Raw genomic sequence first — 57671 nt, 5'->3', positions numbered from 1 at the left:
ATCGGGTCAAACTGACCGTGTCAAACCGATCGTATCAAACCAACCATGTCAAGCGTCCTGACCCCAGCTCAATACGATCTTGCCAACATGCGTGCTGCTTTCCATCAACGCATGCGCTTCGGCCGCCTGCGCGGCCGGAAACACACGATGCACCACCGGCTTGATACGCCCATCTTCGAAATGGGGCCACACGCGCGCCTTCAACTGTGCAGCGATCTTCGCCTTGAATTCGATCGGGCGCGGGCGCAAGGTCGAACCGGTTACCGTCAAACGCCGGCGCAGCACTTCATTCAGATTCAATTCCGCCTTCGCGCCGCCCAGCAACGCGATCAGCACGATACGGCCGCCGTCGGCTAACGCCGTCAGCTCGCGTGGCACGTAACTGCCCGCCACCATGTCGAGGATCACGTCCACACCGCGATCATGGGTCAGCGACTTGATGACTTCGACGAAATCCTCAGTTTTGTAGTTGATCGCGCGCTCCGCGCCCAACGCTTCGCACGCGCGGCACTTGTCGTCCGAACCCGCAGTAGCGAACACGCGAAAGCCCAGCGCATGAGCAATCTGGATTGCCGTCACGCCGATGCCGCTCGAACCGCCCTGCACCAGCAGCGTTTCGTTCGGGCCGCCCTCGCCCGCGCCGAGTTGCGCGCGATCGAACACATTGCTCCACACCGTGAAGAAGGTTTCCGGCAGCGAAGCCGCCTCGACATCCGACAGGCCCGCTGGCACCGGCAAACACTGCAGCAGCGGCGCGGCTGCATATTCAGCGTAGCCGCCACCCGCCAGCAATGCACAGACGCGATCGCCGATTTTCAGACCGAACGGATTGTGCTTTTCGTCGATCGTGCCGCCGACGATCTCACCCGCCACCTCGAGCCCCGGCAGATCCGAAGCGCCCGGCGGCGGCGCATAGCCGCCTTTGCGCTGGAACACATCCGGGCGGTTGATACCGCAAGCCGCCACCTTGATCAGCACCTCGCCCGCTTTCGGCTGCGGCATGGGCCGCTCCGCCAGCTTCAGGACTTCCGGTGCGCCAAATTCGGTGATTTCGATCGCTTTCATCTGCGTCAACTCCAGGATTGGATTGCGTTGCATACCGGCAGGAACAAACAGAGTACCCGTTTGCAATGCAATCCACTCTGTAGCTTTCATGAAAAACGGCCGGCGCGCATTCGCGCTGCCGGCCGTCGCCCTGCTACCGCATTACTGCGGCGTCGGTTCGCCTTGCGGCGCGCCGTTCGCGGCGTCATTCAGCAACGCCTTGGCCGACAAACGCACACGACCCTTTTCGTCCGTCTGGATGACCTTGACCTTCACCTGCTGACCTTCCTTCAGGTAGTCGTTGATGTCCGTGATACGCTTGTTGGCGATTTCGGAGATGTGCAGCAGACCATCCTTGCCCGGCAGGATGTTCACGATCGCGCCGAAGTCGAGCAGCTTGAGCACGGTGCCTTCGTACACCTGGCCCACTTCGACTTCCACCGTGATGTTCTCGATACGCTTCTTCGCTTCGGCCATGCCTTCGCTGCTGGTGCTGGCGATGGTGACGACGCCGTCGTCCGAGATATCGATCGTCGTGCCGGTTTCTTCGGTCAGCGCGCGGATCACCGAACCACCCTTGCCGATCACATCGCGGATCTTTTCCGGATTGATCTTGATGGTGATCATGCGCGGTGCGTAGTCCGACAGCACTGTATTCGCGCCCGACACAGCCGAGGTCATCTTGCCGAGGATGTGCATACGGCCTTCCTTCGCTTGCGCGAGGGCGACCTGCATGATTTCCTTGGTAATGCCCTGAATCTTGATGTCCATCTGCAGCGCGGTCACGCCTTGCTCCGTACCCGCCACCTTGAAATCCATGTCGCCGAGGTGATCTTCGTCGCCGAGGATGTCCGTCAGCACCGCAAAACGGTTGCCTTCGAGGATCAGGCCCATGGCGATACCGGCAACGTGCGCCTTCATCGGCACGCCGGCGTCCATCAGCGCGAGGCAGCCGCCGCACACCGAAGCCATCGACGACGAACCGTTCGATTCGGTGATTTCCGACACGACGCGAATCGAGTAGCCGAATTCGTCAGCGCTCGGCAGGCACGCAGCCAGCGCGCGCTTGGCCAGACGGCCGTGACCGATTTCACGGCGCTTCGGCGAACCGACGCGGCCCGTTTCGCCGGTCGCGAACGGAGGCATGTTGTAGTGAAGCATGAAGCGTTCGCGGTACTCGCCTTCGAGCGCGTCGATGTTCTGCTCGTCGCCCTTGGTGCCCAGCGTTGCGACCACCAGCGCCTGGGTTTCGCCACGCGTAAACAACGCTGAGCCGTGCGTACGCGGCAGCACGCCGGTACGGATTTCGATCGGGCGCACGGTGCGCGTGTCACGGCCGTCGATACGCGGCTCGCCGTTCAGGATCTGCGTACGGACGATCTTTGCTTCGATGTCAAACAACACGTTGCCGACGGTCGCCTTGTCCGCCGCAACCGTGCCGGCTGCCGCGGCGTCTTCTTCCAGCTTGGCCGACGTTGCTGCGTAGACTTCCTTCAGCTTGGTCGAACGCGCCTGCTTGTCGCGGATTTGATACGCTGCAAGCAGTTCGGCTTGGGCCAGTTCCGACACGCGGGCGATCAGCGGCTCGTTCTTCGCAGCCGGCTTCCAGTCCCATTCCGGCTTGCCGCCTTCGCGAACCAGTTCATGGATCGCATCGATCGCGATCTGCATTTGCTCGTGACCGAACACCACGCCGCCGAGCATCACTTCTTCGCTCAGTTGCTGCGCTTCCGATTCCACCATCAGCACCGCGCGCTCCGTACCGGCGACGATCAGGTCGAGCGCCGATTCCTTCATTTGCGGACGCGTTGGGTTCAACACGTATTCGTTGTTGATGTAGGCCACGCGTGCTGCGCCGACCGGGCCGTTGAACGGCAGGCCGGAAATAGCGAGCGCCGCCGACGCGCCGATCAGCGCGGGGATGTCAGCGGGGATTTCCGGATTCAGCGACAGGACGTGGATCACGACCTGGACTTCGTTGTAGAAGCCTTCCGGGAACAGCGGGCGCAGCGGGCGATCGATCAGGCGCGAAATCAGCGTTTCACCTTCCGACGGACGGCCTTCGCGGCGGAAGAAGCCACCGGGGATCTTGCCTGCTGCGTAGGTCTTTTCGAGGTAATCGACGGTCAGCGGAAAGAAGTCCTGACCCGGCTTGGCAGTCTTGGCGCCGACCACAGTAGCCAGCACAACCGTATCTTCGACGTCGACGATCACGGCACCGCTTGCCTGACGAGCGATTTCGCCCGTTTCGAGGCGAACGTTATGTTGTCCCCACTTAAATTCTTTGACGATCTTATTGAACATAGTCATTGTCTTTCCTCATCGTTTGGCCGCGCGGACCAGAAGCGGCGCGGCAACGCCAGGACCGGCGCCACAGGGGAAGAGTAGTGTTATGCCATTCCAGAGAACCACGCTCTGCGCGCGCGAACCGCTGGAATGACACAAAGCTCTGCCCTGAAGCACGGCCGTATTGCTCTCTGTATTACTCTCTTCTACTGCTTTTTTTCTGCTTTCTTACTGCCTTTTTCCCGCTAACCGCCGCATGAATCATCACGCTACCGCGGCTGACAGGCGGCGCGCATCACATGAAGCGCACCGTGCAAAAACAAAATGCCTGTATCAGTGGAACTGACACAGGCATCTTGCTGAACGACTGGCCGATTACTTACGCAGACCCAGCTTCTCGATCAGTGCGCGGTAACGATCCGCGTCCTTACCTTTCAGGTAGTCGAGCAGCTTACGACGGCGGCTCACCATGCGCAGCAGACCGCGGCGGCTGTGGTGATCTTTCGTGTGTGCCTTGAAGTGAACGGTCAGTTCGTTGATGCGGGTCGTGAGCAGCGCGACCTGAACTTCGGGGGAGCCGGTGTCGTTAGCTGCGCGTGCAAATTGCGCAACGACTTCGGACTTCTTGCTTGTTTCAACTGCGGACATGTCGATTTCCTTAAGAACCAGACAGGCGGTCACGGAAGAAAGGCCGTGCCGTGGGTTACCCGTGTGCATTTACATGCCATGCTTTACAACGGGACGCATATTGTAGCACAGCCCAATCCGGCCGCGAACCCTGCTGTGCCGGGGGTGAATCGTGGCGGCGCCAGCCTCCCTTGATAGGGACTTCATGGCCGTTTCATCTTGCAGACGGTCGACGGTACAGTCCGCTCCGCCGGCAATGCCAGCACGGTCCGGAAGCCAAATCCGGAGCCTTCGTTGTCGAAATGCACGCCTCGCGTGCCAGCCTTGTCCATTTCCATCACGTAAAGGGGCTGGATCAGCTGATGGTCATCGGCGCGCATCCAGGACGCATGAAAGCCGTTATCGAATCTGATTCCTTCCAGCGCCCTGGCAACAGCCGCGGGATCGGCACTGCCGACGCGATTCATCGCCGCAGCGAGGGTTTCGATCATCAGCGACATACGCAGCACCGGGTAGTCGTCCTGCGCGGCCGGGAAGCGGGCGCGAAAGGCGGTGTACCAGGCGTCGGAGGCCGCGCCACCGACGTTCGGATGCCAGTCGGCCACCGCGATCACGTGCTTGACGCCGGCGTCCCCCAGCGCCGCCGGCGCGCCGAGACTATTTCCGTAGAACGTGTAGAACCGGGTATCGAGCCCTTGCTCTCTTGCTGCCTTGACCAGCAGCGTCAGGTCGTTGCCCCAGTTGCCCGTGATGACCGCATCCGCCCCGCTTGCGCGAATCTTTGCGATGTACGGCGCAAAATCCTTCACCCGGCCGATCGGATGAAACTCGTCCCCGACCACGGCGATATCCGGGCGCTTCGTCGCCAGCGCCGAACGCGCGAGGCTGCTGACATCGTGGCCGAAGCTGTAGTCCTGGTTCAGCAGATACACCTTCTTCACCGAGGCGTCGCGCTGGATCACATCCGCGAGCGCGTCCATACGCATGCCCGCGTGCGCGTCGAAGCGAAAGTGCCAGAAGCTGCAATTCGCATTGGTCAGCGCGGGGTCGTCGGCGGAATAGTTGAGAAACACCTCGCGGTTATCGGGCTCGCGACTGTTCTGCTTGTCGATCGCGCCGATCAGCGCCGCGGCGACCGCGGAACTGTTGCCTTGCATGATGTAGCCGATGTGCCGGTCAGCGGCCGCACGCAGTTGCACGAGCGCTTCTTCGGTGCTGCCCTTGCTGTCCAGCACGACCAGTTCGAGCGGGTGCGCGCCGTCGGCCAGCTTCACTCCGCCGTGGGCATTCACCTGCTCGACGCCAAAGCGCAGATTGCGCTCCACCGCCGCGCCGGCGTTTGCGAACGGGCCGGACATGCCCTCAATCAATGCCAACTGGATTAGCTTACTGGCCGGCTTGCCTGCCGCACTGCCGCTCGCCGTTTCCGCGGCGTAAGCCGTCGCGGCCATCGAAATCGCTGCCAGCGCCGCTGCTGCCGCGCGTTGCCACTTCGCCATCGTGATTGCCCCGCTTGATTGGTCGAAGCGCGGATCATAGGACGCGCGAGACGGAATAAGCAAGCCGGCCAGTCCGTTACTTACTGACTTAGAGCCTTTTACGAAGCGCAAATCTTTTGCCTCGGCCCGTGTCAAAATAATGCGTCTCGATGAAAAAACCGCTATTCAAATGCCATCGGAGGAATTCATGTTCTACCGCCACCCTACTACGGCGGCCTCGATCGGAACACCGCCCGCCAGCCGCCTGCGCCGCGCAGCGCTCGTGTGCATGAGCGCACTGATGCTGGCAGGCTGCGCGCAGCCGTGGCAGCAATTTCAGGCGGGAGCTGACGAATCGACCATCGTCGCGAAACTGGGCGCGCCACGCGAAAGCTACGATTTGCCCAACGGCGGCAAGCGGCTGATGTGGCCGACCCAACCGATGGGCGAATTCACCACCGCCGCCGATATCGACGCGGCCGGCAAAATCGTCAACGTCCGCCAGGTCCTGCAGCCCAACGAATTCTACCGGGCGGAAATCGGCAAATGGACCAAGAGCGACGTGCTCGTCAATTTCGGCCGCCCGGTCGAAACCTCGTACTTCCCGCTGATGAAGCGCGAGGTCTGGACGTACCGTTATCTCGAAGACAACGTCTGGTACATGATGTACAGCTTTTACTTCGACGATCAGGGCATTGTGCGGCTCACGCAGAAAACGCCTGATCCGTTGCACGATCCAGATCGGCGCAGCCTGTTCTGAGCGTCCGCAGCGCAAAAAACAAAGCCCTGTGCTTGTCAGCGCACAGGGCTTCGCACAACCTCATCGATTCAGGCGCGCCAGCGGCGCCACCGCGCCTACGTTCATTCCGAACGTTGCGGATTCAACTTGTCGAAGTTCGAATGCAGCTTGTTCAGCGCCGAGATATACGCCTTCGCGGAAGCCGCGACGATATCCGGATCGGTGCCCACGCCGTTGACAATCCGCCCGCTCCGCGACAGCCGCACGGTAACTTCGCCCTGCGCCTGTGTGCCGGTGGTAATCGCGTTCACCGAATACAGCAGCAATTCCGAGCCGCTGCCGACTTCCGTTTCGATCGCATTGAGCGTGGCGTCCACCGGACCATTGCCGCGCGCTTCGCCGGTCACTTCCTTGCCTTCGACCGAGAACACGATTTTCGCGTGCGGCTGCTCGCCAGTTTCCGAATGCTGCGACAGCGACAGAAACTTGTAGTGCTCCCTTTCCTGCGCCTCAGCCGATTCCTCGGTCACGATCGCGATGATGTCTTCGTCGAAAATTTCCGACTTGCGGTCGGCCAGTTCCTTGAAGCGCGCGAACGCGGTGTTCAGTTCGCCTTCGCTATCGAGCGCGATACCCAGTTCCTGCAGACGTTGCTTGAACGCATTGCGGCCCGACAACTTGCCGAGCACGATCTTGTTCGCGCTCCAGCCCACGTCTTCGGCACGCATGATTTCGTACGTATCGCGCGCTTTCAGCACACCGTCCTGGTGAATGCCCGACGCATGCGCAAATGCGTTCGCGCCCACGACCGCCTTGTTCGGCTGCACGACGAAGCCGGTGATCTGCGAGACCAGTTTCGACGCCGGCACGATCTGCGTCGTGTCGAGACCGATATCGAGGCCGAAATAATCCTTGCGCGTTTTCACGGCCATCACGATCTCCTCGAGCGACGTATTGCCCGCACGCTCGCCGAGACCGTTGATCGTGCACTCGACCTGACGCGCGCCGCCGATCTGCACACCGGCCAGCGAGTTCGCGACCGCCATGCCGAGGTCGTTATGGCAATGCACGGAGAACACCGCTTTGTGCGAGTTGGGGATGCGCTCGCGCAGCGTCTTCACCAGCTGGCCGTAGAGTTCCGGCACGCCGTAGCCGACCGTGTCCGCGATGTTGATGGTGGTCGCGCCTTCGGCAATCACCGCTTCCAGCACGCGGCACAGGAAATCCATGTCAGAACGGCTGCCGTCTTCCGGTGAAAATTCGACGTCGTCCGTGAACTTGCGTGCGAAACGCACCGCCAGCTTCGCCTGCTCGAACACCTGATCCGGCGTCATGCGCAGCTTCTTCTCCATATGCAATGGCGACGTGGCGATAAACGTATGGATACGGAAGTGATCAGCGGGCTTGAGCGCGTCGGCGGCGCGCTGGATGTCTTTGTCGTTCGCGCGAGCCAGCGAGCAGACCGTGCTGTCCTTGATCAGCCCCGCGATGGTGTGGATCGAATCGAAGTCGCCGTTCGAGCTGGCGGCAAAACCCGCTTCGATCACGTCCACTTTCATGCGTTCAAGTTGCTTGGCGATGCGGATTTTTTCTTCTTTCGTCATCGACGCGCCGGGCGATTGTTCGCCGTCGCGCAAGGTTGTGTCGAATATGATCAGTTTGTCTGCCATGGCGGGTCTCCTGGGGAGTCGTTCAAATGTGGGGATCGGATATTGGAATTCGGGTGTTTGCGCCACCGCTGGCGACGCTAAACCATAGACGAGGCAGACGGAGGGCGAAAACCGATCAGCGCGGTAGACGCGCTAGCGCTAGCAGGCCGAGTGGCCCGCCAGCTTGCCGAGGCTCTTGCTCAGCCTGAAAGAGGAGCGGGAACGCGTTCATCCGACGACTATAGCGGCATTCCCAGCATCGTGCAATTAGCGCGACGCTTGCCGGCAGGTGCCCTCAAACAACGACCGCACAACGAAAAACGGCAGCCCGCAGGCCGCCGTTTTTCAGTTTGCCGATACGCGGCGCAACCCTCCGGATCATCTGTCCCGCTCAGCCGACCGGGCCGGATTCGCCCGGCCCCGCAGCGCCTGGTAGCCCCAGAACACATAGCCCGACAGACCGTACAGCACGAACAGGCCGAACAGCATCAGCGGCGGATCGGACGACACCAGCACGAACGCAACCACCACCAGCAGAATCACGCCGAATGGCACGCGATGCCGCACGTCGAGCGCCTTGCCGCTGTAGAACGGCGCGTTGGACACCATCGTCACGCCGGCATAGATGGTCAGCACGAACGCGACCCACGGCAGCCACACCAGCTTGAGCGGCACGCGGTTATCGGTGGCGAGCCACACGAAGCCGGCGATCAGCGCCGCCGCGGCCGGACTCGGCATACCCTGGAAGAAACGCTTGTCGACCACGCCGATGTTCGTGTTGAAGCGCGCCAGACGCAACGCCGCCCCCGAGCAGTAGACGAACGCCGCGAGCCAGCCCCAGCGGCCGAGATCTTTCAGGATCCACTCGTACATCACCAGCGCCGGAGCGACGCCGAACGACACCATGTCCGAAAGACTGTCGAACTGTTCGCCGAACGCGCTTTGCGTATGCGTCATGCGAGCGACGCGGCCGTCCATGCCGTCGAGCACCATCGCCACGAAAATCGCGATCGCCGCGACTTCGAAGCGCACGTTCATTGCCTGCACCACCGCAAAGAAGCCGCAGAAGAGCGCTGCCGTGGTGAACGCGTTCGGCAGCAGATAGATGCCGCGCTTTCTCAGGAATTGCTGACGCTGCGCGCGCCGGCTATCGACTGCCGACTCCGCCACCATCGGCTTGTTGCGGCGGAACGGACGCGGAAGCGGTCCGCTGTTGCGGGGTCGACGCGGTTTGAATGCGGCCATTCGGAAAACCTCCTGTGTGCCGCTTTATAGTTCAGCGAGGATCGTGGACGACGCGGAAACCTTCTCACCGATCGACACACGCGGACGGCTGCCCACCGGCAGATACACGTCGACACGCGAGCCAAAACGGATAAAACCATATCGTTGACCGCGCGTGAGCGGCTCACCCGTTCGAACGTAGCAAAGAATGCGCCGCGCGATCAAGCCGGCGATCTGCACCGAGGTCACCGTCTGGCCGCCGGCCATTTCGATCACCACCGCGTTGCGCTCGTTTTCGGTTGAAGCCTTGTCCACGGCGGCATTCAGATACGCGCCCGGGAAATATTCGACCTTGGAGATTGCGCCATCTACCGGCGAGCGTTGCGAGTGGACGTTGAAGACGTTCATGAACACGCTGATTTTCAGCGCCTCACGGTTGGCATACGGATCATGCGCGGTTTCGACTGCGACGATACGGCCGTCGGCCGGGCACAGCACGGCATTTGCCTGAGTGGGAATCGGACGTGCCGGATCGCGGAAGAACTGCACGACGAAGATCAGGATCAGCCAGAACAGCCAAGCAAAGCCGAACCCCGCGAAGGCATGCACCAACAATGCTACGACGGCCGCGATGGCGATGAACGGCCAGCCTTCTCGCGCGATGATCGGATGAGGGTAATTCATGGATGGCTTCTGTATTTTTGGAGGGTAGCCCCCCTTCCTCGCGGAAGAAGGGCCCCCTAAGAACCGTACGTGCGAGTTTCCCCGCATACGGCTCAAATCTACAAACAAAGCCCGGACTTAGGACCGGGCCGGCTTAGTTACCGCAATTTTACCTGCGTGCACCTGCTGATGGCAGTGCGGGTGAAGCAGAACCCTGTTCGAAAGAGCGTCCGTGCCACCATGCATCCGATACTCTAGATGGTGGTCATGCCAGCCGGTCTCTTTTGTCAGGGCACAACCGCAGTGCGAGCAAAGCCCGTCCTGCGACATATACAGCGAAACCCATTGCTTCCGGTAACGCATTGAGTGTTCCATGCGCGCCTGTCGCAACTGTTCGCCGTACTGCTCCCACTCAGGATCAAAGGGATTAAATGCTCCTTTGACCTTTCTGTGCCGCTTAATTTCCGTACCGCTGAGCTGGTACAGGCTAAGCAACCCCTTACCACCGTCGTCACGAGCTACAGGAACGGCGTACACCCAGTGTCGATTGCCCTCCGAGTGAAAGTATTTCTTTTTCACCCATTCGGCGCTCTTGTTCAGGTGCCGCCTCGTCGACCACCGCCAAAGCCTCCGGAAAATCAAAGACTCCATGCGGCTGTATGCCTCTTTGGCGACCACAGGACTGTGATACTGCGCCCAGCCCCGTAGCATCGGGTTCAGCAGTCGAATCAGATTCTCCTGCTTCACCGTCTTGTGACCGCTGATCGTATCCGCCACCTTGCGATAGAACGTTTGTACGTTCTTCTTGCTCGGCTTGATGAGTAGCACCTCCGAGTATTTACGGAAATTCCACCCCAGGAAATCGAAGCCTTGGTCAATGTGTGTGATCCGCGTTTTCTCCTCCGATAGCTGCAACCCTCTAACAGCAAGGAATGCCTCCACCCAAGGCCTAACCTCGTGCTCCAGCAGCTCTTGCGAGTCACCGGTGATCACGAAGTCGTCCGCGTACCGCACTACATTGACTTTAAGCTTGTTGGCTTTTGCGATCCCAAACTTCGCACTAAGGTGCGCCAGCAGTTCTCGCTCCAGCCCGTTCAGCGTCACATTCGCCAGCGTCGGAGAAATGATTCCTCCTTGTGGCGTACCGGCCTCAGTCGCCTGAAGCTGCCCCTTGTAAATCAGGCCAGCTTTCAGCCATTTCCGCAGGATTTCCTTGTCCATTGGGACGTGGGTTTCCAGCCAGTCATGGTTGATGTGGTCAAAGCAGCCTTTGATATCCGCTTCCAGCACCCAGCGAGCAGAGCCCTTCTGGGACATGGCAACGAAAATCTGTGACATAGCGTCGGCCGTCGAGCGGTTTAACCTGAACCCGTAAGAGTTCGGGTCGCTCGTCGATTCCGACACCGGCTCCAAGGCCAGCAGATACAAAGCTTGCATCGCCCTGTCCCGCATGGTCGGAATGCCCAGAGGACGTTCCTTCCCATTGGCCTTGGGAATAAAGACTCTCCGTAAAGGCAGAGGCTTATATCCACGCCGCTTCAACCTGCCGACAGCAAGCCATCGGCTCTCAGGCGAGTCCCAAAGTTCGCGATCGACTCCAGCCGTTCGCGCACCCTGATTCTGCGTAACACGTCGTACCGCATACAACTTCGCGGACAACGTGCGGGTCAACATCCGTTGCAAGGCCTTCACCCTGCGCCAGTCGTTGTCCCGCGTCGCCTTCGCAATTCGAATCTGCATCCCTCTCACGTTCCGTTCAACCCGACGCCAATCTACGGCGTACCAATTGTCAGGCGCGTGGGAGAGCGCAGATCCGGTCTTTCGACCAGATACTTTCATGCTGCTCTCCTACTCGAAGAAGTGAATCCCAAGCGGAGAACAGATCACCCCTTGCGGGAGCGATCTGCTCCCGCAAGGGGGTTAAAAACATACGCTGATGACTAAGGAGCCACCGGCAATCACTTTTTCAGCTAAAGGGCCAGTCAGCCATCTTGCGACGGTAGACCAGACGGAAGTCTGCCCGCTTTCGCGTGGGGTAATGTCTCAACCCCTATCCGATCCGTTACAGACCGGCTTTCGCTTTTTCCGTCATCCCATACCTGCACAATCAACAGCGTCCCTCACGGTTCGCCTGCCAGCCAAACTGCGGCCGGCAACCATACAGGCTTACCACGTTCCCGGCATGTCACACGACCGACTTAGGTTCTGCCTATTCCCCGGCGGTCCGATGACGACGTAACCCGAATTTACAGCGGGTTATCCGACCGCACACCGTTTGGTTGATGCCTGTCAGCAGCTTTGGCACCGTCCTACTTACGAGGTTTATCAGCAGTTCACTTCCGTTAACCGTATCAGCCAGCCTAGCGCCTCAACCCCTTTGCTGTTTGGAGTCTCCAAGCAAACACCTCACGGCGTTCACTCGCTCGATACATCCGAAGGCTACATTGTTGGAAGAGCTTCACACCCCACCGTTACCAGTGACGCATGTCTTCCTAGGCTACTGCTGGTCGTACAGCAGGTTCACTACCCTCGACATAAGTGGCTGTCGAGGTCGAACAATGACACACCGAGCTTGCGCTCGTATTCTCATAACGAAACCGTTGCCCGAAGGCGCGGGAATTACATACTCCACTCCGCTTTGTCAGCGGAGGTGAAGCCGCTGATTGGGCGGAACCTGACGGTAATCAGGTCAATGCAATGCGATGGCCGGAGAAGTACGGCACGCCAGTCATCGCTTATAGCGATGCCCGGCATACCCATACCGAGATCGCTTCGTTACAAGAAGTGCAAAGGCTACGAGGCTTCGTGAGGCCTCACATTGCACTTTCGCGGTCGGTTGGGCTCATAAGGACGCCCTCCTGATGCCGCTAGTCGATGTCCCCTTACGTTGGGGACGACCCGGACACGAGCGTGCGTGTCGCACGTAAAACCGTAGGATAGCAAAAGCCGCCCAGGGTTCAGCACCCTTGGACGGCTTTTTGCATTACCGGCACCCGCGGCGGTGCGCCGCACCGGTCAGAGGCGGCAAAACTGCCTTAGTTCTTCGACTGATCGACCAGCTTGTTCGCAGCGATCCACGGCATCATCGAGCGCAGCTTTGCACCCACTGTTTCGATCTGATGCTCAGCCGTCAGACGGCGGCGCGATTGCAGCGTCGGTGCGCCGGCCTTGTTTTCGATGATGAAGCTCTTTGCGTACTCGCCGGTTTGAATGTCGGTCAGCACGGCCTTCATCGCCTTCTTCGTTTCAGCCGTCACGATGCGCGGACCCGTCACGTACTCGCCGTATTCGGCGTTGTTCGAAATCGAGTAGTTCATGTTCGCGATGCCGCCTTCATAGATCAGGTCGACGATCAGCTTCAGTTCGTGCAGGCATTCGAAGTACGCCATTTCCGGCGCGTAACCCGCTTCCACCAGCGTTTCGAAGCCGGCCTTGATCAGGTCGACGGTACCGCCGCACAGCACGGCTTGTTCGCCGAACAGGTCGGTTTCCGTTTCTTCGCGGAAGTTCGTTTCGATGATGCCGGCACGGCCGCCGCCGTTCGCTGCCGCGTACGACAAAGCGATGTCACGTGCTGCGCCCGACTTGTCTTGCGCAACTGCGATCAGGTGGGGCACACCGCCACCTTGCGAGTACGTACCGCGAACCGTGTGGCCCGGGGCCTTCGGCGCGATCATGATGACGTCGAGGTCGGCGCGCGGAATCACCTGGCCGTAGTGCACGTTGAAGCCGTGCGCGAATGCCAGCGCTGCGCCTTGCTTGATGTTGGCGTGCACTTCCTTCGCGTACACGTCGGCGATCTGCTCGTCCGGCAGCAGCATCATCACAACGTCAGCGCCCTTGACGGCTTCCGCCACTTCCTTGACTTGCAGGCCAGCGTTCTCAGCCTTGCTCCACGATGCGCCGCCCTTGCGCAGACCGACCGTGATCTTCACGCCGCTTTCGCTCAGGTTCAGCGCGTGCGCATGGCCTTGCGAGCCATAGCCGATGATGGTGACTTGCTTGCCCTTGATGAGGGAGAGGTCGGCGTCCTTGTCGTAGAAAACTTTCATGTCGGTTCCTTGGCTAAATTCGGTGAAATCAGTGAAATACAAATACTGCGAATGTTGTGTTGCATGGCCGGGTTCGTGTGGGCACTGCCCGGCCTCGATCAGCACGGTATCTAACGGTAGATGAGCTCGCGCGTCAAACCTTCAGAATGCGCTCGCCGCGGCCAATACCCGAGCCGCCGGTACGGACGGTTTCGAGAATCGCGGTGGCGTCGATCCCTTCGATGAAGGCATCGAGCTTCTCGCTAGCGCCCGTCAGTTCGATCGTGTAGGTCTTTTCGGTGACGTCGATGATGCGGCCGCGGAAAATATCCGACATCCGTTTCATCTCCTCACGCTCCTTGCCGACCGCCCTCACCTTGATCAACATCAGCTCGCGCTCGATGTGGGCGCCCTCGGTAAGGTCGACCACTTTCACCACCTCGATCAGGCGGTTCAGATGCTTCGTGATCTGTTCGATCACGTCGTCCGAGCCAATGGAGACGATGGTCATGCGCGACAGCGAACGGTCTTCGGTCGGAGCCACCGTCAAGGTTTCAATGTTGTAGCCGCGTGCGGAGAAGAGCCCCACCACGCGTGATAACGCGCCCGGTTCGTTTTCCAGCAGGACGGAAATAATGTGTCTCATGTTTCGCTTCTTCCAGATGTCGATGTATCGATGTATGCGGGCCGTTTCGCGCCGCCTCGACCGCGTTCGCCTTTTGTGAAGGCGTGCCTGACGAAGCCGGCGTCAGAAGCGGTCGTTATAGATCTTCCGAACCCATGAGCATCTCGGTGATGCCCTTGCCGGCCTGAACCATCGGCCAGACGTTTTCGGTCGGATCGGTCTGGAAATCGAGAAACACCGTGCGATCTTTCAGGCGCAACGCTTCTTTCAGCGCCGGCTCGACGTCCGCCGTGCGCTCGATGCGCATGCCGACGTGACCGTATGCTTCAGCGAGCTTCACGAAATCCGGCAGCGCGTCCATGTACGAATGCGAATAGCGCTTGCTGTATTCGATCTGCTGCCACTGGCGCACCATGCCCAGATAGCGGTTGTTCAGCGAAATGATCTTCACCGGCGTCTCGTACTGCTTGCAGGTGGAGAGTTCCTGGATACACATCTGGATCGACCCTTCGCCCGTGATACAGAGCACGTCGTCGTCCGGGTGTGCCATCTTCACGCCCATCGCCGCCGGCAGGCCGAAACCCATCGTGCCGAGACCGCCGGAATTGATCCAGCGGCGCGGCTTGTTGAAGCGGTAGAACTGCGCCGCCCACATCTGGTGCTGGCCGACGTCGGAACACACGAAGGCATTGCCGTCGGTCAGTTCCCACGCCTTTTCCACCACGTACTGCGGCTTGATGATGTCGCTCTTGCGGTCGAACTTCAGGCAGTCTTTCGCGCGCCAGGCTTCGATGTCCTTCCACCAGTCGGCGAGCGCCGCGGTGTCCGGACCGTGCTCGGCCGTTTGCAACTGCTCGATCAGCTCCTTCAGCACTTCCTTCACGTCGCCGACGATCGGAATGTCGACCTTGACGCGCTTGGAGATGGAGGAAGGATCGATATCGATATGGATGATCTTGCGCGGACGCGACGCGAAGTGCGCCGGGTCGCCGATCACGCGGTCGTCGAAGCGCGCACCGATGGCGATCAGCACGTCGCAGTGCTGCATGGCCATGTTGGCTTCGTACGTGCCATGCATGCCGAGCATGCCGAGGAATTTCTTGTCGCTCGCGCGATAGCCGCCCAACCCCATCAACGTGTTGGTGACGGGATAGCCGAGCAGATCGGCGAACTGGTTCAGCTCACGCGATGCGTCCGCGAGGATGATGCCGCCGCCGGTGTAGATATAAGGACGCCTGGCCGACAGCAACAAGGCGACCGCCTTGCGAATCTGGCCGGAGTGTCCCTTGGTCACCGGGTTATACGAGCGCAGCGAAATAGTCTTGAGCGGTTCGTACTGGCAGGGCGCCTTCGAGACGTCTTTCGGAATATCGATCAGCACCGGGCCGGGACGGCCGGTACGGGCGATGTAGAAAGCTTTCTTGACGGTAGCGGCGAGATCGCGCACGTCCTTCACGAGGAAGTTGTGCTTCACGCAGGGACGCGTGATGCCGACCGTGTCGCACTCCTGGAATGCATCCTGGCCGATCGCGGCAGTCGGCACCTGGCCGCTGATCACCACCATCGGGATCGAATCCATATACGCGGTGGCGATACCGGTCACCGCATTGGTGACGCCGGGGCCGGAGGTCACGAGGCAGACACCGACTTTGCCGGTGGAACGCGAATACGCGTCGGCGGCGTGAACCGCAGCCTGCTCATGACGCACGAGGACGTGCTGGAATTTGTCCTGCTTGTACAGCTCGTCGTAAATGTAGAGTACCGAGCCGCCGGGATAGCCCCACACAAACTCGACGTCTTCGTCGGCCAGTGCCTTCATGAGCACGGTGGCGCCGATAGAGTCAGCTTCAGGATGGGGTGTCGTATCCGACGTGGAGAATTCCGCGCTGGGCATATTCATTTATTCACCTTTCGAATTTTCGGCAAAAAATTGATCGGGTGCTCTCTGCCGGGCTTGTGGCTCGGGTTCAAGCGGCGCGTCCAGTTGACAGGTGAGCTTCTTGGGCCACACCTCAATTGAGACAACTCACTTATGTTGCGAACCAGCGAAGATATCTGCAGAAACTCGCGCGGTCAAGCAAATATTGCCGTCGCGCCCTGCCCCTCAATCTCATATTTGACCGAAAGCCTGTTATTGAGACGCAAGGCGGATCACGTTTCGCCCCAGGGGCGCAAAAGTTTGTTAGCATCCGCGAGTTTTACGACATTTTTCGACCGATTACGCGCACGCTCGCTGCGCCGACCCCCAACGGATGGCATCAGACAAGGAACTCGCCGACTTTCTGGCGGGCGTCGAAAGGCGCGCATTCAAGCAGACGGTCTACGCCGTGCGGGACGACGACGCCGCGCTGGACATCGTGCAGGACGCGATGATCAAGCTCGCCGAAAAATACGGCGACCGTCCGGCCGCTGAACTGCCGCTTCTGTTTCAGCGTATTCTCCAGAATGCGATGCACGACTATTTTCGTCGGCAGAAAGTGCGCAATACTTGGGTTAGTCTGTTCTCCTCGCTCGGCAACCCCGATGACGACGAATTCGACCCCCTCGAAACATTCGAGGCGCAGCAAGGTTCAGCGGGCTCAGAAAGCAACGAACAGAAACTCGAACGCGAACAGGTCTTACAGTCAATCGACGACGAGATCCAAAAGTTACCGGCACGTCAACGGGAGGCGTTTCTCATGCGTTATTGGGAAGATATGGATGTCGCCGAGACTGCCGCCGCGATGGGCTGCTCCGAAGGCAGTGTGAAAACGCACTGCTCGCGGGCCACCCACACGCTGGCGCAAGCGCTCAAGGCTAAAGGAATCACGCTATGAGCTCCCTCGAAACCAAAGAACTCGAGTTCGCCCGCCAGGTGCGCCGCGCGCTCGACGAAACCGCTGCCAGTATTCCGTCCGCCACCGTCGACCGACTCGCCGTGGCGCGCCGCGCCGCGCTTGCCCGCAAGAAGCCTGACACCGTGAGCGCGCCCGTGTTCGTGCCGGCCTTCGCCGGTGCCGGCATGCCGGCCATGCCGCAGCCCGAAGCCCCGCGCCGCCGTTCGCCGCTGCGCCGCTTCGCGCTGGCGTGGCCGCTCGTGGCGCTGGTCGTGAGCCTCGTGGGCATTGCCTACTGGCAAGACCAGCAGCGCACGGCTGAACTCGCCGATATCGACGCCGCGATGCTGAGTGACGACCTGCCGCTCGATGCCTATCTCGACCACGGTTTTAACGCGTACCTATCGCGCGGCCACTGAGCGGGAGATCCTTCGGGTGAGTTACAAGCGCGGCTTGGCCGTTGTATTCGGATGCGCAATCGCAGCCCTCGTGTCGTTCGCCGCGACCTATCCGCGCTTTTATCCGAGTTCGTCGCCCGTCAGCGCGCCTGCCGCCGGCGTCGCAACCGCGAAAGCGCCCGCCCCAACTCTCGCCGTCGAACTGCCGGGCCTGTCCGACAACACGAGTCCCATGGCGTGGTCGCGCCTGACCTCCGCCGAGCACGTCGCGCTCGCGCCATTCGCCGCCCAGTGGGATTCGTTCAGCGACGAACGCAAGCGCAAATGGATCAAGATCGCGTCGCGTTATCCGAAGTTATCGCCTGATGCGCAAAAGCGGCTGCATGAGCGCATGGCCGAATGGGTCCGCATGACGCCCGACCAGCGGCGCGTGGCACGCGAAAACTACCAGGTTTCGAAGGAGTTGCCGCGCGAAGCCCGCCAGAATGCGTGGAAGGCTTACCAGCAGTTGCCTGAAGAGCAGAAGGAGCGGCTCGCCGCGAGCGAACGCAAACGGCGGCCAAGCGTGGTCAGCGCGCCGCCGTCCGGCAAGAGTGAAATCAAGGGCCTCGACCGCCTGGTCAATGCCCGCGAACACAGCGCGAGTGGCGCCGTGGCGGTGAGCGCCGCAGCCGGCGCGTCGTTGCCGGGCCCAGCACTGCCCGCGGCGCCCGCGATTCCCGCCGCCGGCAGCTTCGTGCCCGCCACGCCGGTGCCGGTTTCGCCGGCCGAGGCGCCGTCGATCTTCAACGGCTCCTGAACCGGTCCGACTGTGTCCCAGCCACTCGCCACTTCCTCCGCCCTGCCTGCCGACGCATCCGGCACCGCACCCACTATTCGTCGGCGTCTCGCCGCGCTGCTCTATGAAGCCGTGATCCTGTTCGGCGTGGTGTTCATCGCCGGCTATCTGTTCAGCACGTTGACGCAGCAGCGCAACGGCCTGACCCATCACAACATTCTGGCGACATGGATCGGTTTCGTCGTCGGTCTGTACTTTGTCTGGTTCTGGACTCACAGCGGCCAGACCCTGCCGATGAAAACGTGGCGCTTGCGTGTCGTCGCCGCTGATGGCGCACCGCTTTCCACCGGCCGCGCCATCGTTCGTTACGTGCTCGCCTGGCTGTGGTTTTTGCCGCCGCTCGCACTGCATCCGTTGCTCGGCCTGTCCGTACCGCAAACTCTCGCGATCGCCGGCGTCTGGTTCGTGCTGTGGGCCGCCACCGGCCGCTTCGATCCGCAGCGTCAGTTTCCGCACGACCGCCTCGCCGGTACCCGCGTAATCAACGTCGCGCGCTGAGCCGCGCAGCCGTCCCGCCATGCGCGCCGCCGTGCCTGCGGTGTGCGCCCGCTTGGCCGCAGTGTCCCTCGCTCCCGCCTTGCGCTTTCCCCGAGTAATAAGAACTTCTTGTGACTGTCACGGCACAGTCACGCGCGACTGGCGCAATACGGGCACCGCAACTCGACGCGTGAGCCATGGACCCCAATACGTCCGCGACTTCCCTGTTCCGCCAGACCGGCCCGAGCGTCGACCCCGTCGCGTTCCGTCCGGAACCCAACCATAGTCACGGCTTGCCGCTGCCTGTGCCGTCCTTGCCAATCGACGCACACGCCGGCCATCACGACGACGATCACGCCGAACCGCACCGCTACCGCACCATCTGGCTGTCCGACGTCCACCTTGGCTCGAGCGGCTGCCAGGCGCCCTATCTGCTCGACTTCCTGCGTCACAACGAATCGGAATACCTGTACCTGGTCGGCGACATCATCGACGGCTGGCAGTTGAAAAAAGGCTGGTACTGGCCACAGGCGCACAACGACGTCGTGCAGAAGGTGCTGCGCAAAGCACGCAAAGGCACCCAGGTCATCTACGTACCCGGCAATCACGACGAAGCCGCGCGGCAGTTCTGCGACCTCGCATTCGGCGACATCCACGTGCGCGGCGAAGCGTTTCACACGACGCTCGCCGGCAAGCGGCTATGGATCGTGCATGGCGATCTGTTTGACGGCGTGATCCAGCACGCCAAGTGGCTCGCGTATCTCGGCGACACGCTCTACACGATGATCCTGGTCCTGAACCGCTGGTTCAACCGCATCCGTAGCCGGCTCGGCTTTCCGTACTGGTCGCTATCGCAGTACCTGAAGCATCAGGTCAAGAACGCGGTGAATTTCATCTCCTCGTTCGAACGCGTGATGACCGACGAAGCACGTCGCCGCGGCTGCGACGGCGTGGTGTGCGGGCACATCCACAAAGCCGAGATCCGCGAGATCGACGGCGTGCTGTATTGCAATGACGGCGACTGGGTCGAAAGTCTGTCGGCGCTAGTCGAGACGTATGAAGGCGAACTCAAGGTGATCTACTGGACCGTGATGCGCGCACCGGAAGAAAGCGTGCAAAAGGCCCGGGCGACCGCGTAGTCCCTCTTAACTTCTATTGGGCCAAAACCGATGAAGATCATGATCGTCACCGATGCATGGGAACCGCAGGTCAATGGTGTCGTACGCACGCTTAAAAACACCACGCGCGAGCTCACCGCGCTCGGCCATCGCGTCGATCTGCTCACACCGCTCGAATTCAAGACGATTCCCTGCCCGACCTATCCTGAGATTCGCCTGTCGCTGCTGCCGCGCCGCAAGCTGCGTCAGCGGATCGACGAGTTCGCGCCGGACGCGCTGCATATCGCTACCGAAGGCCCGCTCGGCATGGCCGCGCGCGCCTACGCGATCCAGCACAAACTGCCCTTCACGACCGCTTATCACACGCGCTTCCCGGAGTACGTGCAGGCACGCTTCGGCATTCCGCTCGCCGCGACCTACAAGTTTCTGCACTGGTTCCACAAGCCGTCGCTGGCCGTCATGGCGCCCACGCCGGTGGTCAAGGCCGACCTCGAAAAATTCGGCTTCACGAATGTCGTGCTCTGGACGCGAGGCGTCGACCTCGACATCTTTCACCAGATGGACTCGAAAGTGCTCAACACTGCGCGGCCGATCTTTCTGTACGTCGGGCGCGTAGCGGTTGAGAAGAACGTCGAGGCCTTTCTGAAGCTCGACCTGCCCGGCTCGAAATGGGTCGCCGGCGAAGGCCCGGCGCTCGCCGAACTGAAGTCGCGCTATCCGCAGGCCAACTACCTGGGCGTACTCACGCAAGCCGAACTCGCCAAGGTCTATGCCGCCGCCGACGTGTTCGTGTTCCCGAGCCGCACCGATACCTTCGGACTCGTGCTGCTCGAAGCGCTGGCCTGCGGCACGCCGGTCGCGGCTTACCCGGTCACCGGTCCGATCGACGTGCTGGGCGACGGCGGCGCGGGCGCCATGCATGAAGACCTGCGCGAAGCCTGCCTCGAAGCATTGAAGATCGATCGCGACCATGCGCGCGCGTGGGCCGAGCGCTTCTCGTGGGCGGCGGCGTCCGAACAGTTCGCGGCGCATCTGAAGCCGTTGCCGCGCGCGTCGTACAGCGAGGAAGGCGCCGCCGCGTGATGCGGTGCGCCGAGCCGTCTATGCGAACCCGAGACTCCACCGTGGCGCGCCGCGCGGCGAACGGCGCGCTGCACGCCGTCAACACCGACGCCGACGCGGCCAGCATCGAGCCATTCGACGACGTGAGCGAGCACGGCGCGCCGAATCATGCGCACCACGCGCATGGTTTAAACGGCGTGAATGGCGCGAGCGACACTCACGAACCGCTCAGCCCCGACGATCCGCTTGCCCCGTTGCCGTTCAACCCATACAAAGGCAACCGCGGCCTGACCCGCGCTTGGCACGCGATGAAAAATTCGCTCGCCGGATTTCGCGTGGCAATCCGCGAGGAAAGCGCGTTTCGCCAGGAACTCACGCTCGCCGCGATTCTGATTCCCTGCGGCGTGCTGGTGCCGGTCGAGCCCGTCTCGCGGGTGTTGCTGCTCGGCTCGGTCCTGCTGGTGCTGATCGTCGAATTGCTGAATTCGAGCGTCGAGGCGGCGATCGACCGCATTTCGCTCGAACGCCACGAACTGTCGCGGCGTGCCAAGGATCTCGGCAGCGCGGCCGTGATGGTCGCGCTCGGCATGTGTCTGATGACATGGGGGCTGCTCGTCGGACCGCTGGTCGTGCACTGGATCAAGGCGTGGCTGTAACGCACGCGCGGCGCCGCTTGCCGACGGTCCAGACAATGAAAACCCAGACTATCCGCTTGGTATTAGAACGCTCGGTTTATAATCGTCCGATAGCTTCACGGAAAAACACTGGGCCGTCCCAGGTTTTTTTGCCTTTCGAGGAGCCTGTCGCGCAGCAACAGGTTTGGGGGCGCTCAATATACCAACCGCGTCCGGGTGGATCACGCTAGAGCGGCACGCCGCTATGCGCCCAGTCCGGCGTAACCAGGGCCGGACGACATGGAAGCCAAACCTCCCCGCCGCACCCGCGAACGGATTCTCGAACTGTCGTTGAAACTGTTCAACGAAATCGGCGAGCCGAACGTCACCACGACGACGATCGCCGAGGAAATGGAAATCAGTCCAGGCAACCTGTACTACCACTTCCGCAACAAAGACGACATCATCAACAGCATCTTCAGCCAGTTCGAGCAGGAGATCGAAAAGCGTCTGCGTTTCCCCGACGACCATCGCGCGACCATCGACGAAATGTGGTCGTATCTGCAGTACATGGTCGATTTCACGTGGCGCTACCGTTTTCTGTATCGCGACCTGAACGATCTGCTGGCGCGCAACCGTACGCTCGAGACACACTTCAAGCAGATTATCAGCCACAAGGTGCGCTTTGCGAGCCAGTTCTGCGAGCAACTGGTGGCGGATGGCGAAATGGTTGCCACGCCCGAAGAGCTGCACGTGATCGCGACCAACGTCGGCGTGATCGGCACGTACTGGCTGTCGTATCAGTTCGTGATGAATCCGCGCAAGTACAACGAACAGGAAGCGATTCAGGCCGAGTTGCATCAGGTGAGCGTGCAAATCGTGTCGCTGATGGCGCCTTATCTGCGCGGCCGCTCGCGGCAGCTTTTCGATGACCTCGTCTCCGGCAAGCTGCCCAAGCGCGAGTTCTACGACTACCTGCCGCCCAAGGAAGGCGCCGCGCCCCGTAACGAACCGAAGGGTGTCTGAGCATGAAGTCGGTGTGTGTGTATTGCGGCTCCTCCGACGGAGCCAAACCGTTGTACGCCGAAGCCGCGCAAGCATTCGGCCGCGCGCTGGTGCAAGCCGATCTCGCGCTTGTCTATGGCGGCGGCAAGGTGGGGCTGATGGGCGTGATCGCCGATACGGTCATGGCCGAAGGCGGTCGCGCGATCGGCGTGATTCCCGAGCTGCTGGTCAATAAGGAACTCAGCCATCACGGCCTGACCGAACTGCACGTGGTGCCCGACATGCATCATCGCAAGAAGATGATGGCTGACCTGTCCGACGCGTTCGTCGCGATGCCTGGCGGCGCGGGCACGCTCGAAGAACTGTTCGAGGTCTACACGTGGGCCCAACTCGGCTATCACCAGAAGCCTGTGGCATTGCTGAATATCGACGGCTTCTATGACCCGCTGATCAATATGCTTCAGCACACGGTCGACGAAGGCTTCATGGGGCAAACCTATTTCGACATCCTGCAAGTGGATGCCGATCCGGTGGCGCTGATCGACAAGGTGCAGGGCTATCAACCGCCCGCCAGCGACAAGTGGGCCATCAAACGCGACGCGGTCTGAATTTCAAGGCCCCGGTCCGCGGCACCCGAACACGGCTTGCGCCTTCCGCGCGAGCCTTTTCCAGACAATGAGGTTGCGATGACGAAAGCCGTTCTGATCACCGGTGGCAGCCGCGGTATTGGCCGCGCAACCGCACGTCTGCTGGGCGCGCGCGGCTGGTCGGTCGGCGTCAATTACGCGCAAAACCTCGCCGCCGCGCAGGAGACCGTCGCCGACGTGGAGCGCGCGGGCGGGCGTGCTTTGGCGATCGCCGGCGACGTCGCCAATGAAGCCGACGTGATCGCGATGTTCGACGCGGTCCAGCAGACCTTCGGCCGGCTCGATGCGCTCGTCAACAATGCCGGCATCGTCGCGCCGTCCATGCAACTCGCGGATATGGACCTCGCGCGCCTGAAGCGTCTGTTCGACGTCAACGTGCTCGGCGCCTATCTGTGCGCGCGCGAAGCCGCGCGTCGGATGTCGAAGGATCGCGGCGGCGCCGGTGGCGTGATCGTCAATATTTCGTCGGCAGCGGCACGCCTGGGTTCGCCGAATGAATATGTCGACTACGCCGGCTCGAAAGGCGCGGTCGACACAATGACGATCGGTCTCGCCAAGGAACTCGGCCCGCAAGGCGTGCGCGTCAATGCGGTGCGCCCGGGCCTGATCGACACCGAAATCCATGCGAGCGGCGGCAAGCCCGGGCGCGCCGCCCAGCTCGGCGCGCAAACACCGCTGGGCCGTCCCGGCAGCGCCGACGAAGTCGCCGAGACGATTGTCTGGTTGCTCAGCGACGCCGCCTCGTACGTGACCGGCGCGTTACTCGACGTTACCGGTGGACGCTAAGCGTCGCGTCCCCCTCATCGACGTCCCGCCGTTTCACGCTCCCGCCGGCCCCTTCCCGGGTACGACCTTCCGCTGAATCGGCGTGGAATCGGCGTGGAATCGGCGCAAAGCGTTGATCTGTGCACAAAACTCCACACTTTCTCTGTAATCAGTCGTATAAGCCGGGACTACAATCGCTGCCGATTGCATGCTTGAAGCATGCGACGCGTAGCCAGATATAAGTGCGCGGCCCATGCCGCCGCGTACGGTGATCAGAGATCTTCATGCACGAAAAACCATCGGCGCGTTGGCGCGCGGGGAAAGTCGCGGTCGCGACACCGACACCGGCGGGCCCTGCCGATGACGCCCCCGAGCTTGTGCGGCCCCATCCGGCGCGCCTGGCTGCAGCCGATGGCGGTTCGCCGCGCGGCCACACCGCCGCAGCCGAAGCCGCTGCGCCCGCCAGACCCGCTACTTCGCCTGGCGCCACCACACCAGCCGACCGCGCCGCGGGTGGCGCCGCACGTCTGCGTGCGCTCGCCGCGTCCAGGTCGCTGAGATGGCTGATTGCGCTGGCCGTCCTGTGCGCGTGGGTCTTGCCGGGCACGTTGGGGCACGAGCCGTGGAAGCAGGACGAAACCTATACGTTCGGCATCATCCAGCACATGCTCAACACCGGGGACCTGGTCGTGCCGACCAACGCCGGCCAACCCTTCGTCGAGAAGCCGCCGATTTACGACTGGGTCGCCGCCGGACTTGCGTGGATGTTCGGCCGCTACCTGCCCTTGCACGATGCGGCCCGCCTCGCGAGTGCGCTCTTCGCCGGACTGACCGTCTACTACACGGCGCGCGTCGCCCGCCGCGCGGTGGCCGCGTCGAGCTGGTTCGACATGCGCGTGATCGGCACGCTGGCGTTGTTCGCGAGCACGCTGGTTGTCATCAAGCACGTGCACGACATGATGACCGACGTCGCGCTGATGGCTGGCGCCGCGCTCGGCTTCTGCGGACTGTTCGAACTGGTGATGGTGCATCTGCGCGACGAAGCTCGCCTGCTGCCGGTCGACGTACGTCGGCGACGCCAGGCCATTCTGAGCGGCGCCGCCATGTTCGGCGCGGGCGTGGGGGTGTCGCTGCTCGCCAAGGGCCTGTTCGTGCCGCTGGTATTTGGCGCGACCACCGTGGCGGTATTGGCCTTATATCCTGCGTGCCGCAACCGCAGCTTTGCGGGCGCACTGGGCATCGCAGCTCTCGTCTGCGCCCCGCTCGCGCTGATCTGGCCGATCTGCTTCTATTTGCGCTCCGCGGCGCTCTTCAAGGTCTGGCTGTGGGATAACAATATCGGCCGCTTCTTCGGCTTTTCGGTGGCTGAACTCGGCTCTGAAAACGAGAGCCGCCTGTTCGTGCTGCGCACGGTGCTGAGCGTCGGCTTTCCGGTCGTACCGCTGGCGTTGGCCGCGCTCGCCAGCGGCGGATGGCGCCACTGGCGCGATCCCCGTGTCGCTCTGCCGGTGATTTTCGCGGGCACCGGTTTCGCCGTATTGCAAAGCTCGGCGACAGTGCGCGAACTGTATATCCTGCCGTTCATTGCCCCGCTCGCACTGCTGGCGATGCAAGGGATCGACAGGCTGCCGCAGCGTCTGCACGCAAGCTGGGACATGGCGAGCCGCGTGCTGTTCGGTAGTGTGATTTCGCTTGCGTGGATCGTCTGGTCGATCATGAGCGGCCCGGCGAATACGCATGCGTCCCTGCATTGGCTTGGCCGCTGGTTACCGCTCGATTGGGTGCTGCCGGTCAAACCCGGGTTGATCGCTGCCGCGCTGTTGATGACGCTGGGCTGGTTGTGGTTGCTGCCGGTATTCAAGTACGCCGGCAAATGGCGCGGCGTGCTGAGCTGGTGTGCGGGCGCGATTGTCGCGTGGGGCCTGGTGAGCACGCTGTTGCTGCCGTGGCTCGACCATGCGAAGAGTTATCGCTCCGTGTTCGAGAGCCTTGGCGCCCGGATGAATATCGAATGGAACGATGGCGATTGCATGGCCAGTACGGGGCTCGGTGAATCCGAGGCACCGATGCTGTATTACTACACTGGTATCGAGCATCAACCGACCACGAATGTCGACGCCACCGGGTGCACGTGGCTGATCGAGCAGAGCCGCCGCAATGATGCGCGCTCGCCGGCGGGCGATTGGCGCCTGTTCTGGTCGGGTGCGCGTCCGGGTGATACGGACGAACTGTTGCGGGTGTTCGTGAGGACGCCGGTGGCGGGTGAGGGCGGTGACTAGGGGCGCCGCCGCGCTATGGGTTTTTTGGGCCTTTCCTTGTGTTCTTATTGGTCTATTAGCGTCGCCCCTGTGCGGGGCAGGCACCTACTTTTCTTTGCCGCCGCAAAGAAAAGTAGGCAAAAGAAAGCGGCTCCAACCGCCAATTCTTAAGCGGGTCCCCTGGCTTGGTGGGGCTGGTGGTCCGATTAACGGACCACACCGTGGTCCATAACGGTCTGTGACACAGCCGTCATTCGCTCCCACTCCGCACTGCGTGCGTCGCGGTTGGGTCTGCCAGGGAAACCACGTGCTTCGTTTGCGCGTAGCGGGGGCCATCGGCTTCACCTCGGCGAAGCGCCGAAATATACCGACGGTTTTGTGAAGTACCGCCCCGGCGCGCGCAGCGCCGCCGGAAGCATGACGGCCTGGTCACTCACGTGGGCAGGTGCGGAGGGCCAATCTCTACGGGGCCACGATCCCCTTCAAGCCAGGGGACCCGCTTAAAAATTAGCGGTTGGAGCCGCTTTCTTTTGCCTACTTTTCTTTGCGGCAGGCAAAGAAAAGTAGGTGCCCCCCGCACAGGGGGAACGCCAATAAACCAGCAACAAAACAAGGAAAGGCAAAACGCCGTAGGCAAAACGCCGTAGGCAAACAAAAACCCCACCCACCGCTACGCGCAACAAAACCACTAACCATTCCGATTCCGCATCCAATCAGCGGTCTCAAAGAACGACCCCAACAACCGCTCGCGCAGCCCCTCATCCAATCCAACATCCTGCATGGCCCAGGCCATGCACCTCAACCATTGATCCCGCTCGCTGGAAGCGATCGCAAACGGCAAATGCCGTGCCCTCAGCCGGGGATGCCCAAACCGGCTAATGTAATGATCCGGCCCACCCATCCATCCGCACAAAAACCAGAAAAACTTATCCCGCGAGCCGTCGAGCGACTCGGGATGCAAAGCGCGAATCCCGGCGAATTCCGCTTCGAGATCCATCAAGTCATAAAACCGGTCGACCAGTACGCGCACGCGCGCCTCACCCCCCACCAGTTCAAAGGCCGTCGGCTGTGCAGCGGACACCTCGTCGTTCAGATCACTCATACCCACTCATCAACCAAAAAAGAAAAATCACGCATCCCGTAGCGATTGCAACGCGGGCCGCGCCAGCACATGCCGCAAGCTCAGCCAACCACCCACACCGGCACAGGCAATCCCAGCCGCAATCCCCGCCGGCAACAACCACGGATCGAAACTCAGATAGAACTCGAACACACGCGTCGCCAGCACCCAGCCAATCACCTGCGCACCGACCGCCGCCATCAAACCCGCCAGCGCGCCAACCGCCACGAACTCGGCGATCTGCACCGCCCTCACCTGCCGATGCGACGCCCCCAGCGCCCGCAGCAGCGCGGATTCTCGCATACGCTCATCGCGCGTGCCGGCAAGCGCCGCATAGAGCACCAGCACGCCAGCCGCGAGCGTGAACGCGAACAGGAACTGCACTGCGCCGATTACCTGCTGCAAGACACGCTGCACCTGCGCCAGAATCGGACCGGTGTCGATTGCCGTGAGGTTCGGATAGGCGGCGATCAATCCGTCGATGGTCGATTGCTTGTCGGGCGGCAAATGGAAACTCGTGATGAACGTCGCCGGAAAATCCTGCAACGCAGCCGGCGGCATCAGCACGAAGAAATTGACCTTGAACGATCCCCAGTCGAGCTTGCGCACGCTCGTCACCGGCGCGTCGATCTGCAAACCCGTCACATCGAAGCGCAACACGTCGCCTGGCTTCACGCTGATCAGTTTCGCAAGACCCTGCTCGATCGAAATCTGCGGCGTCCTGGTGTCGCCGTACCACGTGCCGGCAGAAAGACGATTGTCCTCAGGCAGCGTGGTCGTATAAGACAGATTGAATTCGCGATCCACCAGGCGCTTCGCGTCGTCGCCCTTGAAGGAATCCGGATTGACCGGCTTGCCGTTGATCGCGATCAGCCGGCCGCGCACCATCGGCGACAGCACCGTATCGGGCACGCCATGCGCCGTCAGATAGTGCGTGGCGGCTTCGCGCTGGTCGGGCTGGATGTCGATGATGAATTCGTTCGGCGCATCGGGCGGTGTCGATTTGCGCCAGCCGGCCACCAGATCGTTGCGCGTCATCGCAATCAGCAACAGGCACATCAGACCGATGCCGAGCGCGGTGATCTGCAGCGCACTTGCACTGCTGCGCCGCTCCAGCGACGCCAGCGCATAACGCCAGCCAATCCCCGCGTTCACGCGCTCGCTGCGCACGAAGCGCGCAGCGCCCCACAGCGCCAGCCGCGCAATGCAGGCGAACACCAGCAGCCCGCCAGCGAAGCCGCCCGCGACGATGCCGCCGAGCTTCAGCTCGCCCGCCGCGACGATCAGCAACGCGGCAAACAGCACGATGCCGAGCGCGTAGGCGGCCCACGCGGTACGCCCCGCTTCGCCCCATTCGCGCCGCAACACCCGCACCGGCGGCACCCGCGTCAACGGCAGCAGCGGCGGCAACGCGAAACCGAGCAACAGCACGAGACCGGCCGCGATGCCTTCGAGCGCCGGCCATGCGGTCGGGTACGGCAGCGCGACATCGATCAGACTGCCGAGCCATGTCAGCAACGCGAGATGGCCAAGGTAACCGAGCGCCACGCCGAGCGCGCCGCCAATCAAGCCCAGGCCGACGAATTCGAGCGTAAACAGCGCGCGCAGCGCCGCCTGGCTGACACCGAGGCAGCGCATTGCCGCGCAGCCATCCAGATGCCGCCGCATATATCGATGCGCGGCCATCGCGATCGCCACTGCCGCGAGCAACGCGGTGAGCAACGAAACGAGCGTGAGAAAGTGACTCGCCCGATCGAGCGTCTGACGCACTTGCGGCTGGCCGTCCTGCAAGGACTCGAGCGCAACGCCGCGCATTTTGCCACCATCCACCCGGTCGTGCGCGAACTGCGCGAAGCGCGCCACCGAGGCATCGGTGCCCGCCACCAGCAATCGATACGTGACGCGGCTACCGAAGGTGATAAGGCCGGTCGACTGGACCTCGTCGGCGCGCAGCATCAAGCGCGGCGAGAAGTTGACGAATGAGAAGCCGCGGTCGAGCTCGCGAGTGATCACCGCACCGATCGTGAAGCTGCGATTGCCGACCTTCACGGTATCGCCGACGCGCAGCTTCAGCGCGTCGAGCAGCGCCTGGTCGACCCAGACCGTGCCCGGCGCGGGAATCGACGACGCCGGATGGTCCGCCGCGCCCGGTGCGCTCGCAATCCGCAATGCGCCGCGCAGCGGATAACCCGGCGACACCGCCTTGACGGCGGCCAGCCGCGAGACCGGCTGAGGGCCGGTCGAATTGATCATGCTCGGGAAAATGGCGGTACTGGCGGTGTTCAGATCCAGCGTTTTGGCTTGCTGCGCGAACTGCGGATCGACAGGATGATCGGCGCGCACGATGAAATCGGCGGCGATCATGCGCCGCGCGTCGCGCTCCAGCCCCTGATGCAGCCGGTCCGCGAGGAAACCGACACTCGACAACGCCGCGACGGCCAGCACGAGCGCAAGCAACAGCATCGTCAATTCGCCCGCGCGCCAGTCGCGCGCGGTCATGCGGATTGCCTGGCGCAACAGATCCTTGCCACCCAACCTGCGCTTTGACGTCGTATGCGCCGTCGAACCCACCGTCCCCCTGACCGTATCGCTCAATCGTGCCTGCTCCTGGCAAAACGCGACACCATGTGCGTCGCCATCCCGCGAAAACCGCCCTGCACTCCGCGCCAGAGCCGTGGCAAGGCCCAGCTCGCCAGCATCAGGAAGGCCACCATCAGCACCAGAAAGGCGAACGGCACGAACAGCGCGAGCAGCACGCCGCCCACGACCAGCCCGTCTTCAGCGGTCGAGGTCACGACATTCGACACCGGTTCCGGCGACAGATTGATCAGCGCGCGCGTGCCCGCCTTGGCCAGATGCGCCGTACCGGCCAGGGTGCCGCCCGCAAGCGCGGCGACAGTCAGGAGTGCCGGATCGGCATGGCCGAGCGCGCCGGCCGCCAGCACGGCGCCGGCCGGAATGCGAATAAAGGTGTGGACCGCGTCCCACAATGAATCGAATGCAGGGATCTTGTCGGCAAGAAATTCGGTGAGCGTCAGCACCGCCGCAACGCCGATCACCCACGGCGAAGAGAGCGCGGACAGCGTATCGGGCAGATGGATCAGACCGAGGCGTTCGAACACGCCGGCGAGCAGAACCGTCAGATAGAGGCGCAGGCCGCTGCCCCATGAGAGGCCCGCAGCGAGCGAAAGTGATTCAAGCATGGCGCCTCCGGGCGCTGTGCGTGCCGGGCGCTTCGACGGGCAAAGGAAAGCGAACCGCCGCACCGAAGTCGTCAGACCCGCGCCAAGCCGGCCGCGCCAACTAGGCCGCGGGCAATTTCAGGTTGGATTTGATCTCATTATAGCCACGTTAATTCGCAGAACGCAGAGCGGCGAACAAATGGCGGGGACAAATTGCGGCGACTTGCGCGGCGCGGCTGAAACGCACCGGGATTTGCAAATACGCCGTGGCGGGCACGTCAATGCCCCGACGACAGCTTCAACCCGATCAATCCGACCAGGATCAGCGCCGCGCTTGCGACCCGCGCGGCCGTCAAGGCCTCGCCCATCATCACGATGCCGAAGATGAATGCGCCGACCGCGCCAATCCCCGTCCACACGGCGTAGGCGGTGCCGAGCGGCAGCTGGCGCATGGCCATCGCGAGCAGCACAAAGCTGCCGAGCGCGGTCACAACCGTGAATACAGACGGCCAGAGCCGGGTGAAACCGTCGGAGGTTTTGAGACCGGCCGCCCACGCGACTTCGAGCAAACCGGCAATCAGCAGAAGAATCCAGGACATGAGACAGCTCCATGGTCAGATGGGGCCGTCCCCGTTCGTAGCGGATGCGCAAGGTCGTCCTTACGATCTGTAATTATACCAAAATAGGCCGCCGCGAGCCCGCGACGGGCTGCCGCCTCACCCGCAGGACTGCGCGAAAGAAACGCCCCGGCGGCACATCGAGCGTTACACCGCCCCGACCAGCCGGTAGCCGACGCCGGTCTCCGTAACGATATGCTCCGGCTGCGCCGGGTCGCGTTCGAGCTTCCCGCGCAGATGCGCCATGTAGATGCGCAAATAGTGATGGCTCTCGACATGCGACGGCCCCCACACGTCGCGCAGCAATTGCCGGTGCGTCAGCACCCGGCCGGCGTGGCGCACCAACGTCGCGAGCAGGCGGTATTCGATCGGGGTCAAATGGACCGCCACGCCGTCCCGGCTCACCTGCCGCAGAGCCAGGTCGACGGTGACCGCGCCGAAGTGCACCTGCGGCGACTCGCTCGCGCCGCCCTGGTTGCGCCGGCGCATGTGCGCGCGAATCCGCGCCAGCAGTTCCGAGACGCCGAAGGGCTTGGTGAGGTAATCGTCCGCGCCTGCATCGAGCGCGGCGACTTTTTCGCTTTCCTGGGTGCGCGCCGACAGGACGATCACCGGCAACTCACTCCAGCCACGCAACTCGCGAATTACGTCGAGCCCGTCGGTGTCGGGCAAGCCGAGATCGACAATCACCAGATCGGGCTTGCGCGTGGCCGCTTCCACGAGGCCCTGCTTACCCGTTTCGGCGTCATGCACGACGATGCCCTCGCCTTCCAGCGCTGTGCGCACGAAGCGGCGAATCTGCTTTTCGTCTTCGATCAGGACGACGGTGATGCTGGGGTCACTCATGGTTCGGCTTGGCAAGCGGGTTAGAGGTTGAATTGAGCTCGGGCAAGGTCTCGGCGCCCTCTTCTTCGAGCGCATCCGGTGCGTCGGGCGGCGTTTCCACCGGCAGCGTGAACCAGAAACGCGCGCCTTCAATCTGACCGTTGGCGGATATCCGGTTGAGCGCGCCGATTGTACCGCCGTGGGCATCTACGATCGCGCGGCAGATCGCAAGACCAAGGCCGATGCCCGGCTTGGCCGACTCTTTCTCGCCGCGCGTGAATTTCTCGAACACGCGCGCTTCCATTCCGGCAGGCAGGCCCGGTCCGGCATCGTCGACGGTGACACGCACGAACGATTTGCCGTCCGCGTCCAGACGTTGCGCGCCGACTACGAGCGGCGTGTCCGGCGCGGTGTACTTGGCCGCGTTCTCGAACAGGTTCGAGAAAAGCCGCTCCATCAGCACCGCGTCGAGATGCAGCAGCGGCAAGTCAGCCGGCAGCTTCACCTGCACCGGATGCTTCGCCAGCACACGCCGGCATGCCCGCAGCGCGGCGCCGACCGTTTCCTCGAGCAAGGTCCACTGGCGGTTCAGTTGCAGACTGCCGGCCTGCAAACGGGCCATATCGAGCAGATTCGTGACGATGCCGGTCATGCGCAACGCCTCTTCGTGAATCGCCTCGACCAGATCGTCGCCGGGTTGCTCGCCGGGATGTGCCTCGCGCGATTGCGCCAGCATCGACGAAAAGCCGACGATCGTCGTCAAGGGCGTGCGCAGGTCGTGCGAGATCGCGGACAACAGCGAATTGCGCAGGCGCTCCGATTCCATGTTGACCAGCGCGTCGCGGGCGATATCGACGTAATGCACGCGCTCCAGCGCCAGCGCGATCTGGGCGGCGAACGCGTCGAGCATGCGCTGTTGTTCGGGTACATCGAGTTCGCGCTCGTCGCGCATCACCACCGCGAGCACGCCGCGGGTGCGCATCGGCGCCTTGAGCGGCAGATAGAGCGCGGCGGCGGCCGGCAGCGTATCGGTGCCATGGCCAGCCGGTTTCTGCTGATCGTAGACCCATTGGCCGACGTCGATATCGAGCATCTCGCCTTCGAGCGTGACGGCCGCGTCAGGGTCCTCGATCTTCTGCTTCACCTGATCGACGCTGTCCGGCAGCAGGATCGCGACGCGCGCGCCGAACACCTCACTGACATGGCGGCTGCCGATACCGACGATCTGTTCGGTTGCGAGCGCCGCGGCCAGTTCACGCGCCATCGCGTACATCGCGCCAGTACGTTGCTCGCGACGCCGCGCGACGCTCGCCTCGCGGCGCAAACTCGACGTGAGATGGCTGATCACGAGCGAGGTCAGCAGCATGCCGATGAAGGTCAGCAGGTACTGCGTATCGGACACCGACAGCGACATGCGCGGCGGCACGAAAAAGAAGTCGAAGGCGGCGACGCTGAGAAACGACAGCACCACGCCCGGCCCGCGCCCGAGCTTCACGGCCGCGAAAATCACGCCGAGCAGATACAGCATGACGAGGTTGGTCAGATCGATGCGGTCGATCAATTGACTCGACAGCAGCGTGATGGCCGCGCAAATCGCCAGCGCGATGCCGTAGGCGCGCGGTGGCGAGCGCCGTTCACGCGCCGCACTCAAGGCCTCGCGCCACGCGTTCGCGGTGGTGTTCAGCAAGCGGCGTTGCTCGCCGCCGTCGCGCTCGGCCGATGCGCGGATCAGCGTGAGATCGAGGTCGCCGGCACGCTCGGCAATGCGCTCGCCAAGCGGCCGGCGCAGCCAGCGCTCGAACCCCATGCGCGTGGACGCGCCCGCCACCAGCTTCGATACATTGCGGGCCTGCGCATAGCCGATCAACGCGGCGACGGCGTCAGCGCCGGCAAGCGTCGCGGTTTCGGCGCCGAGTTCCGCGGCGAGCTTCAATGCGTTCAGCGTGCGTTCGCGGCGGGCGTCGGGCAGACGCTGTAGCGCGGGCGTTTCCACATACACCGCGATCCAGTCGGCCTTCAGGCTCGCGGCAAGGCGCGCCGCCGCGCGCACCAGCATCGGCGCTTCCGGGCCGGGGCCGACACATACCAGCAGGCGTTCGCGCGCCTGCCAGATGCGCTGGATCGAACGGTCCGCGCGATATTCCCGCATCTGCGCGTCGACACGATCCGCGGTGCGGCGCAGCGCCAGCTCGCGCAGCGCGATCAGATTGCCCTTGCGAAAGAAATTGCGCACCGCGCGCTCGGCCTGCTGCGGCATATACACCTTGCCGTCGCGCATCCGGTCGAGCAGTTCCTCGGCCGGCAAGTCGACCAGCGTGACTTCGTCGGCGCGATCGAACACGCGATCGGGCACCGTCTCCCAGACGCGGATACCGGTGATCTGACCGACCACGTCGTTGAGACTTTCGAGGTGCTGAACGTTGACCGTCGTGTAGACGTCGATACCGGCATCGAGCAGTTCGTAGACGTCCTGCCAGCGCTTCAGATGCCGCGCGCCCTGCACGTTCGAATGCGCGAGTTCGTCGACGAGGATCAGTTGCGGTTTGCGCGCGAGGGCCGCGTCGAGATCGAACTCGCCGAGCTTGCGGCCGCGATACTCGATATGCGCGAGCGGCAGCACGTCGAGACCCTCGAGCAGCGCCGCGGTTTCGGTGCGGCCGTGCGTTTCGGCGATGCCCACCACGACGTCCGCGCCTTCATCGGCGCGACGCTTCGCGGCTTGCAACATCGCATAGGTCTTGCCGACCCCGGCCGACGCGCCGAAGAAAATCTTCAGCCGGCCACGCTGACGTTTTTCTTCGTCGCGTTGCAGCTTGTCGAGCAACTGGTCAGGATCGGGGCGATTCATGCTCATTGGTGTTCATAGTAAGGCGAGCGGTGGTGTGTGCATGGTGGCACGGCGGCGGCCGCGCCGCAAATGGCGGCCACCGCAATGGCGGCCACCGCATTGGTAGCTCCAGCACCAGCAGCCACTACAACCGCAAACCGCGCAAATGGCAAAAGCGGCGCCGCACGGACGCCGCCTTTGCCGACTAGCGCGTTTAACCGCGCTTCATCTGATCCAGCGCCAGATTCAGTTGCAGCACGTTCACACGCGGCTCGCCCAGAATCCCGAACTGGCGGCCGGTCGTGTAGCGATCGACCAGCGCCTGGACATCGTTTGGCGCAAGCTTGCGCGCAGCAGCCACCCGTTCGATCTGGTAAGCCGCCGCCGCCGGGCTGATCTCAGGATCGAGACCGCTGCCCGAGGACGTCACCAGATCGACCGGCACCGGCTTCGACATATCGGTGCCGGCAGCCTTCAACGCGTCGATGCGGCCTTTGACTTCGTCGGTCAGCGCCGGGTTGGTCGGTCCGAGATTCGAACCGCTCGAGCCTTGCGCGTTATACGGCATCGGGCTGGTTGCCGACAGACGGCCCCAGAAGTACTGCGGTGCGTCGAACTGCTGGCCGATCAGCTTCGAGCCGACCACCTTGCCGTCCTGCTCGAGCATGCTGCCGTTGGCCTGATCGTGGAAAGCCGCCTGACCGACGGCGGTCATCACAGCCGGATAAGCGAGCCCGGTGACGGCGGTGAGCACCGCGAAAATCACAATCAACGGACGGAACAGATTTTTCATGATGGCTAATTCCTCTTAGACAGCCGCTTCTCAAACCCAGCCGAACGCGGCCAGCACCATATCGATCAGCTTGATGCCGATGAACGGCACGATGATCCCGCCCAGGCCATAAATCAGCAGATTGCGGCGCAACAGGATCGCCGCGCCCAGCGCCCGGTACTTCACGCCCTTGAGCGCCAGCGGAATCAGCAACACGATGATCAGTGCGTTGAAGATCACCGCCGACATGATTGCCGAAGCCGGCGTGGCCAGATGCATCACGTTCAGCGCGTTCAAGGCCGGATACGTCGTGGCGAATGCCGCCGGGATGATCGCGAAGTACTTGGCGACGTCGTTGGCAATCGAGAACGTGGTGAGCGAGCCGCGCGTCATCAGCATCTGCTTGCCGATTTCAACGATCTCGATCAGCTTGGTCGGATTCGAATCGAGGTCGACCATGTTGCCGGCTTCTTTCGCAGCCTGCGTACCGGTGTTCATCGCCACGGCGACGTCAGCCTGCGCGAGTGCCGGGGCGTCGTTGGTGCCGTCGCCGGTCATCGCAACCAGACGACCTTCGGCCTGGTGCTGGCGGATCGTGGCGAGCTTCGCTTCCGGCGTGGCTTCGGCGAGGAAATCGTCGACGCCCGCTTCGGCGGCGATCGCGGCTGCCGTCAGACGGTTGTCGCCGGTCACCATGATCGTCTTGATGCCCATCTTGCGCAGTTCGGCGAAGCGTTCCTTGATGCCGCCCTTCACCACGTCCTTCAGCTCGATCACGCCGAGCACACGGGCGCCCTGCTCGTTTTTCTCGGCGACCACTAGCGGCGTGCTGCCGCGACGCGCGACTTCCGCCACCGCGTTGCTGACTTCGTTCGGGAAACGGCCGCCGTTGGCTTCGACGTAATTCTTGACTGCATCGGCTGCGCCCTTACGGATTTCGCGGCCTGGAAGGTCGACGCCGCTCATCCGCGTTTGCGCCGTGAATGCGAGAAACACCGCATGCAACGAAGCCATATCGCGTTGGCGAATGTTAAAGCGCTGCTTGGCCAGCACGACAATGCTGCGGCCTTCCGGCGTTTCGTCGGCGAGCGACGACAGTTGTGCGGCGTCAGCCAGCATTTCTTCGGTCAAACCCGGTGCCGGCACGAACTGCGAAGCCTGGCGATTGCCGAGCGTGATCGTGCCGGTCTTGTCGAGCAACAGCACGTCGACGTCGCCGGCCGCTTCCACCGCACGGCCCGAGGTCGCGATCACGTTCGCCTGCATCATGCGGCTCATACCCGCCACACCAATCGCCGACAACAACCCGCCGATGGTGGTCGGAATCAGACACACCAGCAGCGCGACGAGCGCCGTAATCGTGACCACGTGACCCGCTTTTGCGGCTTCCACCGAAAACATCGAGAACGGCAGCAGCGTCGCAGTAGCGAGCAACATCACGATCGTCAACGCGACCAGCAGAATTGTCAGCGCGATTTCGTTCGGCGTTTTCTGACGCTTCGCGCCTTCGACCATCGCAATCATGCGGTCAAGGAACGCTTCGCCCGGATTGGCCGTCACCCGCACCACGATCCAGTCCGACAGCACGCGCGTGCCGCCCGTGACCGACGAAAAGTCGCCGCCCGACTCGCGGATCACCGGCGCGGATTCGCCGGTAATCGCCGATTCGTCGACCGACGCGACACCGTCGATCACTTCGCCGTCGGCCGGAATCACGTCGCCGGTTTCGACCAGCACCACGTCGCCTTTACGCAGATCGGACGCCGTCAGAATGCGGATCGGCGACTTCGGATGCGGCTCGTTGAGCTTCTTGGCCATCACGTCTTTCTTCGCGCTGCGCAGCGACGCTGCCTGGGCCTTTGAACGGCCTTCGGCGAGCGCTTCCGCGAAGTTCGCGAACAGCACCGTGAACCACAGCCACAAGGTGACCGCGAGAATGAAGCCCGCGGGCGCCTCGGCCTGGCCGCCGAGCGCGGCGATCCACAGAATCGTCGTCAGAATACTGCCGACGTACACGCAGAACATCACCGGGTTACGGAACTGCGTGCGCGGCGTGAGCTTCTTGAAGGAGTCCACGATCGCCGGGCGCACCAGCGCCGGGTCGAACATGGACCTGGTTGCATTATGTTCAGTCATTGAATCCTCGAATTTCCCGTTTGCGCGTGTTCACTCGTTGGTCGCTGGTGTCATCTCAAAGGGCCGCCTCAATGGGCACCCATCATCATCAGATGTTCGACACCAGGACCGAGCGCGAGCGCAGGCACATAAGTCAGCGCACCGACCAGCAGCACCGTGCCGAGCAGCAGCACGACGAACAGCGGACCGTGAGTCGGCAACGTGCCGCCCGTCACGCCGATGCGCTTCTTCGCGGCGAGCGAGCCGGCAATCGCCAGCACGGGGATGATCGTGCCGAAGCGGCCAAACCACATCGCGATGGCCGTGAGCCAGTTGTAGAACGGCGTGCCCACAGTCAGACCAGCAAACGCGCTGCCGTTGTTGTTGGCGGCCGAGCTGAACGCGTAGAGGATTTCGGAGAAGCCATGCGCGCCAGGGTTGAGAATGCCGGCCTTGCCGGCGTCGCTCAACACCGCGATTGACGTACCCACCAGCACCAGCAGCGGCGTCAGCAGCACGACGATCGACACCATCTTCATCTCGTACGCTTCGATCTTCTTGCCGACATATTCAGGCGTGCGGCCGATCATCAGGCCCGCCACGAACACAGCCAGCAAGGCGAACACGAGCATCCCGTACATACCGGAACCCACACCGCCGAAGATCACTTCGCCGAGTTGCATCAGCAGCATCGGATAGAGACCGCCGATCGGCGTCAGCGAGTCGTGCGTGTTGGCCACCGCGCCGCACGAAGCCGCCGTGGTCGCCACCGTGAAGATGCCCGACTGCGCGATACCGAAACGCGTTTCCTTGCCTTCGGCATTACCGCCCGACTGCAACGCGCTCGCCGATTGATCGACATGCAATGCGGTGAGCGCCGGATTGCCGGATTGCTCGGCGCTGATCTCGCCGAACACGCACACGCCGAACGCGATCGCCATCGCGGCAAGCACAGCCACGCCCTGCTTGCGGTCCATGATCATCCGGCCGAACACCAGCGCCAATGCAGCAGGAATGATCAGGATCGAGAAGATCTGCAGGAAGTTCGAGAACGGCGTCGGGTTTTCGTACGGATGTGCCGAGTTGCCGTTAAAGAAGCCGCCACCGTTGGTGCCGAGCATCTTGATCGCTTCCTGCGACGCAACCGGACCCATCCCGATGGTCTGCGTCTTCACGGGTGTATCGACCGTGACCGGATTGCCCTTCGCATCCTTCACCGGATTGCCTTGTGCATCGAGCTTCGGCGCGGCATATGTGGTGGTTTGCAGCGTCGGGACGTCCTGATACGACTTGAAGTTCTGGATCACGCCCTGGCTCATCAGCACCGCAGCGATGATCGCCGACATCGGCAGCAAGACGTAGAGCGTCACACGCGTAAGATCGACCCAGAAGTTGCCGATCGTCTGTGCCGTATGACGCGCGAAGCCGCGAATCAGCGCGATCACCACGACGATGCCGGTGGCGGCGGAGAAGAAGTTCTGGACGGTGAAACCGAGCATCTGCGTCAGGTAGCCAACGGTTTGCTCAGGCGTGTAGTCCTGCCAGTTCGTATTGGTCACGAAACTGACCGCCGTATTGAACGCGCCGTCCACCGTCATCGGGCCGAACTGCTGCGGATTGCCGGGCAGCCAGCCTTGTACGCGCAACAGCCCGTAAAGAAACAGCGTGCCAAGCACATTGAACGCGATCGTGGCGATCGCGTAGTGTTTCCAGCTCATTTCCGTCGACGAATCGACGCCTGCGATGCGGTACAGCAAACGTTCGAGCGGACCGCCAAAGCGGACCACGCGCGAGCTGCCATCCATCACGCTGCTCAGATAGCGGGCCATCGGTACAGCGGCCGCCAGCAGCACGACAATGAAAAGCCCCGCCTGGAGGACATTATTCGAGTTCATTCAATGTCCTCCGCGCGCAACAGCGCATAGACCAGATACGCAAACAGCAGCGCGGTAGCCGCGCCCGACAACCAGAGAATCCAGTTCATGAGCGCGCTCCCTGGCCACGCCGGAACTGCATCAACTTCTCGCAGCCGGCAATCAATGCAAAGGTCAGCGCGGAAAACAGCACCAGCCCCCCGACATACAGCACATCCATTTCTATTCCCCATTCACGGACTTTGGATAGATCGAACGTTATGCCGATCCGCGTAAAGGGCTGGTCAAAGATGGCTGGTGACATATAAAAATTGCGTAAACGGAAAAGGCCGTTCCATCGTGGGATGGAACGGCCTTATGCCGATGGGGTATGGGCTGGCGGGATTTCGCGCCGGCCTCGCCACGCGGTTACCGCCCGCGTCAAAGCGCTGCGTTTTTACACCCGCGCCGATGTCAGCGCGCTGATCTCATTGCGCCGATCTCTTCGCCCTCAAGGCAGCAGAATCGTCGAACCCGTAGTGCGGCGTCCCTCGAGATCGGCGTGCGCCTTGCCGACATCCGCCAGCGCGAAACGCTGGTTGATGCTGGTCTTGACCTTGCCCGACACCAGTACGTCGAACAGTTCCGTGGACATCGCCTCGTAGTCGCTGCGTTTGGCGATATAGGTAAACAGCGTCGGGCGCGTGAAAAAGAGCGAGCCTCGTCCAGCGAATTCCGACGAATCGATCGGTGGCAGCGGTCCCGATGCGTTGCCAAAGCTCACGAACAAGCCAAGCGGCGCGAGGCAATCGAGCGAAGCCGTAAACGTATCCTTGCCGATCGAGTCATACACGACCGGCACGCCCGCGCCGTTGGTGATCTCACGCACGCGTTTGGTGAAGTTCTCGCGTGTGTAGACGATCGCGTGATCGCAGCCGTGCGCTTTGGCGATCTCGGCTTTTTCGCCGGAACCGACCGTGCCGATTACCGTGGCGCCGAGCGCCTTCGCCCACTGGCAGACCAGCAGGCCCACGCCGCCCGCCGCGGCCTGGATCAGAATCGTGTCGCCGGCCTTCACCGGATACGTGCGGCGCAACAGGTATTGCGCGGTCAGGCCTTGCAGCATGACGGAGGCCGCCTGCTCGTCGCTCAGCGCGTCCGGCACCTTGACGACCTGGGCGGCCTGCAGCACGCGCGCCTGCGTATAGGCGCCCGGCGGGCGCGCCACATACGCCACCCGGTCGCCCACCTTGAGGTCCGTTACGCCCGCGCCGACAGCCGTGATTTCCCCGGCCGCTTCCATGCCGAGCCCGCCTGGCAGCGGCAGCGGATACAGGCCCGTGCGGAAATACACGTCGATATAGTTCAGACCGACCGCGGTTTGCCTGATGCGAATCTCGCCCGTGCCCGGTTCGCCCACTTCGACGTCGACCCATTTCATCACCTCCGGGCCGCCGGCTTTGTCGAATCGAATCGCTTTGACCATCATGTCTCCTTGATGTGTGGTGTGGCTTGATCGTGCAAATCGCGTACTCAGACCCGCTGCGTGAGACGCAAGGTCAGCACGTCGAGAATCATTCGCGCGGTGGAAATGTTGGTGGCGCACGGTATGTTGTGCACGTCGCAGGCGCGTACGAGTGCGTTGATATCCGGTTCGTGCGGCTGCGGCGTCATTGGGTCGCGCAGAAAAATCACCATGTCCACGCGCCCTTCCGCGAGCTGCGCGCCGATCTGCAAGTCGCCGCCATGCGGACCGGACAGCATGCGCTCGACGCTCAGGCCGTGCGCGTCGCCAATGCGCGTGCCGGTCGTGCCGGTGGCGACGATCGCACAGCGCCGCAGCGTATCCACGTATTCGCCGGCCAGTTTGACGATGTCGTCTTTCTTGTGATCATGCGCGATCAGCGCAATGCGGGTGGTCATGACGTAAGACTCCTGAAACCGATGTGATTGTCGTTGTTGTAATGGCGTGGCAAAACCCGCGGCTAGAACGTGCCCGGGTAGGCGCCGCCGTCGATCAGCCAGTTCTGGCCGGTGATGTAGCCGGCATGCACGCTGCACAGGAACGCACAGGCGCGGCCGAATTCATCGCGATTGCCGAAGCGGCCGGCGGGAATCGACTTCATGCGCTGCTTGCGCGCGTCGTCGACGGAAATATTTTGTGCCCTGGCTTGCGCCGCGATCGTGGTCGCGATCCGGTCGGTGTCGAACAGGCCTGGCAGCAGGCTGTTGATCGTGACGCCCGTGGGCGCGACGCTGCGCGCGAGACCCGCCACGAAACCGGTCAACCCCGAGCGCGCGCCGTTCGACAAACCCAGCACGTCGATCGGCGCCTTCACCGCCGAACTCGTGATATTGACGATGCGCCCGTAGCCGCGCGCGCTCATCGAGTCGATGGTCGCGCGGATCAGTTCGATCGGCGTGAGCATGTTGCTTTCGAGCGCACGGATCCAGTCTTCATGCGTGAAGTTGCGGAAGTCGCCCGGCGGCGGCCCGCCCGCGTTGTTGACCAGAATGTCCGGCTCTGGACAGGCGGCGAGCGCCGCGGCGCGGCCCTCGGGCGTGGTGATGTCGCACGCTACCGTCTTCACTTCCACGCCGCTTAGCTTGCGGATCTCGGCGGCGGTTGCCTCCAGCGTTTCAGCGGTGCGCGCGACGATCGTCAGATTGACGCCCTCGGCGGCGAGCGCTTCCGCGCAGCCGCGCCCCAAACCCTTGCTAGCCGCGCAAACCAGCGCGGTGCGTCCTGCGATTCCCATGTCCATGTGTGTATCCTCGTGGCGTAGTTTTCCCGATTCTAGAAGAATCGGTGCCGGACTGCCCCGGCTTACTGCAATCTCCGGTATCTTCGGGCGGCACTCTTTCGGTAAACTTGCAGCCGTGGCGCGCCTGCCCAGCCGGTTTCCAGCTGACAAGGCCGCCGATCCGATACCGGAACCGATTCCTCTTGCCGCCGCTTGCGCACCCCGCCATGACCCAGGACAGCCGCTTTCCCAATCTTTTCATCCTCGATCACCCGCTGATCCAGCACAAGCTGTCGCACATGCGCGACCGGGACACCTCGACTCGCACGTTCCGCGAACTACTGCGTGAAATCACGCTGCTGATGGGCTACGAAATCACCCGCAACCTGCCGATGACCACGCGCCGGCTCACTACACCGCTAGTCGAGATCGACGCGCCGGTGATCGCCGGCAAGAAGCTGGCGATCGTGCCGGTGCTGCGCGCCGGTATCGGCATGTCGGACGGCCTGCTGGAACTGGTGCCGTCGGCGCGCGTCGGCCACATCGGCGTGTACCGGGCCGAGGACCATCGCCCGGTCGAATATCTGGTGCGCCTGCCGGATCTGGAAGACCGCGTGTTTATCCTGTGCGACCCGATGGTCGCAACCGGCTACTCGGCCGTGCATGCAGTGGACGTGCTCAAGCGCCGCAACGTGGCGGGCGAGAACATCATGTTTCTCGCGCTGGTGGCCGCCCCGGAGGGCGTGCAGGTGTTCCAGGACGCGCATCCGGACGTCAAGCTGTACGTGGCCTCGCTCGATTCGCATCTGAACGAGCACGCGTATATCGTGCCGGGTCTCGGCGACGCCGGCGATCGTCTGTTCGGCACGAAAAACTGACAGCGGGCTGAAAAAAACCTCGGCGGCGCATGCAAAACGCCGCCGACGCGCACTTCCCGCGTCGTTTTCGGCGGTGCTCCCCTCTGCCGCACTCACGCGGCATGATAAAATTCGAATCCGCTCAGAAGAGCGGCTCAACTTGCACAACCGCCCGGCGCATCGCGCCTGTACGCGGGGCCTGCCGGGACCGGTGCCGTGTTGGCCGCTCGCTGCCGCACCGCCCCAACCGCGCTGCCGACCTTCGGTCCCGCTAACTGGGCGTGATCAAGCTGAACAGGGTTCGACACCCGGCGGTCTGCCACCGGGCGGTTTGACTTCGAGGCGCGCGCTCGCAGCCACAAGCGCAAGCGCCCGACATCGCAACGACAATTGCACTATGCGTGCGCCCCACTGGCGCGCGCGATGGAGAAAGGTATGGCGGGTCATTCGAAATGGGCCAACATCAAGCATAAGAAAGCAGCGGCCGATGCCAAGCGCGGCAAGGTCTGGACGCGGCTCATCAAGGAAATTCAGGTCGCGGCCCGTATGGGTGGCGGCGACATCGACTCGAACCCGCGTCTGCGGCTCGCCGTCGAAAAGGCGTACGACGCCAACATGCCGAAAGATAACGTCAACCGCGCAATCCAGCGTGGTGTCGGCGGCGTCGATGGCGCAAGCTACGAAGAAATCCGCTACGAAGGCTACGGCATCGGCGGTGCGGCGGTGATCGTCGACACCATGACCGACAACCGTACCCGCACGGTGGCGGAAGTGCGTCACGCGTTTTCGAAGAATGGCGGCAACATGGGCACGGACGGCTCGGTGTCATTCATGTTCGATCACATCGGCCAGTTCCTGTTCGCCCCCGGCACCGCTGAAGACAAGCTGATGGAAGCCGCGCTCGAAGCCGGCGCCGACGACGTGGTGACGAACGAAGACGGCAGTATCGAAGTGCTGTGCCCGCCGAACGATTTCCCGAAGGTGAAGACCGCGCTCGAAGCCGCGGGCTTCAAGGCCGAACTGGCCGAGGTGACGATGAAACCTCAGACGGAAGTCGAATTCACCGGCGAGGACGCCGTGAAAATGCAGAAGCTGCTCGACGCGCTGGAAAATCTGGACGACGTGCAGGAAGTCTATACAAACGCCGCGATCGCCGACGAATGAGCGTGCCCGGCGGCGCGTTGCGTGCAGGTTTGTTATCCACGGCTGAGCGCGTTGCCTCAGCCGTTTATGGTTTTTAAGTCTCGGGGATTCACATGAAGTTACTCGTCGTCGGTTCCGGCGGTCGCGAACATGCGCTCGCATGGAAGCTCGCGCAATCGCCGCGGGTCCAGCTCGTCTACGTGGCTCCTGGCAACGGCGGCACCGCCCAGGACGAGCGTCTGCGCAACATCGACATCACCGATCCGGCCGAGCTCGCCGATTTCGTCGAGAAAGAACAGATTGCCTTCACGCTGGTCGGCCCGGAAGGCCCGTTGGCCGCCGGTATCGTCAATCTGTTCCGCTCGCGCGGTCTGAAGATTTTCGGACCGAGCAGGGAAGCGGCACAGCTCGAAAGCTCGAAAGATTTTGCCAAGGCGTTCATGAAGCGCCACGCCATCCCCACCGCCGAATACGAAACCTTCGCCGACGTCGCCGCCGCGCACGCCTATCTCGACGCCAAGGGCGCGCCGATCGTCATCAAGGCCGACGGCCTCGCTGCCGGCAAGGGCGTGGTGGTCGCGCTAACGCTGGAAGAAGCACACGCCGCGGTCGACATGATGCTGTCGGACAACAAGCTGGGCGATGCCGGCGCACGCGTCGTGATCGAGGAATTCCTCGCGGGCGAGGAAGCGAGTTTCATCGTCATGGTGGACGGCAAGCATGTGCTGGCACTCGCGTCGAGCCAGGACCACAAGCGTCTGCTCGACGACGACCAGGGTCCGAACACCGGCGGCATGGGCGCGTATTCGCCCGCGCCGATCGTTACGCCGCAACTGCATGCCCGCGTGATGCGCGAAATCATCCAGCCGACCGTGCGCGGCATGGAGAAAGAAGGCATCCGCTTCACCGGCTTTCTGTATGCGGGTTTGATGATCGACGCGCAAGGCAACCCCAAAACGCTCGAATTCAACTGCCGGATGGGCGACCCGGAAACGCAACCGATCATGGCGCGTCTGAAGGGCGACTTTTCGAAGGTGGTTGAACAGGCGATTGCCGGAACGCTCGATACGATCGAACTGGAATGGGACCGCCGTACCGCGCTTGGCGTGGTGCTCGCCGCGCACAACTATCCGGACACGCCGCGCAAGGGTGATCGGATCAGTGACATCCCGGCCGAAACCACCGACGCGGTCACGTTCCACGCCGGCACGACGCTCGCCGACGGCAAGTTGACCACCTCGGGCGGCCGCGTGCTGTGCGTGGTCGGTCTGGCGGATTCGGTGCGCAGCGCGCAATCGGTCGCGTACGAAACGATCAACCAGATCTCGTTCGACGGCATGCAGTATCGCCGCGACATCGGCTATCGTGCCCTGAACCGCAAGCACGACGTCAAGACCGAAGGCAAGCACTGAGCCACCACCCCGCTCGCCCGCGTGTGGCGCTATCGGCGCTACACTGCGGGTTTTCGCGGCCCTGATGGGCCCCGATGGTGGCTGATATGGCACCCGCTTCAGGCGGCCCGCCACGCGCACTATCCGGCGCGAAAATGGTACTGCCGCGCTTTCCCAGCCACCCGCTGACGAAAGCCCGGCCGTCGCCCTTCACGAAGAACCCGCGGCACGACGAGCGTGCCGCCCTCAGCATCTGCATTCATGACCGATTCGAGCTACGACGCACAAGCCGTGCGCAGCTGGCTGCAAGGCCTGCAAACGCATATCGCGGACACGCTCGGCGCGTTCGACGGTCAGCCGTTCGCGACCGACGCGTGGCAGCGCGCCCCCGGCGAAAAGCTGCGCGGCGGCGGCTGCACGCGGATTCTCGAAGGCGGCAACTTCTTCGAGCGCGCGGGCATCGGCTTCTCGGATGTCGCCGGCGACACCTTGCCCGGTTCCGCGAGCGCCGCGCGCCCGCAACTGGCCGGCCGTGGATTTGAAGCCATGGGCGTTTCACTCGTGCTGCACCCGCACAATCCGCACTGCCCGACCGTGCATATGAACGTGCGTCTGCTGATCGCCACCAAGGCCGGCGAAGAGCCGGTGTTCTGGTTTGGCGGCGGCATGGATCTGACGCCGTATTACGGCTACGAGGAAGACGCGCAGCACTTCCACCGCGTCTGCCGCGATGCGCTCACGCCTTATGGCGCGGACCTCTACCCGAGTTTCAAGCGCTGGTGCGACGAGTATTTCTTCCTCAAGCACCGCAACGAACCGCGCGGCATCGGCGGGATTTTCTTCGACGATTTTTCCGCGCTGGGCTTCGATCAATCCTTCGCGATGCTCAAGAGCGTCGGCGAAGGATTCCTCAAAGCGTATATGCCGATCATCGAAAAGCGCCGCAACATTCCTTACGGCGAGGCCGAGCGGGATTTCCAGGCGTACCGGCGCGGGCGCTACGTCGAGTTCAATCTGGTCTTCGACCGTGGCACACTGTTTGGGCTGCAGAGCGGCGGACGCACCGAATCGATCCTGATGTCGATGCCGCCTGTGGTGAACTGGCGCTACAACTGGCAACCCGAGCCCGGCACGCCGGAAGCGCGTCTTTACAGCGATTTTCTCGTGCCGCGCGAGTGGCTGTGACGGGCTCACGCCCGCACTGCTGCCCGTCATCGTCACGACAAAGGATCTTCACCTGAAGCCGAACGCTCATCCTGTCGCCCTGCCCCGCCGGATCGGACTGCTCGGCGGAACATTCGATCCCATCCACGACGGCCACCTCGCGCTCGCGCGGCGTTTCGCCGAGGTGCTGCACCTGACCGAACTGGTGCTGCTGCCAGCCGGCCAGCCGTGGCAGAAATCGGACGTGTCGCCGGCCGTGCACCGGCTGGCCATGACACGCGCCGCGGCTAGCGCGCTCATGCTGCCGGGCGTCAAGGTGAGCGTCGCGACCGACGAAATCGATCACGACGGCCCGACTTACACGATTGACACGCTGCAACGCTGGCGTGAACGCGAAGGTCCGCAGGCGTCGATTGCGCTTCTGATCGGCGCGGATCAACTGGTGCATCTCGACACATGGCGCGGCTGGCAGCGTCTGTTCGAGTTCGCCCATATTTGCGCGGCTACCCGGCCCGGTTTCGACCTCGCGTCGATTCCGCCGGTGGTCACGAACGAAATCGACGCGCGCCGTGCCCGCGCCGACGTTCTGCAAGCGACCCCCTGCGGGCACTTGCTGATCGATACCACGCTTGCCTTCAACGTCTCGGCCACCGACATTCGCGCGCATCTGCGTGAAAGACTGGCCCAGCACGCGGGCGGCGCAGAGCAAGGCCAAGGCCGGGCCGCGAGCCATGTCCCCACCGCGGTGTGGGACTATATTCTTCAACATCATCTGTACCACCGGTAACCCCATGGATATTCGCAAACTGCAACGCGTGATCGTCGACGCACTCGAAGACGTCAAAGCGCAAGACATCAAGGTGTTCAACACCAGCCACCTGACCGCCCTGTTCGATCGTGTGATCGTTGCGAGCGGCACCTCGAACCGCCAGACCAAAGCGCTCGCTTCGAGCGTGCGCGAGAGCGTCAAGGAAAACGGCGGCGACGTCATCAGCACTGAAGGCGAGGATATCGGCGAATGGGTGCTGGTCGATTGCGGCGACGCGATCGTGCACATCCTGCAACCGGCGCTGCGCCAGTACTACAACCTCGAAGAAATCTGGGGCGACAAGCCGGTACGCATCAAGCTTTCGACACCGAATCCGTTCGGCGGCGCCAGTGCGAGCGAGCCCGAGGACGAGGACGAAGACGACGCCCCGGCTGCGAAGCCCGCCCGCAAGACGCCGGTCCGCCGCAAGTAAGCGCGCGTTGGCACGCACACCGCCTCGTCCGCGTTTGAACCCGCGCTTGCATTCTTCATGAAACTGCACATCCTCGCCGTCGGCCACAAGATGCCGGACTGGATCGCAACCGGTTTCGACGAGTACGCGAAACGCATGCCGCCCGAGCTGCGCATCGAGTTGCGCGAAATCAAGCCCGAGCAACGCTCGTCCGGCCGGCCCGCGGAGAGCGTGATGGCCGCCGAGCGCCAGAAGATCGAAGCGGCGTTGCCGAAGAACGCGCGCATTGTCGCGCTCGATGAACGCGGCAAGGACTGGACCACGATGCAGCTCGCCGGCGCGCTGCCCGGCTGGCAGCAGGACGGCCGCGACGTCGCGTTTCTGATCGGCGGCGCCGACGGGCTCGATCCCGATCTGAAAGCGCGTGCCGATATGCTGCTGCGCGTGTCGAGCCTCACCTTGCCGCACGCGATGGTCCGCGTGCTGCTCGCCGAACAGCTTTACCGCGCGTGGACCATCACGCAAAATCACCCCTATCACCGCGCGTAAGCGACCGAGGCTGCTGATAGATCGCGCATCCGATTCCAGTCTCGTGGTGTGCCGCTGTTCGTTCGTCGATGCGTGAATGAAGCGTTCGTCGCACGTTCACGCCATCACGCTTCATCGAGACCTGTTCATGCCTTCGTCCGCCGACTTGCTGCACCCGTTCGTCTACCTCGCTTCGCAAAGCCCGCGCCGTCAGGAGCTGCTGCAACAACTCGGCGTGCGCTTCGAACTGCTGCTGCCGCGCCCCGATGAAGATGCCGAAGCCCTCGAAGCCGAGTTGCCCGGCGAGCGCGCACGCGACTACGTGCAGCGTGTATGCATTGCCAAGGCGCATGCCGCACGCGCGCGTCTTATAGCCAGCGAGCATGCCGTGCGACCCATTCTGGTTGCGGATACAACCGTCACGATCGACGACGCGATTCTCGGCAAGCCGATTGACGCCGACGACGCGTGCGCGATGCTCACGCGCCTCGCCGGACGCGATCACGAAGTACTGACCGCCGTCGCCGTGGTCGATGCCGAGGGCGCGCTATTGCCTGCTGCGCTGTCCGTGTCGAAGGTGCGTTTTGCTGCACTGCACGCAGAGGCGATTCGCCGCTATGCCGCGAGCGGCGAGCCGCTCGGCAAGGCGGGCGCATATGGGGTACAGGGACGCGCCGCCGAGTTTATCGAGCATATCGACGGGTCCTATTCAGGTATCATGGGTTTGCCGCTTTTTGAAACCGCTGCCCTTCTGCGCGCAGCGCGCATCGACTTCTAAAATAACACCATGAATGAAGAAATCCTGATCAATGTCACGCCGCAGGAAACGCGCGTCGCGCTCGTCCAGCAAGGCGCCGTCCAGGAGCTTCACGTCGAACGAACGCTGTCGCGCGGCCGCGTCGGCAATGTCTATCTCGGCAAGGTCGTTCGCGTATTGCCGGGCATGCAATCCGCCTTTATCGACATTGGTCTGGAACGCGCCGCATTTCTGCATGTGGCCGATATCTGGCATCCGCGCATTGCCGGCGAACCGCAGCATCAGGCACCCCATCAGCCGATCGAAAAAATCGTGTTCGAAGGCCAGACGCTGATGGTTCAGGTCGTGAAGGATCCGATCGGCACCAAGGGCGCGCGGCTATCCACGCAAGTGAGCATTGCCGGGCGCACGCTGGTGTATCTGCCGCAGGAACCGCATATCGGCATTTCGCAGAAGATCGAAAGCGAAGCTGAGCGTGAAGCCGTGCGCGCGCGTTTGACCGCCGTGCTGCCCGCCGACGAAAAAGGCGGCTACATCGTGCGTACCATCGCGGAAGATGCCACGAGTGAAGAACTCGCCGGCGACGTCGCTTATCTGCGCAAGACCTGGGCGACGATTATTTCGCAAGGGCAGCGTATGCCGCCCACGAGCCTGCTCTATCAGGATCTGAATCTCGCGCAACGTGTGCTGCGCGATTTCGTCAACGACGAGAGTTCACGCATCCAGGTCGATTCACGCGAGACGTATCAGATGCTCGCCGATTTCGCGGCGGAGTTCACGCCGGCGGTGTCGTCGAAACTGCATCACTACACCGGTGAACGGCCACTCTTCGATCTGTACAACATCGAGGCTGAGATCCAGCGCGCATTGTCACGCCGCGTCGATCTGAAGTCCGGTGGCTATCTCGTGATCGACCAGACCGAAGCGATGACCACTATCGATGTGAACACGGGTGGCTACGTCGGCGCGCGCAATTTCGACGATACGATCTTCAAGACCAATCTCGAAGCCGCGCATACGATCGCGCGGCAGTTGCGGCTACGCAATCTGGGCGGCGTGATTATCATCGACTTCATCGATATGGAAAATCTCGAGCACCGCGACCAGGTGCTCGGTGAGTTGAAGAAGGCTTTATCGCGCGACCGGACACGCGTGACGGTAAATGGCTTCTCGCAGCTTGGCCTGGTGGAGATGACGCGTAAGCGCACGCGCGAGTCGCTCGCGCATGTGCTGTGCGAGCCTTGCCCGGTTTGCCAGGGCAAGGGCCAGGTCAAGACGCCGCGCACCGTGTGCTACGACGTGCTGCGCGAGATTTTGCGCGAATCGCGGCAATTCAATCCACGTGAATTCCGCGTGGTGGCCTCGCAGCAGGTGATCGATCTGTTCCTTGAGGAGGAGTCGCAGCATCTGGCGATGCTGATCGATTTCATCGGCAAGCCGGTGTCGTTGCAGGTGGAGTCGAATTTGAGTCAGGAGCAGTACGATATTGTGCTGATGTAGGGGCCGTTGATAGTCGCCCATGCTTCTCCGGCTTGGGCGGGCCGCACCCAAACATACCTTCAGGCGCAATTCCTTCAAATCGCCGCCACGATGGGCCAGCTATTGGTTCCAGTGCCAAAGTTCGCCGTTCCACTCCGCGCCACGCCCGCTCCCCTCCCCGCCAACACGCCCACCCCGCAAAACCCGCCAACCGCCCCCAATTGTTCCCGTTGACGCCCCCCGTCGACGAAGCGTATAACCATCCCATTGGATGTTAATTGGATGGTCACCGGATGCCAAACGCCCCTCAGCCCAGCAAACTCAAACTGCTAGATACCTCACGCCCCAAGGGCGGCGAGACCGAGAAAATCACCATCAATCTCGGTCCGATTGACCTTGGCCAGATCGATTTACTGGTCGAAGAAGGTTTTTACTCGAACCGCACCGACCTGATTCGCACCGCGATTCGCAATCAGTTAGCGATCCATGCGCAGGTCGTCACGGAAACGGTGACGCGGCGGGAAATGGTGCTCGGTTTGCAGCATTTCTCGCGGAATGACCTCGAAGCGGCACAAGCCGCGAACGAACAACTGGACATTCACGTGCTCGGTCTCGCCAGCATCGCAGCCGATGTGCCGCCGGAACTCGCGGCGGCCACGATTGCATCGGTGGTCGTGCTTGGCGCCTTTCACGCGTCGCCTGCGGTCAAGGCGGCGCTCGCGGGGCGGATCAGCTAGCCGAGCGCTTCTCCTCAGCTTCTCGCGGAACCCACCGCACCCAATGCAAGCCAACGACACACTTAACGGCCATGAAGATGAACGAAGATTTTCTGAAATCAATGAAAGAAGCCTTCGCGTTACTACGCACCGAAGGGCCGAAGGCAGCAACCGCAGCGGTCCAACGCGCGCTCGCAGGCGACGGCACGGCGAGAACAACCCACGCTCAGGCACCGCAAGCCACACACAGCGCCGGCGATTGGGCCCAGGCGTGGACGCAGCAGCAAGCTCAAGCTCAAACTCAAGCAGCCCCGCATGCGAGGTCTCACGCCCCCGCCGAACGCACATCCGACGCCGACGCGCCCGGCACCTTCGGCACGCACACTTTCAGCAATAGCGCGGGTCAACGGCCGTACAAGCTCTACGTGCCAACCGTGTATAAAGGCGAACCGTTGCCGTTGATCGTGATGTTGCACGGCTGCACGCAGAATGCCGACGACTTCGCGGCCGGCACCCGCATGAATGCGATGGCCGAGCGTCACGGATTTATCGTTGTGTATCCGAATCAGTTGCAAGCGGCCAATCAGTCGAAATGCTGGAACTGGTTCAAGCCTTCCGACCAACACCGCGACCAGGGCGAACCGTCGTTGATCGCGGGGATCACGCATGAAGTGATGGCACGCTATCGCGTCGATCCGGCCCGTGTATATGTGGCGGGTTTGTCGGCAGGCGGCGCCATGGCTGATGTCATGCTGACAACCTATCCAGACCTGTACGCCGCGGCCGGTGTGCATTCAGGACTCGCCTGTGGTTGCGCGAAAGATCTGCCTTCGGCACTGGCCGCCATGAAAGGCGGCAAGGCGCGGCGCCACCACGCGCGTAGCGAACCGCAGCGCCCGATCATCGTGTTTCATGGCGATGCGGACACGACCGTGCATCCTTCAAACGCCGCGGAACTCATTGCAGCCTTCGACACCGGCACGGCGACGCTCAGCGGACCAACCCGCACACCGACCGCTCAGCGAGACTCCACAGTGCAATGGCTACGATCCGCGAACGGTGTGGAAGCCGAGTATTGGTCGATTCTTGGGGCGGGCCATGCGTGGGCCGGCGGCAGTCAACGCGGCACTTACACAGACGCGTCCGGTCCCGATGCGAGCGCAGAGATGGTGCGATTTTTCCTCGCTCATCCGCGCGTGCCGTCCTGAAACGCAACTCGCTACTAAGCCGCCACCGGGCAGCCGGCCTGTTCGAGTGCGGTCTGTGCGTGATCGTGCAGATCGTCGCTGGTGAGCGACGCGTCCGGCGTGCGTACCCATGCGGCGATGCGCAGCTTCGCGCCGCCGTCGTCGGGATATTCGGCCACCGTGATGACCGGCGCGAGCGTCGAACCGTTCAGCACACGCGGCTCGTCGGCGACCAGTTTCTTCAATTCTCCGATCGCCGCATCGACGTCCTTGCGTTTCGCGAGTTCGACTTCGACCTCGATGCGCTGTGTGCCGCCGCTGCTGTAGTTGATGACAGGGTTGCTCCAGATCTGGCTATTCGGCACGAACACCGCATTGCCGTCGCCGCGTTCGATGCGCGTGGTGAAGAGCCCTACTTCGCGCACGATGCCCGCAGCCGCGCCGCTGCCCTCGATCACATCGCCGACGCGAAACGGCCGCAACATCAGCAGCATCATGCCAGCGGCGATATTCTGCAGCGTGCCCTGCAATGCAAGACCGATCGCGAGGCCGGCGGCGCCGAGCACTGCCAGTACACTCGCAGTGGCAATCCCGACTTCGCTGAGCGCCGCGATAAACACCAGCACGCGCACGGCCCACGTGCCCATGGCCGCCAGCATCGGCGCGAGCGTGGGGTCCGCGTGCGTGCGCGCGAGCGCTTTTGCAAACACCGTGCCGACCCGGTTCGACACCCACCAGCCAACCATCAGGATCAACGCGGCCAGCACGATATGAAGGACGTCGTGCGTCAACGTGACAAGCAACGACGGCTGAAAATGCTCCAGACGAGCAAAAAGATCGTTCATCGTGTGTAGCGTCCCATCGCGTTAGAAGTACTTCCGACGCAGGGAAGCAGGATACGTTCCCGAGCTTTGTGCCGGCACTTTACACCGGCATTAGCCGGCCTTAACCGGCGCCGAGCGGCTTCAGTAAATTACGCAGTCCAGCGATCGTCACGGGGCGCGAAAACCAGAACCCTTGCGCTTCGTCGCAGCCGAGCGTTTCGAGTTGGGCGGCCTGTTCGGCCGTTTCGACACCTTCGGCCGTCACGCGTAATTTCAACGCATGCGCCATGGCAATGATGGCGCCGACGAGCGCGGCGCATTGCGGATCCGTACTCATGCGAGCCACAAACGAGCGGTCGATTTTCAGGCGATTCAGCGGAAAACGTGTGAGGTAGGCGAGGCTCGAATAGCCGGTGCCGAAGTCGTCCACCGCGACTTCAACGCCCAGTTCGCGCAATGCATGCAAGGTCTGCAATGCCTGCTCGGTGTCGCCTAGCAGTACGCCTTCCGTGATTTCCACTTCCAGATACGAGGGATCGAGCGCGGCGTCTTCGAGCGCTCCACGGATCGTCTCGAACAGATTGCGACGCTGGAACTGCTGCGGCGACACGTTCACCGCGATGCGCGGCAGATTGCCCGTCAGACGCAGCAATTTGCCTGCGTCGCGGCACGCAGTTCGAATCACCCACTCGCCGATCTGCTCGATCAGTCCCGACTCTTCTGCCACCGGCACGAATTCGACCGGACTGATCAAGCCACGCTGCGGATGATCCCACCGCAGCAGTGTCTCCACTTGCGCGATGCGGCCGTTCGCCAGCGTCACCTGCGGCTGATACACGAGGTGCAGTTGCTGGCGCTCGAGCGCTTCGCGCAGCATCGCCTGCAATTCGAAGCGGCGCGCCGCCTGGCCTTCGAGCGCGGTCGAAAAGCGCCGCACTGCATTGCCGCTCACCGCCGATGCCGCCGACAACGCCACGCCCGCGCGACGCATCAGCGTCGGCGCATCGCCGCCGTCGGCCGGGTAAGCGACGATGCCGATGCTCGCCGCGACGTTCAACGCCGTACCCGCGTAGTCGATCGATTCAGCAATGCGGCTTAGCGCTTCGGCAGCGAAATCATCCGCCGCCGCGCCACTCTCATTGATCAACAGCGCGAATTGCGTGCCGCCAATGGAGGCAATCGTGCCGTCGTTTGGAAAGAGACCTCGCAAGCGCTCGCCGACGATCTGCAAGACCAGTTCGGCGGCATGCAAACCCAGTGCGTCGCGCAGTTTGCGCAAGTTGTCGAGCTCGGCGATCAGCACCGCAAAACCGCTGCCGCTGCGCTGACAACGTGCAATCGTCAGCTCGAGTCGTTCGGTGAAGAGTGTCTGGTTGGGCAACCGGGTCACGCCGTCGTGATGCGCGACGTACCACAAGCGCGCCTCGGATTGCGCGTAACGCGTCATGTCGATCGCGGTGCCAACGTGGCGCGTGGGACCTTTCACGTCGCCAGGAAGTGGCTCGCAAACCAGCGGCGCCAGCGCAAAAACCACGCGAATCGGCGAGCTGTTGTGCCGCACGTAGGTCCATTCGCCTTCGTAGCGCGCGCTCACTGCGGACAGCGGCGGCAATTCAGCGCGCCGTCTCGTGAGTTCGGCGGGATCAAACAGGGATTCAAAGGTGCGCCGGCCAACCAGTTCTGCGGCCACATAACCCGTTAGCCGTTCGAAAGCGGCGTTGACGGCTTCGAACTTGCCATCCGCTGCACAGATGAACATGCCGTAGGGCGCGGCGGCGAGCACGGCGCTATACGTGCGCGTTTCGGCATAGGGGTGGTCTTGCATCGCGCCGGCCTTGGGTTTTCCTGAATAGTAGCTGCGAGTTGGCGTGTTTTTGACGCGGACGGCGTACGCGGCGAACCCAGCCTTGCCACCGCGATCTTCCATGCAAACGTGCGTATGATAGCGGCTTTCCTGCGCAAACCCATTAGGGCGGCCACCCATGGCCGCTGCCAGACGCATCCCTCGGTGTAATCCCCAGTTTGTCGAGTTCGTGCACACCCTGCCATACGCGTCATAAAGCGCCCGCTATGGCCAGGATACTCCGGGCCTCATGACTCAATACGCACCTGCCTTCGACGCCTCCGCAGAGGGCTCCGCCGGATTGACGACCGTTATATCCGGCTATATATTTTGCTGGCGATCCCTGACTAAAATATCACCGCCCCACCGCGTGGATCCGCACGAAAAGGGTCCAGCTTTTTATGTCCAAGGAAATCATCGACTCGCACCTTCTCAAGGTGCTGCATACGCTGCTGACTGAATCGAGTGTGTCGCGCACGGCAGCGTTGCTCGGTCAATCGCAGCCTACCGTCAGCGTGGCCCTGCGCAAATTGCGCGACATGACCGGCGATCCGCTACTGGTACGCAGCGGCAGCCGGATGGTCCTCACGGCGCACGCGCTCACCTTGATCGAACCGGCCGCGCAGGCGTTGAACAGTATCGCGGCGATCCTGCATCCCACTTCGTCGTTCAATCCCGCCACCACCAGCCAGACCTTTCGCATCGGCTCGCCGGACTATCTCGACGCGTTCTTCGTCCCCGCGGTCGTCGATGCGTTTCATCGCGAGGCGCCCGGTGCGAAGCTCGAGTTCAGGCATCTGATGATGGTGGACGGCGGCTATGAACACGGTCTGGAAAGCGGCTTTCTCGATCTCGTGATCGGCAACTGGCGCACGCCGCCGGAGCATCTACATTTGCAGCCGCTCTGCAAGGACGAGTTGGTGTGCCTGATGCGCAACGGTCATCCCATCAAACCCGGCAGACTGAGCAAGCCCGTCTACGAAGAAGCCGAGCATCTGGCCGTGATGACCTACAACACGACATCCTGGGGCACCGTCGATGTCGAACTCGCGCGCAGCGGGCTCTCACGCACGGTCACGACAACGCTGCCCTACTTCGGCATGGCGCCCTATGTGCTGGCGCGCTCCAATCTGCTGTTCACCACCACGCGCGCTCTGGCCACGCACTACACCAAACTGCTGCCGCTGCGGATCGAACCAATTCCCGGCGAACCGCAGGCACTGACCTATTATCAGCTGTGGCATGACCGGACCCACCGCAGCGTCGCCGCGATCTGGTTGCGCAAGCTGATCGCCAGTGTTGCAAAAGATCTGGCTTCCTAAGCACTTTCCGATCACGCATGTTCGCGCTGATAAAAAAAACACCGCAAGCGGGGCTTGCGGCGTAAATGCGATCATCAATGGCGTCCCAGGTGACAGGCCCTGCGAGACACCGAACGATCACGAAGTGAGGTCGGTCAGAAGGAAGATTGTTATGGATTAAGCAGGCGGAGCCCCCGCCATCATGGCCTTGATGAGGGCGGCTTTGCCCTCGATCGCCGTACCGAGCAGCGCGAAGCCCAACGGCCGTTCGCTGGTGGCGTGCTGACACACGGCGCGCGCCGCATGAGGCGCATGAGGCGCTTGAGTTGCATGAGTTGCTTGAATCGCCGCAGCGCCGCCGGTCTCGATCGACCATGTGCCCTCTCCCTCCGGCGTCACGACGACAGCGGGGCTCGCGGGTGTCTTCACCGTGATCGGCATCACCGGGAAAGCGACGCGTGTCGGCTGGCCGGTCAAGGTTCGCGCGAGTGCCCGCGCGGCATGCATGATCGGCAGCACATAGGGCTGCACTTTGCCGTCGATCGCGGCGCAGTCGCCCAGCGCGTAGATATCCGGCGCGCTGGTGCGGCACCAGGCATCCGTACGAATACCCTGATCGACTTCGAGACCCGCGGCAGCAGCGAGGGCCGTGCGCGGCGCAAGGCCGATTGCCGACACCACGAGATCCGCGTCGATTGGCTCGCCGTCTGCGAAACTCAGGCGATAGCCATCCGATAAGCGCTCGATGCGGTTCACGCTGCGACCGGGATGAAAGCGGATGCCGCCATCACGCAGCGCGCGAGCGAAGACCTCGCCCACCTCCTGCGGCAGTAAACGGGCCA

General features: G+C 62.6%; 52 protein-coding genes (1 of these 52 cut by a window edge). 24 read left to right on the top strand and 28 right to left on the bottom strand.

Annotated elements, in window-relative coordinates; genetic code table 11:
* Positions 1 to 48 precede the first annotated feature (48 nt).
* The 4 genes from PQR27_RS04900 to PQR27_RS04885 form a co-directional block, all read right to left on the bottom strand.
* Positions 49 to 1065 (bottom strand): NAD(P)H-quinone oxidoreductase, encoded by a 1017-nt coding sequence (locus PQR27_RS04900; protein WP_408522597.1) that lies wholly within the window; start codon positions 1063 to 1065, stop codon positions 49 to 51.
* A gap of 141 nt (positions 1066 to 1206) precedes the next feature.
* Positions 1207 to 3354 carry a polyribonucleotide nucleotidyltransferase gene (pnp, locus tag PQR27_RS04895; protein ID WP_408522596.1) on the bottom strand — a complete coding sequence of 716 codons (2148 nt, stop codon included), beginning with the start codon at positions 3352 to 3354 and terminating at the stop codon, positions 1207 to 1209.
* A gap of 351 nt (positions 3355 to 3705) precedes the next feature.
* Positions 3706 to 3978 carry a 30S ribosomal protein S15 gene (gene rpsO / locus PQR27_RS04890; RefSeq protein WP_011487489.1) on the bottom strand — a complete coding sequence of 91 codons (273 nt, stop codon included), beginning with the start codon at positions 3976 to 3978 and terminating at the stop codon, positions 3706 to 3708.
* Positions 3979 to 4160: 182 nt separating this feature from the next.
* Complete coding sequence (locus PQR27_RS04885) at positions 4161 to 5456, bottom strand: branched-chain amino acid ABC transporter substrate-binding protein (RefSeq protein WP_408522594.1); 1296 nt, start codon at positions 5454 to 5456, stop codon at positions 4161 to 4163.
* Positions 5457 to 5643: 187 nt separating this feature from the next.
* Here PQR27_RS04885 and PQR27_RS04880 point away from each other — a divergent pair, with 187 nt between their 5' ends.
* The gene (locus tag PQR27_RS04880; RefSeq protein WP_408522592.1) at positions 5644 to 6195 is read left to right on the top strand and encodes a hypothetical protein; all 552 of its coding nucleotides are present in this window, start codon (positions 5644 to 5646) and stop codon (positions 6193 to 6195) included.
* A 101-nt stretch (positions 6196 to 6296) separates the two neighbouring features.
* Here the strand turns inward: PQR27_RS04880 and PQR27_RS04875 are convergent, their stop codons facing one another.
* The 7 genes from PQR27_RS04875 to PQR27_RS04845 form a co-directional block, all read right to left on the bottom strand.
* Complete coding sequence (locus tag PQR27_RS04875; RefSeq protein WP_408522590.1) at positions 6297 to 7844, bottom strand: 2-isopropylmalate synthase; 1548 nt, start codon at positions 7842 to 7844, stop codon at positions 6297 to 6299.
* Positions 7845 to 8201: 357 nt separating this feature from the next.
* Entirely contained in the window at positions 8202 to 9068 is an 867-nt protein-coding gene (gene pssA, locus PQR27_RS04870) for a CDP-diacylglycerol--serine O-phosphatidyltransferase (protein ID WP_408522589.1), read from the bottom strand.
* Between the two features lie 24 nt (positions 9069 to 9092).
* Entirely contained in the window at positions 9093 to 9731 is a 639-nt protein-coding gene (locus PQR27_RS04865) for a phosphatidylserine decarboxylase (protein ID WP_408522588.1), read from the bottom strand.
* Between the two features lie 117 nt (positions 9732 to 9848).
* On the bottom strand, positions 9849 to 11549 hold the full coding sequence (ltrA, locus tag PQR27_RS04860; RefSeq protein ID WP_408522587.1) for a group II intron reverse transcriptase/maturase: 1701 nt from the start codon (positions 11547 to 11549) through the stop codon (positions 9849 to 9851).
* 1196 nt (positions 11550 to 12745) lie between these two features.
* Complete coding sequence (gene ilvC / locus PQR27_RS04855) at positions 12746 to 13762, bottom strand: ketol-acid reductoisomerase (protein ID WP_408522586.1); 1017 nt, start codon at positions 13760 to 13762, stop codon at positions 12746 to 12748.
* A 133-nt stretch (positions 13763 to 13895) separates the two neighbouring features.
* Positions 13896 to 14387, bottom strand: a complete 492-nt coding sequence (gene ilvN / locus PQR27_RS04850; protein ID WP_117338215.1) for an acetolactate synthase small subunit — start codon at positions 14385 to 14387, stop codon at positions 13896 to 13898.
* Between the two features lie 115 nt (positions 14388 to 14502).
* On the bottom strand, positions 14503 to 16266 hold the full coding sequence (locus PQR27_RS04845) for an acetolactate synthase 3 catalytic subunit (protein WP_408522585.1): 1764 nt from the start codon (positions 16264 to 16266) through the stop codon (positions 14503 to 14505).
* 352 nt (positions 16267 to 16618) lie between these two features.
* Here PQR27_RS04845 and PQR27_RS04840 point away from each other — a divergent pair, with 352 nt between their 5' ends.
* From PQR27_RS04840 to PQR27_RS04790, 11 genes are all read left to right on the top strand, one after another.
* On the top strand, positions 16619 to 17182 hold the full coding sequence (locus PQR27_RS04840) for an RNA polymerase sigma factor (RefSeq protein WP_408522584.1): 564 nt from the start codon (positions 16619 to 16621) through the stop codon (positions 17180 to 17182).
* On the top strand, positions 17179 to 17601 hold the full coding sequence (locus PQR27_RS04835; RefSeq protein ID WP_408522583.1) for a DUF3619 family protein: 423 nt from the start codon (positions 17179 to 17181) through the stop codon (positions 17599 to 17601). The genes PQR27_RS04840 and PQR27_RS04835 overlap by 4 nt, the downstream gene beginning before the upstream one ends.
* A gap of 16 nt (positions 17602 to 17617) precedes the next feature.
* Positions 17618 to 18379 (top strand): DUF3106 domain-containing protein, encoded by a 762-nt coding sequence (locus PQR27_RS04830; protein WP_408522582.1) that lies wholly within the window; start codon positions 17618 to 17620, stop codon positions 18377 to 18379.
* Positions 18380 to 18391: 12 nt separating this feature from the next.
* Positions 18392 to 18916 carry an RDD family protein gene (locus tag PQR27_RS04825; RefSeq protein ID WP_408522581.1) on the top strand — a complete coding sequence of 175 codons (525 nt, stop codon included), beginning with the start codon at positions 18392 to 18394 and terminating at the stop codon, positions 18914 to 18916.
* Between the two features lie 176 nt (positions 18917 to 19092).
* Positions 19093 to 20034 (top strand): UDP-2,3-diacylglucosamine diphosphatase, encoded by a 942-nt coding sequence (locus PQR27_RS04820; RefSeq protein WP_408522580.1) that lies wholly within the window; start codon positions 19093 to 19095, stop codon positions 20032 to 20034.
* A 30-nt stretch (positions 20035 to 20064) separates the two neighbouring features.
* Positions 20065 to 21096, top strand: coding sequence for a glycosyltransferase family 4 protein (locus PQR27_RS04815; RefSeq protein WP_408522579.1), 1032 nt, complete (start codon positions 20065 to 20067; stop codon positions 21094 to 21096).
* Between the two features lie 20 nt (positions 21097 to 21116).
* Entirely contained in the window at positions 21117 to 21731 is a 615-nt protein-coding gene (locus tag PQR27_RS04810; protein ID WP_408522578.1) for a diacylglycerol kinase, read from the top strand.
* A 258-nt stretch (positions 21732 to 21989) separates the two neighbouring features.
* Positions 21990 to 22715: a TetR/AcrR family transcriptional regulator gene (locus PQR27_RS04805; protein WP_408522577.1), complete on the top strand. Its 726-nt coding sequence runs from the start codon at positions 21990 to 21992 to the stop codon at positions 22713 to 22715.
* Between the two features lie 2 nt (positions 22716 to 22717).
* Positions 22718 to 23302 (top strand): LOG family protein, encoded by a 585-nt coding sequence (locus PQR27_RS04800; RefSeq protein ID WP_408522576.1) that lies wholly within the window; start codon positions 22718 to 22720, stop codon positions 23300 to 23302.
* Positions 23303 to 23380: 78 nt separating this feature from the next.
* Complete coding sequence (locus tag PQR27_RS04795) at positions 23381 to 24127, top strand: SDR family oxidoreductase (protein ID WP_408522575.1); 747 nt, start codon at positions 23381 to 23383, stop codon at positions 24125 to 24127.
* A gap of 263 nt (positions 24128 to 24390) precedes the next feature.
* Positions 24391 to 26385 (top strand): ArnT family glycosyltransferase, encoded by a 1995-nt coding sequence (locus PQR27_RS04790; RefSeq protein ID WP_408522574.1) that lies wholly within the window; start codon positions 24391 to 24393, stop codon positions 26383 to 26385.
* A gap of 667 nt (positions 26386 to 27052) precedes the next feature.
* Here the strand turns inward: PQR27_RS04790 and PQR27_RS04785 are convergent.
* From PQR27_RS04785 to PQR27_RS04720, 14 genes are all read right to left on the bottom strand, one after another.
* Entirely contained in the window at positions 27053 to 27466 is a 414-nt protein-coding gene (locus PQR27_RS04785; protein ID WP_408522573.1) for a group II truncated hemoglobin, read from the bottom strand.
* 27 nt (positions 27467 to 27493) lie between these two features.
* On the bottom strand, positions 27494 to 29983 hold the full coding sequence (locus tag PQR27_RS04780) for an ABC transporter permease (RefSeq protein ID WP_408525406.1): 2490 nt from the start codon (positions 29981 to 29983) through the stop codon (positions 27494 to 27496).
* Positions 29984 to 30075: 92 nt separating this feature from the next.
* Positions 30076 to 30687: a DUF4126 domain-containing protein gene (locus PQR27_RS04775; protein WP_408522572.1), complete on the bottom strand. Its 612-nt coding sequence runs from the start codon at positions 30685 to 30687 to the stop codon at positions 30076 to 30078.
* 257 nt (positions 30688 to 30944) lie between these two features.
* A complete protein-coding gene (sugE, locus tag PQR27_RS04770) occupies positions 30945 to 31265 on the bottom strand; it encodes a quaternary ammonium compound efflux SMR transporter SugE (RefSeq protein WP_408522571.1) in 321 nt (106 codons plus the stop codon).
* Positions 31266 to 31430: 165 nt separating this feature from the next.
* Entirely contained in the window at positions 31431 to 32129 is a 699-nt protein-coding gene (kdpE, locus tag PQR27_RS04765; protein WP_408522570.1) for a two-component system response regulator KdpE, read from the bottom strand.
* Positions 32122 to 34956 carry a DUF4118 domain-containing protein gene (locus tag PQR27_RS04760; protein WP_408525405.1) on the bottom strand — a complete coding sequence of 945 codons (2835 nt, stop codon included), beginning with the start codon at positions 34954 to 34956 and terminating at the stop codon, positions 32122 to 32124. Before PQR27_RS04760 ends, kdpE begins: the two co-directional genes overlap by 8 nt.
* A 193-nt stretch (positions 34957 to 35149) precedes the next feature.
* Positions 35150 to 35728: a potassium-transporting ATPase subunit KdpC gene (gene kdpC / locus PQR27_RS04755; protein ID WP_408522569.1), complete on the bottom strand. Its 579-nt coding sequence runs from the start codon at positions 35726 to 35728 to the stop codon at positions 35150 to 35152.
* Positions 35729 to 35758: 30 nt separating this feature from the next.
* A complete protein-coding gene (gene kdpB, locus PQR27_RS04750) occupies positions 35759 to 37843 on the bottom strand; it encodes a potassium-transporting ATPase subunit KdpB (RefSeq protein ID WP_408522568.1) in 2085 nt (694 codons plus the stop codon).
* Between the two features lie 68 nt (positions 37844 to 37911).
* Complete coding sequence (gene kdpA, locus PQR27_RS04745) at positions 37912 to 39717, bottom strand: potassium-transporting ATPase subunit KdpA (protein WP_408522567.1); 1806 nt, start codon at positions 39715 to 39717, stop codon at positions 37912 to 37914.
* The gene (kdpF, locus tag PQR27_RS04740) at positions 39714 to 39806 is read right to left on the bottom strand and encodes a K(+)-transporting ATPase subunit F (RefSeq protein ID WP_007583461.1); all 93 of its coding nucleotides are present in this window, start codon (positions 39804 to 39806) and stop codon (positions 39714 to 39716) included. The genes kdpA and kdpF overlap by 4 nt, the downstream gene beginning before the upstream one ends.
* Positions 39803 to 39916 carry a potassium ABC transporter ATPase gene (locus PQR27_RS04735; protein ID WP_120345708.1) on the bottom strand — a complete coding sequence of 38 codons (114 nt, stop codon included), beginning with the start codon at positions 39914 to 39916 and terminating at the stop codon, positions 39803 to 39805. The genes kdpF and PQR27_RS04735 overlap by 4 nt, the downstream gene beginning before the upstream one ends.
* Positions 39917 to 40186: 270 nt before the next feature.
* Complete coding sequence (locus tag PQR27_RS04730) at positions 40187 to 41161, bottom strand: quinone oxidoreductase family protein (RefSeq protein WP_408525404.1); 975 nt, start codon at positions 41159 to 41161, stop codon at positions 40187 to 40189.
* Positions 41162 to 41208: 47 nt separating this feature from the next.
* Positions 41209 to 41598, bottom strand: coding sequence for a methylglyoxal synthase (locus PQR27_RS04725; RefSeq protein ID WP_408522566.1), 390 nt, complete (start codon positions 41596 to 41598; stop codon positions 41209 to 41211).
* A gap of 62 nt (positions 41599 to 41660) precedes the next feature.
* Complete coding sequence (locus tag PQR27_RS04720; protein ID WP_408522565.1) at positions 41661 to 42440, bottom strand: SDR family oxidoreductase; 780 nt, start codon at positions 42438 to 42440, stop codon at positions 41661 to 41663.
* Between the two features lie 206 nt (positions 42441 to 42646).
* On the opposite strand from PQR27_RS04720, the gene upp reads away from it, so the two are divergent.
* The 11 genes from upp (at position 42647) to PQR27_RS04665 (ending at position 52882) form a co-directional block, all read left to right on the top strand.
* The gene (upp, locus tag PQR27_RS04715; protein ID WP_012432337.1) at positions 42647 to 43297 is read left to right on the top strand and encodes a uracil phosphoribosyltransferase; all 651 of its coding nucleotides are present in this window, start codon (positions 42647 to 42649) and stop codon (positions 43295 to 43297) included.
* A gap of 414 nt (positions 43298 to 43711) precedes the next feature.
* A complete protein-coding gene (locus PQR27_RS04710; protein ID WP_408522564.1) occupies positions 43712 to 44440 on the top strand; it encodes a YebC/PmpR family DNA-binding transcriptional regulator in 729 nt (242 codons plus the stop codon).
* Positions 44441 to 44532: 92 nt separating this feature from the next.
* On the top strand, positions 44533 to 45831 hold the full coding sequence (gene purD / locus PQR27_RS04705; protein WP_408522563.1) for a phosphoribosylamine--glycine ligase: 1299 nt from the start codon (positions 44533 to 44535) through the stop codon (positions 45829 to 45831).
* A gap of 240 nt (positions 45832 to 46071) precedes the next feature.
* On the top strand, positions 46072 to 46995 hold the full coding sequence (hemF, locus tag PQR27_RS04700; protein ID WP_408522562.1) for an oxygen-dependent coproporphyrinogen oxidase: 924 nt from the start codon (positions 46072 to 46074) through the stop codon (positions 46993 to 46995).
* Positions 46996 to 47014: 19 nt separating this feature from the next.
* A complete protein-coding gene (locus tag PQR27_RS04695; protein ID WP_408525403.1) occupies positions 47015 to 47761 on the top strand; it encodes a nicotinate-nucleotide adenylyltransferase in 747 nt (248 codons plus the stop codon).
* A gap of 4 nt (positions 47762 to 47765) precedes the next feature.
* Positions 47766 to 48215: a ribosome silencing factor gene (rsfS, locus tag PQR27_RS04690; RefSeq protein ID WP_408522561.1), complete on the top strand. Its 450-nt coding sequence runs from the start codon at positions 47766 to 47768 to the stop codon at positions 48213 to 48215.
* Positions 48216 to 48272: 57 nt separating this feature from the next.
* Positions 48273 to 48743, top strand: coding sequence for a 23S rRNA (pseudouridine(1915)-N(3))-methyltransferase RlmH (rlmH, locus tag PQR27_RS04685; protein ID WP_063495252.1), 471 nt, complete (start codon positions 48273 to 48275; stop codon positions 48741 to 48743).
* A gap of 127 nt (positions 48744 to 48870) precedes the next feature.
* The gene (locus tag PQR27_RS04680; protein WP_408522560.1) at positions 48871 to 49500 is read left to right on the top strand and encodes a Maf family protein; all 630 of its coding nucleotides are present in this window, start codon (positions 48871 to 48873) and stop codon (positions 49498 to 49500) included.
* 9 nt (positions 49501 to 49509) lie between these two features.
* Positions 49510 to 50979, top strand: a complete 1470-nt coding sequence (gene rng / locus PQR27_RS04675) for a ribonuclease G (RefSeq protein ID WP_408522559.1) — start codon at positions 49510 to 49512, stop codon at positions 50977 to 50979.
* A gap of 272 nt (positions 50980 to 51251) precedes the next feature.
* Entirely contained in the window at positions 51252 to 51695 is a 444-nt protein-coding gene (locus PQR27_RS04670; protein WP_408522558.1) for a ribbon-helix-helix domain-containing protein, read from the top strand.
* Between the two features lie 71 nt (positions 51696 to 51766).
* The gene (locus PQR27_RS04665) at positions 51767 to 52882 is read left to right on the top strand and encodes an extracellular catalytic domain type 1 short-chain-length polyhydroxyalkanoate depolymerase (protein ID WP_408522557.1); all 1116 of its coding nucleotides are present in this window, start codon (positions 51767 to 51769) and stop codon (positions 52880 to 52882) included.
* Positions 52883 to 52896: 14 nt separating this feature from the next.
* Here the strand turns inward: PQR27_RS04665 and PQR27_RS04660 are convergent, their stop codons facing one another.
* Positions 52897 to 53706, bottom strand: a complete 810-nt coding sequence (locus PQR27_RS04660) for a mechanosensitive ion channel family protein (protein WP_408522556.1) — start codon at positions 53704 to 53706, stop codon at positions 52897 to 52899.
* Positions 53707 to 53806: 100 nt separating this feature from the next.
* The gene (locus tag PQR27_RS04655; RefSeq protein WP_408522555.1) at positions 53807 to 55510 is read right to left on the bottom strand and encodes a putative bifunctional diguanylate cyclase/phosphodiesterase; all 1704 of its coding nucleotides are present in this window, start codon (positions 55508 to 55510) and stop codon (positions 53807 to 53809) included.
* 419 nt (positions 55511 to 55929) lie between these two features.
* Here PQR27_RS04655 and PQR27_RS04650 point away from each other — a divergent pair, with 419 nt between their 5' ends.
* Entirely contained in the window at positions 55930 to 56850 is a 921-nt protein-coding gene (locus tag PQR27_RS04650; protein ID WP_408522554.1) for a LysR family transcriptional regulator, read from the top strand.
* 156 nt (positions 56851 to 57006) lie between these two features.
* Here the strand turns inward: PQR27_RS04650 and PQR27_RS04645 are convergent, their stop codons facing one another.
* Positions 57007 to 57671, bottom strand: partial view of an FAD-dependent oxidoreductase gene (locus tag PQR27_RS04645; RefSeq protein WP_408522553.1) — the 3' portion only. The gene runs 559 nt beyond the window's last position; the window shows 665 of its 1224 coding nt (coding positions 560–1224); the start codon falls outside the window, past its right edge; it ends in the stop codon at positions 57007 to 57009.

It is taken from the genome of Paraburkholderia fungorum (assembly GCF_046027215.1).
GTDB classification, from domain to species: Bacteria; Pseudomonadota; Gammaproteobacteria; order Burkholderiales; family Burkholderiaceae; genus Paraburkholderia; species Paraburkholderia fungorum_D.
This window is presented reverse-complemented; position numbering and strand designations above follow the sequence as displayed.

Coding starts and splice junctions, on each gene's coding strand:
- kdpB (WP_408522568.1), bottom strand. CDS start 37,843: ATGACTGAACATAATGCAACCAGGTCCATGTTCGACCCGGCGCTGGTG.
- PQR27_RS04725 (WP_408522566.1), bottom strand. CDS start 41,598: ATGACCACCCGCATTGCGCTGATCGCGCATGATCACAAGAAAGACGAC.
- PQR27_RS04670 (WP_408522558.1), top strand. CDS start 51,252: ATGCCAAACGCCCCTCAGCCCAGCAAACTCAAACTGCTAGATACCTCA.
- PQR27_RS04720 (WP_408522565.1), bottom strand. CDS start 42,440: ATGGACATGGGAATCGCAGGACGCACCGCGCTGGTTTGCGCGGCTAGC.
- PQR27_RS04800 (WP_408522576.1), top strand. CDS start 22,718: ATGAAGTCGGTGTGTGTGTATTGCGGCTCCTCCGACGGAGCCAAACCG.
- rng (WP_408522559.1), top strand. CDS start 49,510: ATGAATGAAGAAATCCTGATCAATGTCACGCCGCAGGAAACGCGCGTC.
- PQR27_RS04650 (WP_408522554.1), top strand. CDS start 55,930: ATGTCCAAGGAAATCATCGACTCGCACCTTCTCAAGGTGCTGCATACG.
- PQR27_RS04840 (WP_408522584.1), top strand. CDS start 16,619: ATGGCATCAGACAAGGAACTCGCCGACTTTCTGGCGGGCGTCGAAAGG.
- pnp (WP_408522596.1), bottom strand. CDS start 3,354: ATGACTATGTTCAATAAGATCGTCAAAGAATTTAAGTGGGGACAACAT.
- PQR27_RS04815 (WP_408522579.1), top strand. CDS start 20,065: ATGAAGATCATGATCGTCACCGATGCATGGGAACCGCAGGTCAATGGT.
- PQR27_RS04805 (WP_408522577.1), top strand. CDS start 21,990: ATGGAAGCCAAACCTCCCCGCCGCACCCGCGAACGGATTCTCGAACTG.
- pssA (WP_408522589.1), bottom strand. CDS start 9,068: ATGGCCGCATTCAAACCGCGTCGACCCCGCAACAGCGGACCGCTTCCG.
- PQR27_RS04885 (WP_408522594.1), bottom strand. CDS start 5,456: ATGGCGAAGTGGCAACGCGCGGCAGCAGCGGCGCTGGCAGCGATTTCG.
- purD (WP_408522563.1), top strand. CDS start 44,533: ATGAAGTTACTCGTCGTCGGTTCCGGCGGTCGCGAACATGCGCTCGCA.
- PQR27_RS04810 (WP_408522578.1), top strand. CDS start 21,117: ATGCGAACCCGAGACTCCACCGTGGCGCGCCGCGCGGCGAACGGCGCG.
- PQR27_RS04845 (WP_408522585.1), bottom strand. CDS start 16,266: ATGAATATGCCCAGCGCGGAATTCTCCACGTCGGATACGACACCCCAT.
- kdpA (WP_408522567.1), bottom strand. CDS start 39,717: ATGAACTCGAATAATGTCCTCCAGGCGGGGCTTTTCATTGTCGTGCTG.
- PQR27_RS04795 (WP_408522575.1), top strand. CDS start 23,381: ATGACGAAAGCCGTTCTGATCACCGGTGGCAGCCGCGGTATTGGCCGC.
- PQR27_RS04710 (WP_408522564.1), top strand. CDS start 43,712: ATGGCGGGTCATTCGAAATGGGCCAACATCAAGCATAAGAAAGCAGCG.
- PQR27_RS04865 (WP_408522588.1), bottom strand. CDS start 9,731: ATGAATTACCCTCATCCGATCATCGCGCGAGAAGGCTGGCCGTTCATC.
- kdpF (WP_007583461.1), bottom strand. CDS start 39,806: ATGAACTGGATTCTCTGGTTGTCGGGCGCGGCTACCGCGCTGCTGTTT.
- PQR27_RS04760 (WP_408525405.1), bottom strand. CDS start 34,956: ATGAATCGCCCCGATCCTGACCAGTTGCTCGACAAGCTGCAACGCGAC.
- PQR27_RS04880 (WP_408522592.1), top strand. CDS start 5,644: ATGTTCTACCGCCACCCTACTACGGCGGCCTCGATCGGAACACCGCCC.
- rlmH (WP_063495252.1), top strand. CDS start 48,273: ATGAAACTGCACATCCTCGCCGTCGGCCACAAGATGCCGGACTGGATC.
- PQR27_RS04820 (WP_408522580.1), top strand. CDS start 19,093: ATGGACCCCAATACGTCCGCGACTTCCCTGTTCCGCCAGACCGGCCCG.
- rpsO (WP_011487489.1), bottom strand. CDS start 3,978: ATGTCCGCAGTTGAAACAAGCAAGAAGTCCGAAGTCGTTGCGCAATTT.
- rsfS (WP_408522561.1), top strand. CDS start 47,766: ATGGATATTCGCAAACTGCAACGCGTGATCGTCGACGCACTCGAAGAC.
- PQR27_RS04775 (WP_408522572.1), bottom strand. CDS start 30,687: ATGCTTGAATCACTTTCGCTCGCTGCGGGCCTCTCATGGGGCAGCGGC.
- PQR27_RS04785 (WP_408522573.1), bottom strand. CDS start 27,466: ATGAGTGATCTGAACGACGAGGTGTCCGCTGCACAGCCGACGGCCTTT.
- hemF (WP_408522562.1), top strand. CDS start 46,072: ATGACCGATTCGAGCTACGACGCACAAGCCGTGCGCAGCTGGCTGCAA.
- PQR27_RS04875 (WP_408522590.1), bottom strand. CDS start 7,844: ATGGCAGACAAACTGATCATATTCGACACAACCTTGCGCGACGGCGAA.
- PQR27_RS04660 (WP_408522556.1), bottom strand. CDS start 53,706: ATGAACGATCTTTTTGCTCGTCTGGAGCATTTTCAGCCGTCGTTGCTT.
- PQR27_RS04665 (WP_408522557.1), top strand. CDS start 51,767: ATGAAGATGAACGAAGATTTTCTGAAATCAATGAAAGAAGCCTTCGCG.
- PQR27_RS04835 (WP_408522583.1), top strand. CDS start 17,179: ATGAGCTCCCTCGAAACCAAAGAACTCGAGTTCGCCCGCCAGGTGCGC.
- PQR27_RS04680 (WP_408522560.1), top strand. CDS start 48,871: ATGCCTTCGTCCGCCGACTTGCTGCACCCGTTCGTCTACCTCGCTTCG.
- PQR27_RS04900 (WP_408522597.1), bottom strand. CDS start 1,065: ATGAAAGCGATCGAAATCACCGAATTTGGCGCACCGGAAGTCCTGAAG.
- kdpC (WP_408522569.1), bottom strand. CDS start 35,728: ATGAAAAATCTGTTCCGTCCGTTGATTGTGATTTTCGCGGTGCTCACC.
- upp (WP_012432337.1), top strand. CDS start 42,647: ATGACCCAGGACAGCCGCTTTCCCAATCTTTTCATCCTCGATCACCCG.
- PQR27_RS04790 (WP_408522574.1), top strand. CDS start 24,391: ATGCACGAAAAACCATCGGCGCGTTGGCGCGCGGGGAAAGTCGCGGTC.
- ltrA (WP_408522587.1), bottom strand. CDS start 11,549: ATGAAAGTATCTGGTCGAAAGACCGGATCTGCGCTCTCCCACGCGCCT.
- sugE (WP_408522571.1), bottom strand. CDS start 31,265: ATGTCCTGGATTCTTCTGCTGATTGCCGGTTTGCTCGAAGTCGCGTGG.
- kdpE (WP_408522570.1), bottom strand. CDS start 32,129: ATGAGTGACCCCAGCATCACCGTCGTCCTGATCGAAGACGAAAAGCAG.
- PQR27_RS04655 (WP_408522555.1), bottom strand. CDS start 55,510: ATGCAAGACCACCCCTATGCCGAAACGCGCACGTATAGCGCCGTGCTC.
- ilvC (WP_408522586.1), bottom strand. CDS start 13,762: ATGAAAGTTTTCTACGACAAGGACGCCGACCTCTCCCTCATCAAGGGC.
- PQR27_RS04730 (WP_408525404.1), bottom strand. CDS start 41,161: ATGGTCAAAGCGATTCGATTCGACAAAGCCGGCGGCCCGGAGGTGATG.
- PQR27_RS04780 (WP_408525406.1), bottom strand. CDS start 29,983: ATGACCGCGCGCGACTGGCGCGCGGGCGAATTGACGATGCTGTTGCTT.
- PQR27_RS04735 (WP_120345708.1), bottom strand. CDS start 39,916: ATGGATGTGCTGTATGTCGGGGGGCTGGTGCTGTTTTCCGCGCTGACC.
- ilvN (WP_117338215.1), bottom strand. CDS start 14,387: ATGAGACACATTATTTCCGTCCTGCTGGAAAACGAACCGGGCGCGTTA.